This window comes from Streptomyces argenteolus, assembly GCF_042902585.1.
Classification (GTDB): domain Bacteria; phylum Actinomycetota; class Actinomycetes; order Streptomycetales; family Streptomycetaceae; genus Streptomyces; species Streptomyces argenteolus.
In genome coordinates, this window is record NZ_JBIBEG010000003.1 from 81150 (window position 1) to 136866 (window position 55717).

Sequence of the window (55717 nt, forward strand, 5' to 3'; positions counted from 1 at the left end):
GCCGCCCGCGCCGAGGAACTCGGAGCCGGCGAGGCGGTCGCGTTCCTGCACGAGGTCGACCGCATCAACACGCGCCAGCGCCGTCGGACGGTCGCTCTCGCGCGAAACCTCATGGGCGGTTCCCTGGCCGACCGCCGTGTCGCGGTCTTCGGCGCGGCCTTCAAGCCCGGCAGCGACGACGTCCGGGACTCGCCCGCGCTCGCCGTCGCCTCCACCCTGCGGAAGGAGGGTGCCGAGGTCCGCGTGCACGACCCGCAGGCCCTGGACAACGCCCGCGCCGCGTGCCCCGGCCCGGCCTACGTCGGGACCGTCCCCGAGGCCTGCGAGGACGCCGATCTGGTGCTGCACCTGACGGCGTGGCCCGAGTACCGTCAGATCGACCCGGCCGCACTCGCCCTCGTCGTACGGGAACCGTCGCTGCTGGACGCACGGAACACCCTGGACGCGCGCGTCTGGCGGCAGGCGGGGTGGGCGATGCACAGCCTGGGGCGCCCGCAGGACGACGGTGCCGGTTCGGGCTCCGCGCGGTCCGGCGGCCGTCCGGTGCTGGTGGCAGGAGGTGCGTCATGAGGATCGTGGTGACCGGCGGTGGCGGTTTCGTGGGTTCCCACCTGTGCGAGGCCCTCCTGCGCAGGGGCGACACGGTCTGGTGCCTGGACAACTTCTCCACCGGCGAACCGGACAACGTGAGAGCGCTCCGTGACGCGCCCGGCTTCCACAGCCTGCGGGCCGACGTGACCTCACCCTTCGACGTCACCGGCCCCGTGCACGCCGTGGCCCACCTCGCGAGCCCGGCGTCGCCGGCCGACTACGGCCGCCTCCCGGTCGAGACGCTCACGGTGGGCAGCCGGGGTACGGAGAACTGCCTGCGCCTGGCGCTGCGGCACGGGGCGCGGTTCGTCCTCGCCTCCACCAGCGAGGTCTACGGCGATCCCGAGATCCATCCGCAGCCCGAGGACTACTGGGGACGGGTCAACCCCATCGGCCCCCGCAGCGTCTACGACGAGGCGAAGCGCTACGCGGAAGCCCTGGCCATGGCCTACCGGCGCAGCCTCGGCGCGGACGTGGGCGTCGTACGGATCTTCAACACCTACGGCCCCCGGATGCGCCCGTACGACGGTCGCGTCGTGTCGACGTTCATCCGCGAGGCACTCCAGGGCCGCCCCCTGACCGTCTACGGGGACGGCAGCCAGACCCGCAGCTTCTGCTACGTCGACGACCTCGTGCGCGGGCTCGTCGCCATGATCGACAGCTCGCTCAGCGGACCGGTCAACCTGGGCAACCCCTGCGAGCACACGGTGATCGAGCTCGCCGAGCACGTGCTCGCCGCCACCGGGTCGTCCTCCGCGATCGAGCACCGGCCGCTGCCCGTCGACGACCCCACCCGGCGACGCCCCGTCATCACCCGGGCCCGGGCCCAACTCGGCTGGGCACCCCGTGTCCCCCTCGACGAAGGGCTCCGGCGCACGGTCGGCTGGTTCGTCTCCGGACCCGCTCCCGGTGGAGGTCCCCCGCACCACCCCGTCCAGGAACCCGTGGAGGCCTGACCCCGATGCGCCGTCCCCCCGCCGCCCCCGCCCTGGCACGACGTGCGCCGAGCGTCCTGCTCGCCCTGGCACTGTCCCTGGGTGTGGCCAGTTGCGCCGACACGCCCCACTACTCCCCCTCACACACCTATTACGTGAGTTCCCGGGGCGACGACCGGCACGACGGCACGTCGAAGGGCCAGGCCTGGCGGACGCTCGCCAGGGCGGAGCGCGTCGCGCTCGAGCCCGGCGACCGCCTGCTGCTGGAGGGCGGCGACCGCTTCCAGGGAACCGTCACGGTCAAGGAGGGCGAGGCGGGAAGCACCCGCTCGCCCGTCCTGATCAGCTCGTACGGGGACGGGCGGGCGACCGTGGAGGCGTCCGACGGCCCGGGGGTCTCCGTGCACAACACCGCGGGTGTGGAGATCAAAGATCTCGACGTCACCGGGGGGAGCGGCGCCCGCGCCGACGAGGGCGGCATCAATCTCTACAACGACCGTCCGGGCGGTGGGAGGCTGGGCCCCGTCAAGCTGTCCGGGATCGACGTCTCGGGATTCGCCGTCGGCGTGGCGATCGGCGGCAAGGACGAGAAGTCGGGGTTCCGGGACGTGTCCGTGCGTCAGGCGCAGCTCCACGACAACAGGGAGGCCGGACTGCTCGTCTACGGCCCCGCCTTCGACCCGGCGCGCCCTGCCTACGCGCACCGGAACATCGACGTCGAGGGTGTCGAGGCCTTCCGCAACCCCGGCGATCCCTCGGCCGCCCACCGCCATACGGGGGACGGCATCATCCTGGGCTCGGTGCGTGAGGCCACCGTGCGCGGGTCCAGCGCCCACGACAACGGAGCGCGCTCGTCGGCCGTGGCACCGACCGGGCCGGTGGGGATCTGGGCCTACGACGCGACGGCCGTGCGGATCGAGCGGAACGTCTCCTACCGCAACCACACCGGGTCCGAGGTCGACGGGGCCGGCTTCGGGCTGGACTCCAACGTGTCGTCCTCGACGGTGCAGTACAACCTGACGTTCGGCAACGACGGCCCCGGCTACTACGCCTATTCGAGGACGGTCGACGGTGCGCACCGTGACAACACGATCCGCTACAACATCAGTGCGTCCGACGGACGCAAGCTGTCCCACAACGGCGGAATCGCGGTGCACGGCAAGGACATCCGTGATCTGAAGATCTACCAGAACACCGTGGTGATGACCGGCTCCGCCCACGGCGACGCACCCGCGGTGCGCCTGCGGCGTGGCGAACAGGGCGTCTCCCTGCGCAACAACACCCTGGTCAACCGGAGCGGGCCGGTGGTCACGGCGGAGTCCGGACTCTCACCGGCCGACGTCAGCCTGCAGGGCAACAACTACCGCACCACGGACGGGGCATGGTCGGTCGACTGGGGAAGCCACGCATATCCGGACCTGAGCTCCTGGCGCACGGCCACCGGCCAGGAGCGGGTGGGGCAGCGCGCGACCGGGCTCACGGCCGACCCGTGCTTCGCCGGGGGAGAACTCCCGGCCGTGCGTTCGGCCCACGACGTGCCGGCCGTCGTACCGGACTGCGGGGGACGGGACGGACTCGACCTGCGGGCCCTGTTCGGCACGGATCCCGGAACCGTGGACTACTTCGGCACCGAGGTGCCCGACCCCCCGCCGGTCGGAGCGGCCGTGCCCGAGGCCCCCGGTTCAGGTACGTGAGCGACAAGGTGCGGTCCGGCAGGGCCCGTGCCTACGATCGAGACGGGTTCCCGCGCCTGAGCCCATGGGAGTTCTCCCGGCTCGGTGTCCGCCAACGCAGGGAGGCGCTCGCCAGTGCTTCGGGCACATCGGCCCATGGCCGTGTACACCGTCTTCGTCCTCTGCGTCACCGCGTTGTACCTCGGGTTCACCGAACTGCGCACCCCCCTGTGGGCCGTGATCGGGCTGAGCGGATTCGGGGCGGTGCTGACCGGTCTGCACCTGCACCGTCCCGCCCATCGCTGGCCGTGGTGGTTCCTGGCGGCAGGCCTTCTCTCCTTCGCCGTCGGCGACACCGTCTACAACGTGATGGAGGAGTACCTGCACATCGCCGCCCCCTTTCCCTCGGTGGCGGATGTGGCCTACCTCCTGACCTATCCCCTGCTGGCCACGGGCCTGCTGGGGCTGTTGAGGTATCGGTGGCTGAACCGCGATCTGCCCAGCCTCCTGGACGCGTTGATCTTCACCGGAGCGCTCGCCCTGCTCGTCTGGGTGAGCCTGATGCAGCCCCTCACCCGCGTCGAAGGCCTGACCTGGCAGGAGCGCGCCGTCAGCATGGCCTACCCGCTCGGCGACGTCCTCGTCCTGGCGCTGCTCTTCAGGCTGCTCACACCGAGCCAGCCCTCCGGCAGCAACAGGTCGGTGCAGCTCCTCGTCCTCGGTACGTCCACGTTGCTCGGATTCGACATCCTGTACGGCTTCCTCCAGCTCTACAGCACCTGGCACGTGGGAACGCTGCTGGACATCGGCTGGGTGCTGTTCTACGCGGCCTGGGGGCTGGCCGCGCTGCATCCCTCGATGGTCGCGCTGACGGCCCGGTCCCCACAGCAGCAGCACGTGCTGCCACGGCCGAGGCGGCTGGTGCTGCTGGCCGTGGCGACCCTGGTCGCGCCGGCGATCCTGCTCGTGGAGGCCGCGCGGGGCAACGCCGAGGACGCGACCGCGATCGCCGCTTTCACCGGCGTCCTCTACCTCCTGGTCATTCTCCGGCTCGCGGGCATGGTCGTGGCCCACCGCAAGGCGCTGGCCCGGGAACACGCCCTGCGTAACGCGTCCTCCTCGCTGGTGGCCGCGGACCGGCCCCGTCAGATCGCCCTGTCCTGCCAATCCGCGGTCGACGCCCTCTTCGGCCCCTCGGTCCCGCACGGCAGTCTCCTACTGTCACCCCAGCACTCCGCCGACCTGTACGCGGAGTTGATCCTCTCCGACCCGGTCGACGAGCCGGCGGATCCGCTCGCCGCGACGGTCGGCGACGAGATGCCGAGCCCCGGACTGCCGGCTCCCAGCGGCACCCGGCAGGTCCCCACGGCCGGGCTCGACCCCCGCATCGTGACCACCCTCGGCGCGCTCCCCACCACCCTGGTGTGTCCGCTGGTCCACCCGGACCACCCCTCCCCCGGGCCGCAGACGGGGGTCCTGCTCGCGGCGGGGCCTGACAGGCAACTCGCCGACATCCGCGGCTCCCTGGAGATCCTCGCCTCACAGGCCGGGCTCGCGATGGAGCGGGTCACGCTCCGCGAGGAGGTCATCCGGCGCAAGAGCGAGGCCTATTTCCGGACACTCGTGCGCAACGGCTCGGACGTGATCCTGATCATCGACGACGACGACGCGGTGCGGTACGCCAGCCCGTCGGCGAGCACCGTCTTCGGACGGGTGCCGCTGAACGGCGCGGCGCTTCCGGGTCTGATCGAGGCGGACGATGCCGGCCGGGCGGCCGGCACCCTGGCGAGAGCGCGGGAGAGCAGCGGCCGGAGCGCCAAGGACCACTGGCGCATCCCCCACGGGAACAACCCGGTGGAGGTGGAGGTGAGGTGCAGCAACCTGCGCCACGACCCGACCGTGCACGGGCTGGTCGTGACCCTCCGCAACGTCACGGAACAGCGCGCGCTGGAACACGAGCTCACCCAGCGCGCCTTCCACGATCCGCTCACCGGGTTGCCCAACCGCGCCCTGTTGCTGGAACGCATCGGACGGGCGCTGCTGCGCGGCCGGCGCGAATCGGCGCTGACCTGCGTGCTCTTCATCGACCTCGACGACTTCAAGCTGGTCAACGACTCGATGGGGCACTCGGTCGGCGACCAGTTGCTCGTCGCGGTGGCCGGCAGGCTGTCGGCCGCACTGCGGCGCAGCGACACCGCCGCTCGGCTGGGAGGTGACGAGTTCGCGGTGCTGATGGAGGACGCGAGGCGCCCACTGGACGCGGAGCTGCTGGCGGCGCAGGTCGTACAGGCGCTCAGCCGGCCCTTCAGGCTGCCGCACGGAGCGGTGAGCGTGACCGTCAGCGTGGGGGTGGCCACGGGCATGGGCGGCATGGACACCGAGGAGTTGCTCGGCCGCGCCGACCTGGCCCTGTACGCGGCCAAGGCGGCGGGCAAGCATCGCTGGCACCGGTACCAGCCCCGGCTCCACACGCGTATGAAGGAACGGCACGAGCTGCAGTCGGCGATGGACACCGCCATAGCCGAGAACCAGTTCACTCTGCGCTACCAGCCCGTGGTCGACATCACCGACGGTGAGGCCGTGGTCGGCTTCGAGGCACTGGTCCGCTGGTCCCATCTGCGGCACGGACTGCTCCCGCCCCAGCAGTTCATCAGCATCGCGGAGGAGACCGGGCAGATCAACATGCTCGGAGCCTGGGTGCTGAGCCAGGCCGCGAGCGATGTCGCCGGTCTCCAGCGGGTGTCCGCTTCCCCCTCCTCTCCTTATGCCAGCGTGAACGTCTCCGCGTTGCAGTTCCGGGACCAGGGCTTCCTGCACAAGGTCGGCGATGTCATGGAGAACTCCGGTCTCGCCCCGGGCTCCCTGCAACTGGAGCTCACGGAGACCGCCCTCGTGACGGACCCGGCGCAGACCCGTTCGGTCATGCGGCAGCTCAGGGACATGGGGGTCCGCATCGCCATCGACGACTTCGGCACGGGGTTCGCCTCGCTGCGCTATCTGCGGGAGTTCCCGGTCGACGTGCTGAAGATCGACAAGTCGTTCATCGACGGCATCACGGAGGACAGCAAGAAGCTCGGGCTCGTCGAGGGCATCCTGCGCATCGCCGACACCCTGGGACTGCAGGTGATCGCGGAAGGCATCGAGAGCACGGCCCAGCGCGATCTGCTGACTGACCTGGGGTGCAGGTGCGCGCAGGGGTATCTCTTCGCCCGTCCCATGACCGTGGAACAGGGCGGACATCTGCTGAGCCGGAACGGCACCCCTCCCCGATGACCCGGCCGGGAAAGGACCATCCATGCGTGACACCGCTCCGCCGACCACGGATGCACGGCACCCTGCGCGCTGGGAGGACCTGGACCGACTCCGGCGGACGAGTCCGATGTGCGACGCCGTCCTCGACGAGGTCGACGGCCGGCACATCCGCAGTGGCGACCACTGGCTCGTCGACTTCGCCTCGTGCAACTACCTGGGCTTCGACCGCGACCCCGAGATCATCGCGGCGATCGAGCCGGCCGTGCGCCGCTGGGGCACCCACCCCAGCTGGTCCCGGCTGCTCGGCAGCCCGCGGCTGTACGTCGACATCGAGGAGCGCCTCGCGGCACTCCTCGGCGCCCCGGACACGCTGCTGCTGCCGACCGCGACCCTCATCCACGCCTCCGTCATCCCCGTGCTCGCCGGTCAGGGACACGTCTTCGTCGAGGCCGCCGCACACCGGACGGTCTACGACGGATGCCTGGCGGCCAAGGGCAAGGGAGCGACACTGCACCGCTTCCGGGCCGACCTTCCAGGGGAACTGGAGACGCTGCTCTCCCGGCTCCCGCCGGGGCCTCCCGCCCTGGTCTGTCTGGACGGGGTGAACAGCATGAGCGGCAACATCCCCGACCTGCCGGCCCTGGCCGCGATCTGCAGAGGCGGGAACGCGACGCTGTACGTGGACGACGCCCACGGATTCGGCGTGGTCGGAGAGCGCGCTCCGTCCGAGTCCTGCCCGTACGGAGCCCGCGGCAACAGCGTCGTCCGCCACACGGGCGAGACCTACGACGGCATCGTGCTCGTCGGCGGATTCTCCAAGGCGTACTCCTCGCTGCTCGCCTTCCTGGCCCTGCCCACCCGCCTGAAGAACCGTCTGAAGGTCGACGCCGGGCCCTATCTGTACTCCGGCCCCTCGCCGACGGCGTCGCTGGCCACGGCACTCGCCGGTCTGGAGGTCAACGAGCGCCGGGGGGACGCCGTCCGCGCCGGCCTGTACCGCAAGACCGTGCGGGTGCTCGACCACCTCCGTGAGCTCGGTCTGCCGACGCTCAACACGGACCGGCTGCCGATCGTGGAGGTCCCGCTGGGCGGTGGGGCGGACATCGACGCGGTCGCCGCGTACCTGTGGGAGCGGGGCATCTACGTGACCCTGGCCGCCTATCCGCTGGTCCCACGCGACCAGGTGGGCTTCCGTGTGCAGATCACGGCACTGAACTCGGACGCGGACATCGACCAGCTCAACGACGCGCTGACCGGCCTGTCCGAACGCTTCGCCCTCACCGACGGGAGATGAGCCGTATCGTGTGCGCCCATCCGTCCGGAACGTCTCCGGTACTGAACGACCATGTCGACTGGGACAGCTGGCCCGTCGAGGACTACCTCACGGAGAACTACCGGGAGCTGCATCCCTCCGACGCGGCGGTCATCGCCCACCACTCCGCCTTCTACCGCCGCCTGGCGCCGGGGAGCATCGCCCGCTCCGTGGAACTCGGCGCCGGTCCCAATCTGTATCCCCTCATGCTCGCGTCCGCCGTGAGCCGGCGCATCGACGCCGTGGAGACGAGCGCGCAGTGTGTCGGCTACCTGGAGCGGCAGGTGGCCGGACCGCCGGACGCGACGTGGTCGGCGTTCCACGAGCTGTGCAGACGGCTCGACCCGGCCCTGCCCGCCACGCCGGCCGAGGCGCTGCGGGGCGTCCACGTCGTCCACGGCGACATCCGGTCCTCGGAACCCGGTACGTACGGCCTCGCGTCCATGCACTTCGTGGCCGAGGGCGTGACCGAGGACGACGCCGAGTTCCTCGACTTCTGCCGGCTGTTCGTCCACTCCGTGGAGCCGGGCGGGTATCTGGTCGCCGCCTTCATGGAGAACATGCCCACGTACCGCATCGGCCCGGCATCGCAGTGGCCGGGCTTCCCGGTGAACCGGGAGATCGTCTCGGACGCGTTCGCGCCGTTCACGGAACGTCTGGCGGTCACCCGCATCGACGCCGACCCCACCCTGCCGGACTACGGGGATTCGGGGATGCTGCTGCTGACCGCTGTGCGGAGGGAGGGCTGAGCGTCCCCGTCCGGGCCTCCGGGACCGTTCGGCACCCGCTGCATCGCGAACGCGGTCTCCACCAAGGAGATGTGGCTGAAGGCGTGGGGGGTGTTGCCGAGTTGCCGTCGCCCCGCCGGATCCCACTGCTCCGACAGCAGGCCCACGTCGTTCCTGACGCCCAGCACACGTTCGAAGACCTGCTGGGCCTCGCCCGGATCTCCGGTGGCCGCCAGCGCGTCGGCGTACCAGAGCGAACACGCGACGAACGGGCATTCGGATCCCTGCATGCCGTCCACGCGGTCGGCCCCGGGCCCGGTGTGCCGGTACCGGTACAGGAACCCGTCCTGGTCGAGCGCCCGCATCGCCCGGACCGTGCCCCGCACCCTGCCGTCGTCGGCGGGCAGGAATCCGAGCCCGGGGATCAGCAGGGCGGAGGCGTCCAGAGCGGTTCCCCCGTAGGCCTGGACGAACGACCCCCGTCCGCCGTCCCAGCCTTCCCTGCACACCTCCCGGTGCACCGTGTCCTTCATCGCCCGCCACTGCCCCGACGTGCCGTTCCTCCCGAGCATCCGCCCGATCCTCAGGGCCCGGTCCGCCGCCACCCATGACATGACCTTGGAGTGGACGAAGTGCCGTCGCGGCCCCCGGACCTCCCAGAGCCCTTGATCGGGATCCCGCCAGTGGACCAGGAGGTGGCCCATCAGCACCCTCACCAGGCTCCACATGCGCGGCTGCATCGTGACCCCTGCCCGGAGGGCCCGGTAGAGGGTGTCCAGCACCTCTCCGTAGACATCCAGCTGGTACTGCTCCACGGCGGCGTTGCCGAACCGCACCGGCCGTGATCCCTCGTACCCGGGCAGCCAGGGGGCTTCGGTCTCCGGCAGCAGACGTTCGCCGCCCAGGCCGTACACGCTCTGCAAGCCGGAGAGGCCCCCCGCGGTCGCGCGCAGCAGCCAGTCCAGCCAGGCGGTCGCCTCCTCCCGGTAGCCGCTGCGCAGCAGACAGGACAGCGCGAGGGTGGAGTCGCGCAGCCAGCAGTGCCGGTAGTCCCAGTTGCGCTCACCGCCGAGCTGCTCGGGGAGCGAGGTGGTCGGTGCGGCGACGACGCTGCCGGTCGGTGCGTAGATCAGCGCCTTCAGGGTGATCAGTGACCGCGTCACGGCCTCGCGCCACGGTCCCTCGTACCGGCATCTGGCCACCCAGCGCCGCCAGAAGTCCTGGGTCTCCTGGAGCAGCCGGGCCGCGGGGATCCGCAGTGCCGCGGGCGCGTCCAGCAGATGGGACGGCGACCAGACCAGGTGCAGCGCCACCCGCCGCCCGGCCGGAACGATGAAGTCGGCGGTCGTGGAGTCCGGCCCGCCCGTCAACTCCGCGGGGCCGTCGGCGCCCAGCCAGGTGGAGTCGGGCCCCGCGGTCGCGACGACGAAGCGTTCGCTGGCGCGCACCCAGGGGACGATGCGGCCCTGGTGGAAACGCGGCTTCAGCTCACTGCGCATGGAGACGGCGCCGGACAGCCCTTCGACCAGCCGCACGATGCAGGGGTTCTCCGCCCGCGGGGGCATGAAGTCCGTGACGCGCACCGTCCCCGACGGGGTGTCCCAGACCGTGTCCAGGACCAGGGTGCCCGAGCGGTACGCGCGACGCGTGCACGCACCCGCTCCGGTGGGCGAGACCCGCCAGAATCCGTTCTCTCCCGTGCCGAGCAGTGCCGCGAAGCAGGCGGGCGAGTCGAAGCGCGGCAGGCACAACCAGTCGATCGACCCGTCGCGGCCGAGCAGGGCCGCGGTTTCCAGGTCGCCTATCAGGGCGTAGTCCTCGATGTTCTCGTTCATGACCGGACCACGCCGTCGTGCTCATTGCCGCGCAGGACCCATTTTAGTTCCCCACGCATGCCCTCGCACGGGGGTCAGCGCGTCGGACGCCGCTTGCCGGGCTTGACGGAGCGGCCTTCGACGAGTGCCCGCCTGATCTGGGCGGCGGCAGCCCGCGCGTGGTCCGAGGTGGCCGTGCGGTCGGCCACGGACGTGACGAAGCGGTGGGTGGGGCGCAGGCACTGGCCGCAGGGGGTGTCGGTGGTGATCAGATAGCCGTCCTCGCACTGCGGATCCGCGCAGCGGCTGGGGCCCACCAGCGCCTCGGCGATCTCCTGCGGCGCCCAGCGGCGACGGCCGTCCTCGTCCTTCTCGTGCAGGGCGTGGGACCAGCGGACGTTCCACCGGCGCTCGACCCGTTCCAGGAGCTGGTTCGGCGTGCGCCGGGCGAGTTCCTGGTGGATCAGGTCGTGCACCGTTCGGGGGTGACGGTGGCCGAGCGCCTGGACCAGCGGTTGCGGAAGCGCCTGGAGGATGTAGGCGACCGGGTCGCCGCCGGCCCGCTCACGCCATTTGCGGCACGAGCAGGGACCCTCCGGAGGCAGCCTGCGCTGGCACCGGCCGCACTGGCCACGGCATTCCGCGCAGAGGCCGTCGTCGAGCCCGTCCAGGTGCGGGGCCGGAGCCCGCCCGCAGTCACGGCAGCAGGCGGCGCAGGGGCCGCAGAGCCTTTCGTCGCCGAGTCTCGTCGTCCACTGCCGCTGCTGGCACCGGCAGCAGAGGGCGTTGTTGCAGTATTCGTGGTGTGCGGCGCCCGACTGCCGTCCGGGGGGCGGAAATGCCATTGCTGCGTTCTCCAGGTGCGTGGCCGGGCGATCGGGTCCGGGCCGTGTCGGCGAAGCGCGCGCAGGGCCCGCGTACGACGGTATCGCCCCGTACGGGACCCGTGCGGCACTCTGCCACGATCGGGAGGACATTCTCCCACCTGGAGAGGGGGCGCGGTCAGGGCCGCAGGTCACTCACGACGTCGGCGGTGGCGGTGATCCCTTCGTGGATGGTGGGAGCCATGCTCGTGCCCGCGAGGAGGAACCCGAGCAGGGCGCAGACGATCGCGTGCGAGATCTTGAGCCCGCCGTTGCGCAGGAAGATCGCTGCGAGGATCAGCAGGAGCAGCACCACTGAGATCGAAACGGCCATGGCCAACCTCCTCCGCCGCGCCGGATTTGCGGCATTCGGCCGCCAGTGTGGCGCAGCGGGGAGGCCGTTCGGCGCACTGGCGTGTCCGCCGAACGGGTGCTGACGCACGGTGACCGCGGGCTCGGTCAGCGGGCGGCGCCGTCGCGGCTCTCGCGTCGGCGCAGGAAGGTCTCCAGCCCGGCGAGGTCGTCCGTGTTGAGGTGGTCGACGCCGGCCGCGAGGAGTTCGGTCCATACGGCGTCACGCTGCGGGCCCGCGATGTCGGGCGTCCCCCAGAAGCGGACCCGCTGTCCCGCACGGTGTGCGGCCGAGACCGCGGTGTGCAGCCTCTCGCGCTCGGCTGTGGGGAAGGGGCCCTCGCCCAGCCAGCTGAAGCTCTGGGTCCAGTTGCCGCTGATCAGCGGGATGAACGAGGCGGGCGCCGCGGTGCCGAGGTCGTCGGGCCGGCCGTCGTAGAAGGCGTACCGGGTGGTCTGCGCCTCCATCGGGGCGCGTGCCGCGCGGTCACCCGAGATGACGGCGGTGACCGCCCCGGTGCGGACCCGGCCGTGGACGGACCGGGTGAGCATGGGCCGGTAGCGCCGCAGGACCTGGTCGAGGGCCGCGTAGGCGGCGGCGCCGTCGGTCTTGATGTCGATCAGCAGTTGGAGCGGGGCGCGGTGTCCGGCGTGGACGGATCCGTGATGGGCGCGCACCAGCGCCAGCAGCGGGTCGAGGTAGAGCCCGGTCAGGGTGCGCGACGGGTCGAGGGTCTCAGCCTCGTGGGCGACCAGCAGCCGGCCGTCGACGAGGAAGATGTCCGCCTCGACGCTCGTGAAGCCGTGTGCGAGGGCGTCGTGGAGCGGGCGCGGGTGGAGATAGTCGTTGTGCGCGTGGGCCTGCGCCAGCGGGCGGGGGCCCACGGGCCGTCCGGGGGCGGCGGCTGCGGCCTGGGCGGGAATGAACACGCCTGCGGCGGTGGTGGCGAGGGCGGTGGTGACGACTCTGCGGCGGGTCAGGTGTGCCATGGGGTCTCCTGCTGCGGTGGGGCGGGCAGAGCGGGTGGACGCGACGAGTATGGGGGCGAGGGCGACCCGAAAGTCAGGTACCTGCCAAGAGTTGGGGCCGCTGTCGTCCACTCGTCGGCTGCGCTGCGCCTGGTGTTCCACCTGCCGGCAGCCCCGCACGGGCCGCGGGACCGGGCGGGGCATGTGTCTCACGCGCCCCCGCCCGGTCCTGGACCGAGGTGCGGCGGTCAGGGAGCGGGGAGCTCCATGAGCTCGGCGACCGTCTCGCGGTGCCGTCCCGCGGTGCCGTAGGCGATCGAGTCGGCCTTGGCCCGCTTCAGGTAGAGGTGGGCGGGGTGTTCCCAGGTCATCCCGATCCCTCCGTGCAGTTGTACGCACTCCTCCGCCGCGTGCACCGCGACCCTGGAGCAGTACGCCTGCGCCACCGCCACGGCGAGCGGCGCGTCCGGACTGCCGGTGGCCAGCGCGTCGGCCGCGTTACGGGCGGCGGCGCGCGCGGAGACGACCTCCAGCCAGAGCTGCGCCATGCGGTGCTTGAGGGACTGGAAGGATCCGACCGGCCGGTTGAACTGGTGGCGTTCCCGGGTGTGCCGGACGGTCTCGGTCAGGCACCACTCGGCGAGCCCGAGCTGTTCCGACGCGAGGAGGCCCGCACCGGCAAGCAGAGCCCGGGTCACGGCGTCGGCCGCGGGCCCGGCCGAGGCCAGCCTGGTGCCCGTCGCGCCCGCGAGGGTGACCGTGGCGAGCGGGCGGGTCAGGTCGAGCGGGACGAGCGGCTGGAGGGTGACGCCCTCGCCGCCGGCCTCCACCGCGTACAGGCCCTCCGCGGTGGGCACGAGGAGGACGTCGGCCGCCGTCGCGTCGGCGACCCCGGTCACGGTCCGGTCGAGGGTGCCGCTGAAGGCCGCTCCACCGTCGGCGGCGGGGGTGGCGAAGGGCAGGGCGAGGACGGCGACCTTACGGCCCGCGGCGAGCTCACCGAGGAGGTCGGCGACCGGACCGTCCTCGGCGCCGAGGGCGAGAAGGAGCTCGGTGGCGACCACGGAGCTGGTCAGGTACGGCGCGGGGGCGACACTCCGGCCCAGCTCCTCCAGGACCACGGCGGCCTCGCGGTGGGTGGCTCCCTGACCGCCGAGCTTCTCCGGCACGAGCAGTCCCGCGGCGCCGATGCCGGCCGCGAGCGATTCCCACAGCCGCAGGTCGTACGGCGTGTCGGACTCGATGGCGGCGATCACCGTCGGCGCGTCGGCCCGGTCTGTGAGCAGCGAGCGCACGGCGGACCGGAGGTCTTCCTCGGCCTCCGAGTACAGCAGGTCGGGCGCCTGGGCGGCTTCGGTCTGTGCGGTCATCGGGCAAGATCCTTCCAGGCGACGTCCTTGTCGTTACGCGGCTCGACGGGCAGGCCGAGGACACGCTCGGCGACGATGTTCAGCAGGACCTCGCTCGTACCGCCCTCGATGGAGTTCCCCTTGGAGCGCAGGTAGCGGTAACCGGCGTCGCGCCCCGTGAAGTCGACCAGCTCGGGTCGGCGCATGGTCCAGTCGCTGTACAACAGCCCTTCGTCGCCGAGGAGTTCGATCTCCAGGCCGCTGATCTCCTGGTTGAGGCGGGCGAACGCGAGCTTCATGCCGGAGCCTTCGGGACCGGGCTGCCCGGCGACGAGCTGCTGACGCAGACGTTCACCGGTGAGCCGGGCGACCTCGGCCTCGACCCACAGGGTGAGCAGCCGCTGGTGGAGGTCGTGGGTACGCAGGGCGGGCCGCTCGCGCCAGGTCTTCGCGACGGTGCCGATCATGCCGCCCTCGCGGGGGATGCGGGCTCCGCCGATCGAGACGCGCTCGTTCATCAGGGTGGTCTGCGCGACCTTCCAGCCGTCGCCGACGGGGCCGAGCCGCCTGCTGTCCGGGATGCGTACCCCCGTGAGGAAGACCTCGTTGAATTCGGCCTCACCGGTGATCTGGCGCAGCGGCCGGACCTCGACGCCCGGGTCGGTCATGTCGCAGATGAAGTAGCTGATGCCGCGGTGCTTGGGGACGTCCGGGTCGGTGCGGGCGATGAGGATCGCCCAGCGGGCCACGTGGGCGCTGGACGTCCAGACCTTCTGCCCGTCGACCACCCAGTCGTCGCCGTCCTTCACGGCACGCGTGCCCAGTGCGGCCAGGTCGGAGCCCGCGCCGGGCTCGCTGAAGAGCTGGCACCACACCTCGTCGCCCACCCAGAGCGGGCGCAGGAAGCGCTGCTTCTGCTCGTCGGTCCCGTATCCGAGAAGGGTCGGGGCGGCCATGCCGAGGCCGATCCCGATGCGGCGCGGGTCGTTGTCGGGGGCGCCGGCCGCGGCGAGTTCGGCGTCCACCACGGGCTGCAGGGAGCGCGGCGCGTCCAGGCCGCCCAGCCCGGCCGGGTAGTGCACCCACGCCAGTCCGGCGTCGAAGCGCGCCTTGAGGAAGTCGGTGCGGGCCGTCTCGGCCGGGGGGTGGGCGGCCAGCAGCTCCTGGGTCAGCGTGCGGATCCGCGCCGCGTCGATGGCGGTGTTCATCGGGTGCCTCCTGACGGCAGGACGACGATACGGCCGGTGCTGGTGCCGTCGGCGACCCGCTGGACCGCGCGTGCCGCGTCGGCCATCGGCACGCGCTCGCTGATCAGCGGCTTGATGACGCCCTGCGCCGCGAGCTTGGTGAGCTCGTCGTGGCAGGCGCGTACGGCGGCGGGGTCCTTGGCGTTGTAGAGGCCCCAGTGCAGCCCGGCGATCGAGTAGTTCTTGACCAGGGCGTGATTGAGGCCGGGGGTGGGGATCGTGCCGCTCGCGAAGCCGACGACGACGACGCGCCCCTCGAAGGCGATGCACTTGACGGACTTGGCGTAGGCGTCCCCGCCCACCGGGTCGTAGACGACGTCGGCGCCGCGTCCGCCGGTGGCCTCCTTCACCGCCGCGACGATGTCCTCGTTCCGGCGGTCGATGACGAGGTCGCAGCCCAGCTCCCTGGCGATCGCCGCCTTCTCCGGCCCGCCGGCGACTCCGATGACGGTGGCCCCCGCCGCTTTGCCGAGCTGGACGGCCGCGCTGCCCACACCGCCCGCAGCCGCGTGCACGAGCAGCGTCTCGCCGGCCTGGAGCCGTGCGCGCCTGTGCAGTCCGAACCAGCCGGTCTGGTAGCCGATGTGGAGTGCGGCGGCCTCGGCGTCGTCCAGGGCCTCGGGGGCCGGCAGCAGAGCCGACTCGTCCGCGACGACGTACTCCGCGAGGCCGCCGTCGGGCAGAGCGGGGGTGGCGAGCACCCGGCGCCCGTCCTCCGTCTCGCCGCAGATCTCCACGCCGGGGGTGAACGGCAGCGGCGGCCTCACCTGGTACTGGCCGCGGCAGAGCAGCGCGTCGGGAAAGTTGATGTTCGCCGCGCGCACCGCGAGCAGCACCTGCCCGTCGCCGGGCGTGGGCCGGTCCGTCTCCTCGAGCTCCATCACCTCGCTCGGTTCGCCGTTCCGGTGCACTCGCCATGCCTGCATGAGGGGCCTCCACAACACTGTCGGCATTACCACTGCTCCGGCGCATACTAAGCGGTCGCTTGCCCGTCTGGGAACACCCCGCGCCTGGCCCCCTCCCGTTCAGGGGCGTTTCGGCCGCGCCCTGACGTGCATCCGCTCACCCTGGGGCCCGAACAGGCTCAGGAATTCGACCGGCCCGTCACCGGCGGGTCCGAACCAGTGCGGCAGCCGGGTGTCGAACTCGGCGGCCTCGCCCGGCACGAGGACGAGATCGTGCTCGGCGAGCTTCAGCCGGAGCCTGCCGCTGAGGACGTACAGCCACTCGTATCCCTCATGGGTGCGCTGCTCGGGCTCCTCGGTGCAGGGCGCCTTCTGCACGACCTTGTACGCCTGGAGGCCGCCGGGTCGCGCGGAGAGCGGCAGGGAGGTCTTCGTCCCGTGCACGATCGGCTTCGCCCTGACCCTCGGATCGCCCACGGGCGGGGCCCCGACGAGATCGTCGAGCGGCACCTCGTGAGCCCGGGCGATGGGGAGGAGGAGCTCCAGGCTCGGGCGCCGGCCGCCGGATTCGAGGCGGGAGAGCGTGGAGACGGAGATGCCCGTGACCTCGGAGAGCCCGGCGAGGGTCACCCCCCGGTCCTTGCGCAGCCGGCGCAGCCGGGGCCCGACGCCGGTCAGCACGGCGTCGAGATCAGGGGCGTCCTGGTTCTGTTCCTTCATGGACCCCATTGCAGAATCGGCAAACCGCTTTGTCAATCAGGAGCGCTCCTCCGCACCCCGGAACGCACGGCGGTACGCGTGCGGGCTCGTACCCACCACCCGCTTGAACCGGTCACGGAAAGCGGTCGGCGAGAACCCGACCTGTCCGGCGATCCGGTCCACCGCGTGCGGTGTCGTCTCCAGGAGGTACTGCGCCCGGCGGATCCGGGCGCGGTGGAGCCACTGGAGGGGGGTGGTGCCCAGCTGCTCCCGGAAACGGCGGTTGAGGGTCCTGGCGCTCATGCCCGCGCGTCCGGCGATGTCGTCGACCGTGAGTTCGCGCCCCGCGTTCTCCTCCAGCCAGCGCAACAGGGGCTCCAGTCCGGCACCACTCGGGGCGGGTGGCTGCGCGTGGACGATGAACTGCGCCTGCCCGCCTTCGCGTTCGAGCGGCATGACGGAGAGGCGCGCGGCGTCGGCGGCCACCGCCGACCCGTGGTCACGACGGATCAGGTACAGGCAGAGGTCCAGGCCCGCGGCGGCCCCCGCCGAGGTGAGGAACTGGCCGTTGTCGACGTACAGCACGTCGGGATCGACCTCGACCCGCGGATGCCGGGACGCCAGCAGCGCGGCTGCGGCCCAGTGGGTCGTGGCCCGCAGTCCGTCGAGCAGCCCGGTGGCGGCCAGCACGAGGGCGCCTGAGCAGATCGAGGCGATACGGGTCCCGTGGGCCGCCGCGTCGCGGAGCGCGGCGAGAATGCCGGGAGGAACGGGGAGCGAGGGGTCGGCGCACCCGGGAACGATGATCGTGTCGGCGGCGGCCAGCGTGTCCAGCCCGTACGGGGCACGGAGTACGAACGCGCCGGCGTCGACCTCCTCGGTGGCGGCGCAGACCCGGACCTCGTAGGCGGGGCGGCCGTCGGGCAGCCGGGTGCGCGAGAACACCTCGATCGGGGTGGACAGGTCGAAGGCGATCACGCCGTCCAGTGCGAGTACGGCCACGGTGTGCATGGCGCCATCCCATCAGATACCTGGTTCCTGCCGGGCCCGCGACGAAGGCTACGGAGGACGGTGACGACCGTAATCGCAGGTCAGCGGCGGGACCCCGCCCTGGCGGGAATCAGTTGGAAGGTGGCATTTTCGCCACTGCCACCCCAGGTCACCTCCCGCCTAGCGTCAGGTTCGGCCGCGCCACGCAGGGTCCGGCCGGCTACCGGGAGGACTGTTGCCGATGCTCGCCCAGATCGTGTTGTTCGACGGATTCGACCCGCTGGACGTGATCGCGCCGTACGAGGTGCTGCACGCCGGGGGCCTGGCCTCGGACGGGGCTCTGACGGTGGAACTGGTGTCGGCGGAGGGACCGCGTGAGGTGCCGAGCGGAATCGCGCCGCTGTCCCTGCGGGCCGCCGCGCGCCTCGATCCCGCCCGGGCCGGGCTGGTCGTGGTGCCGGGAGCCGCCGGCCGCATGCCGGACGGTGCGGGACCCGCGGCGGACGACAGCATCCCGGCAGTCCTGGCGCGCGCCCTGGAGACGGCCCTCACCCCCTTGCTGGCGGAGGCCGTCGGCCGGCCCCGGGTGTGCGTCGCCACCGTCTGCGGGGGCTCGCTGCTACTGGCGTCGGCCGGCCTGATCCGCGGCCGGGCCGCGGTCACCCATCACGAGGGCATGGAGGCCCTCGGGGACGCCGGAGCGCTCCCGGTCCCGGCCCGGGTGGTGGACGACGGGGACCTGGTGACGGCCGCAGGCGTCACCTCGGGTCTCGATCTGGGGCTGTACCTGCTGGAGCGGGAGGTGGGCCCGCAGACCGCCCTCCTCGTCGAGCGGCTCTTCGCCCACGAGCGGCGCGGGGTGGTCTGGCGGGCACCCGCGTGAACCGCACCGACGCCCTCGCTCCCGCCCCTCGAACAGAGAAGTCCCTTCCGTGAACAAGTTCCTCCTGGCCGTGCACGTCCTCGCGGCGATCGTGGCCGTCGGCCCCGTGACCGTGGCGGCCAGCATGTTCCCGCCCGCCGCCCGGCGCGCGCTCGCCGACCCCGTGGACACCCGGGCGACGGCCGTGCTGGACACGCTCCGTCGCATCTGCCGCGTCTACGCCGGCCTCGGCATCGCGGTCCCCGTCTTCGGCCTCGCGACGGCAAGCAGTCTCGGGGTGCTGGGCGACGCCTGGCTGATCGTCTCGATGGCCCTCACCGCTCTGGCCGCGGGCGTACTGGGCCTGCTGATCCTTCCGCGCCAGGAGGCGCTGGCCTCCTCCTGCTCCGCCGACGGCACCGCGGACCTCGCGGCCACCCGCAGACTCGGCATGTACACCGGCTTGTTCAACCTGCTCTGGGCGACGGTCACCGTCCTCATGATCGTCCGCCCCGGCTCGACGACGGGGGTGTGAGCCCATGCGCCTCCTGCGGATCTCGGCACGCGCCGAACTCGTCTCGCTCCTCGTGCTGCTGGTCAACCTCGCGACGGCTCATCTGCCCGCGGTGTCCTCACTCATGGGGCCCACGCACGGCTGCGCCTACCTCTTCGTCGTCATCGCGACGGCGCGTACTGCCGGCGCGAGCCGGCGCATGAAGCTGTACTCGCTCGTGCCGGGCGTGGGCGGTCTGCTCGCACTCCGGTGGCACGCCGGACCAGGGACCTCCGTCCCTGATCCCCCGGCGGCCGGAACGGTCAGCGGGTGAACACCTCGAAGGTGACGGCGGGGCGCCCACCGAAGCGTTCGGCCGCCGCCCCGGTGGTGCCGGTCAGAAACGCGCGGCAGTACGCCTCGGGATCCTCGTCCGTGAGCACCTCGATGTAGGTGCGGTGGGCCAGCAGCGACCGGACCGAACGCTCGAACCCCGGCGTCGCGTCGACCGCGTGGGTGGGCCGGTCGGTGCCCGCCACGGCGACCCAGCGCACCCCGTCCCACGGCTCCAGGCCCTGTTCCCCCAGTTCAGGGAAGATCCAGCGGTTCCCCGCGTCACTCGCGGCGTCCAGGGCGGCACGGCCGACGGCACGGTGGTCGGGGGTGTTCCACGCCACCCCGCCCCAGGTGTCGCGGTGGTTGAGGGTGATCACCAGCTCGGGCCGGTACCGGCGGACGGCCGCGGCGATGTCCCGGCGCAGCGCCGGACCGTACTCGATCACGCCGTCCCTGTGGTCGAGGAACTCCACGGCCGAGACACCGACCTCCGCGGCGCTCGCCCGCTGCTCACGCTCCCGTAGCGGGGCGCACTCCTCCGGGGCGATGGTGTCGATCCCCGCCTCGCCCCGGCTGGCCAGGAGATAGGTGACCTCACGGCCGGCGTCGGTCCAGCCGGCGACGGCGGCGGCGCAGCCGTATTCCAGGTCGTCGGGGTGGGCGACCACGGCCAGGGCCCGCCGCCAGTCCGTGGGCATGGGTTCCAGCTGCTGTGTCATACCTCGCAGGCTATCCACGGAAAGGTAACGGAATCGCGCATTCCGCAAGCGGTTCGGGGCAGGGACGGAGGAGTTGCCCCGGCTGGAGGCCACGTCCGGCGACCGGCGTCACAGCCGAGCCAATACCCCTAGGGGTATTATGGCCGTCCGGGGCACCGGGGCGCGTTCGCCCTCCGGGCCGCCCCCCGCTCCGGCGACCGAAAGGAAACCCGCTCGTGATCAGCCCCGCCTCCCTCTCCCCCGCCCAGGCGGCAGCCCGCCTGGAGGAGTTCACCGTCATCGACGTGCGGGCCCCCGGCGAGTACGCGTCCGGGCACGTGCCCGGCGCGCTGAACATTCCGCTGGACCGGCTCGGCGAGGCGGTGCCCGCCCTGAAGTCGGCCTCCGCACGCGGTGCGCTGCTCGTGGTGTGCGCCTCCGGCGTCCGCTCGACCCGGGCCTGCGAGATCCTCGCCGACGCCGACATCGAGGCCGCCACCCTGACCGGTGGCACCTCGGCGTGGGAGGGCGACGGCCGCGGCCTGGACCGCCCCGAGGGCGCGCGCGCCACCTGGCCGATGGAGCGCCAGGTGCGGCTCGCCGCGGGTTCCCTGGTCGTCGCCGGCCTGCTGGCGGGCCGGCGCCTGCCGGCCGCGCGCTGGCTGTCGGCCGGGATCGGCGCCGGCCTCGTCTACTCCGCGGTGAGCAACACGTGCGGCATGGCGGCCGTCCTGTCGAAGCTCCCCCACAACCAGGCACCGAGGTCCGGGGCGGACCTCGACGCCACGCTGGACGCCCTGCAGGGCTGAGCCCGCGGAGCGGGCCCGCGCCGGCCACCACCCGCCGGGCCCGTTCCCGCCCACACCTCGCGCGGCAGGCCCGCGCGGGGGCGAGCGCCCGGCGCTGGCCCGCTCCCGCACCACCGCGCGGAGTCCGACCCTCCCACCGCCCGGCGCGGCAGGCCCCCGAACCACGGCCCGGCGGGCCCACTCCTGCCCCCGCCCGGCCCGGCGCGCCCTCCGGCACCCTCGCGCGCGACGGCCCGCTCAGCACCGCCGGGCGCTCCTACCGCTCGCTCTCGCCGCGTACGAGCGCGAGCAGCCGGTCCAGCACACGAGGGCCGCCGGCCCGCACACCGTCGTGCTCGTACTCGCTGGTCACCCACGTCCGCAGGCCCTTGATCGACGAGGCCGTACGCAGCGCGTGCCCGGTGTCCACGTACATGTCGTCGTGGTAGACGGCGGCGGCCACCGGAACCTCGTTGGCCGCGAGCCGCTCGGCGTCGTACAGGACCGGCCAGTCGGTGCGGGCCGCGAGCAGCTCGGCCGTTTCACGCAGCGGGCGCAGCGCCGGATCGACGTCGAAGTGCCACGGGTGGATGCTCTCACCGGTGAAGAGAAGCGGGCCGTCGCCCGCCAGGGCGCGCGCCGCGTCGAACTGCGGGAACTCGGCCCGCACGCGCTCGGCGGCCCAGTCGGTGGGCCGCGGGCCCTGGCCGTAGATCGCCTCGTGCATGAGGGCGTAGAGCGGGTGGCCTGCGAACGAGGTCGCGCCGCGCATGGCTTCCTGGAAGGCATCGGAGAGCTCCGGCCCTCGCGCCCCGGCGACGAAGGCGTTCTCCAGCAGGTAGTGGAGCTGATGGCTGCCGTTGCCGGTGCCCAGCACGATGCCGAGGGACTGGAATCCCTCAGGCGTCAGCAGATGGCCGCCGCTCTCGGGGCGGTGCTCGGCGAGGTACGCGGCGATCGCCCTCGCACGGTCCACGTCCTGGGGGTAGCGGGCGTAGTGGGCCGCGACCTTCCGCTCCACGCGCGGGTACGCCGCCCGGTAGACATCGTCGGCGTGCGCGTCCAGCGAGGGCAGACCACCGGTGATCAGTACGCTTTCGAGGCCCTCCGGGGCCGCCGAGAGGTAGTGGACGGCGCAGAATCCGCCGAAGGACTGCCCGAGGGCGGTCCAGGGCGCGCCTCCGGTGAGCCGGGTGCGGATGAGTTCGCAGTCCTGGACGATGCTGTCGGCACGGAAGTGGGCGAGGTAGCCGGCCTGCTCGTCCGGGCCCCCGCGCAGCGGCAGGGTCTGCCGGTTGGCCGGGGTGGAGAGGCCTGTGCCACGCTGGTCGAGAAGCAGCACACGGAACTCCCGCACCGCCCGGCCGAGCCAGGCCTCCGTCCCGCTGAACCGGCGGGCGCCGAATCCGGGACCCCCCTCCAGATAGACCAGCCAGGGCAGGTCCTCGCCGGCCTTCGCGGTCGCCACGGCCTCGCGACCGAAGATCTCGATCGTCTCGCCGTCCGGCGCACTGTGGTCGAGCGGGACCGTGAAGCGACGGTCGGTGAGGACGAGTCCGGGCTGGCGGTAACTGTTCAAGAAGGGCTCCTGTATCGGCGATTCCCGGACAGTTCAGCACATCACCGTGACCGGACCCGGTCGGGCCCGTGCGGGACGTTCCACCGAGGCCGACACACCCCTTTGCCAGCGTTTGCAATTAACCCGCGTATGCAACTATTGTTTACGCCAGTAACCGTCGCACGCCGATCGGTTCGGCACCACACCCCACGAGAGGTCCCACCATGCCCACGGTCCCCACCGTCACCCTCAACAACGGCGTCACGATTCCCCAGCTCGGCTTCGGCGTCTTCCAGGTCCCCGACGACGAGACCGCCGCCGCCGTATCCAGCGCCCTGGAGGCGGGCTACCGCTCCATCGACACGGCCGCCGTGTACGGGAACGAGGCGGGCGTGGGCCGCGCGCTCGCCGAATCGGGCATCCCCCGCGAGGAACTGTTCGTGACGACGAAACTCTGGAACGCCGACCAGGGGTACGACTCCACCCTCGCCGCCTTCGACGCGAGCCTGGCCCGGCTCGGCCTCGACCAGGTGGACCTCTACCTCATCCACTGGCCCACACCCGCGCGCGACCTCTACGCCGACACCTGGCGCGCGCTGGAGAAGCTGCTGGCGGACGGCCGCATCCGGGCCGCGGGCGTGTCCAACTTCCAGCCCGCCCACCTGCGCCGGCTGCGGGAGGAGAGCTCCCTGATCCCGGCCGTCAACCAGATCGAGCTGCACCCCGGGCTCCAGCAGAGCGAGCTGCGCGCCGTGCACGCGGAGAGCGGCATCGCCACCGAGGCGTGGAGCCCCTTGGCACAGGGCGCACTGCTGGACGAGGAGGTACTGACCTCCCTCGCCGAGCGCCACGGCAGGACGCCTGCCCAGATCGTCCTGCGCTGGCACCTCCAGCTCGGCAACGTCGTGATCCCGAAGTCGGTCACGCCCGCACGCATCCGCCAGAACATCGACGTCTTCGACTTCGAGCTCTCGCAGGCCGACATGGACGCGATCGCCGGCCTGGACCGCGGCATGCGCACCGGCCCGGACCCCGACACCCTGAACTGAGCTCCACCGGCAGCTTCCCGGCGGCCGGCGGGCACAGCCGCAACCCCCGGGACCCCCGGCCGCCGACCGGCACATCCGTGCCGGTCGGCGGCCTTCCTCATGCCCCGTCACGCCCCTGGCGGAAGCCCTTCCGGCGCGTCCCGGACCTCCGAAGCCCGGCGGTAACTGCTGCCGTCCCGGGGCCGTTCCAGCAGGCCCGCGACCACGAGATGGCGCCGCAGGGCCGAACAGTCCTCGTGAACGGTGAGCAGCGCGTCGTTGACCTCGCGCTCGGTGTAGACGCGGTCGCGCTCGAAGAGTGTGCGCGCGAGGTGCTGGAGCAGCTGCTCACGCCGGGCGGGCTTGCGGGGGATCGCCGTCAGGCGCCCGTGCGAGAAGAGGGCGGCCACCTGGTGCGCCTCGCGGGGGTCGGTGTCGGACATCCGGGCAGCGTCGCAGGCCGGAGGGCGGCCGGGCAACGCATTTTCCCTCCGCGGACAGCATCTTGACCTTCGGGCCGACCGTCGTACGGTGTGACCATTCATCACTCGTTCGGCTGAAGGCGGTCCCGCATGGCCCTGTTCGATCTCCCCCTGGAAGAACTGCGCACCTATCGCAGCCGATCGGTGGAGCCCGAGGACTTCGACGCGTTCTGGTCGAACACGCTCACGGAGGCGAGAACGCACGATCTCGACGCCCGCTTCGAGCGGTGCGCCGACACGGGGCTCGCCACGGTCGACGTGTACGACGTGACGTTCACCGGCTTCGGTGGCCACCCCGTCAAGGGCTGGTTCGTCATACCGGCGGGGACGACGGAACCGCTGCCGGTGGTCGTGGAGTTCATCGGATACAACGGCGGGCGGAGCCTGCCGCACGCCCATCTGCTCTGGGCCTCGGCGGGCATGGCCCACTTCGTGATGGACACCCGCGGCCAGGGCAGCGGCTGGGCTCCCGGCGACACCGCGGACCCCGTCGGATCGGCCCCCTCGCTGGCAGGCTTCATGACCCGGGGAGTCGAGGACCCGGCGACGTACTACTACCGCCGCGTGATCACCGACGCGGTACGCGCCGTGGAGGCGGCGCGCTCGCACCCTCTCGCCGACGCCTCCCGCACGGCGGTGGTCGGCGCGAGCCAGGGCGGCGGTCTCGCCCTCGCGGCGGGCGGGCTGGTGCCGGACCTGGTGGCCGTCGCGCCGGACGTGCCGTTCCTCTGCGACTTCCCCCGGGCGACCCGCTTGACCGACCGGAAGCCCTACCGCGAGATCGGCGACTACCTGAAGACGCACCGGGGCCGGGCCGAGCAGGTCCACAGGACGCTCTCCTACTTCGACGGTGTCCACTTCGCCGCACGCTGCCGGGCCCCCGCGCTGTTCTCCGTCGCCCTGGAGGACCTGACCTGCCCGCCGTCGACCGTGTTCGCCGCGTTCAACGCCTACGGGCACGCCGAAAAGGAGATCGAGGTCTACGACTTCAACGACCACGAGGGCGGCGGCCCGTTCCAGCAGGCGGCGCAGCTGGCCAGGCTGCCGCGCCTGCTCAAGGCCTGACGGACGCACACGGCCGGCACCCCTTGACCGACCTCCCGCACGGAGCCTAGGTTTCCGGGAGAGAAAGCGCTTGCTGTCCGGCGGGTGCCCGTATTTCGCATCAAGGGGTGTTTGTCACGGCCAGCCATCCTTCGCACCGGGACCCGCTACGGGTCGCGATCGTCGGCACGGGCGCGATCGCGCGGGTCAGTCATCTGCCCGCGCTGACCGCGCTCGCCGCCGGCCGGCCGCTGGAGATCGTCGCGGCGGTCGACGTCGACGCCGACTCGGTCGAGGCCTTCTGCGCCGAGGGGGGCATCGCCCACCCGTACACCGACCTCGACCGGATGCTCGCCGAGCAGCGCCCCGGCCTGGTCACTCTCGCCACCCCGCCCCGGTTCCACCGCGACCAGACCGTGGCCGCACTGCGCGCCGGGGCGTGGGTGTGGTGCGAGAAGCCACCCTGCCCGTCGCTGGCGGACTTCGACGCGATCGAGGCGGCGGAGGGCCCGGAGGGCGAGGGCCCGTTCGCGGCGATCGTCTTCCAGCAGCGCTTCGGCTCGGGCCCCCAGCACGTCCGGGACCTGCTCGCCCGGCAGGCCTTGGGCCGCCCGCTGGTGGCTCACTGCCAGACCACGTGGTACCGGGACGAGGCGTACTACTCGGCGCCCTGGCGCGGCAGGTGGAGCAGCGAGGGCGGCGGGCCCGCGATGGGGCACGGCATCCACCAGATGGACCTGCTGCTCGATCTGCTGGGGCCGTGGTCGGAGATCCGCGCGATGGCGGGCCGGCTGGTGCACGACGTGGAGACCGAGGACGTCTCCACCGCGCTCGTCCGCTTCGAGAGCGGCGCGATGGCCACGGTGGTGAACAGCGTGCTCAGCCCGGACGAGGTGAGCCGGATCCGCATCGACTGCGAACGCGCGACCGTCGAGCTCACCCATCTGTACGGGCACCGCAACGCCGACTGGCGGATCACTCCGGCCCCCGGCGTCCCGTCCGACCAGGCGGAAGCCTGGCAGGACTTCGGGACGGACGTACCCAGTTCGCACCAGGCCCAGCTGACGGGTCTGCTGGAGGACATGCGGGCCGGCCGCAGGCCCCGCAGCAGCGGCGCGGACGGCCGCAAGTCCCTCGAACTGGTCACCGCGCTCTACAAGGCGGCCTTCACCGGGGCCACCGTCCGGGCCGGAGACATCGGCCCCGGTGACCCGTACTACCGCGCGCTGCACGGCGGCGCCACCGGGTGGGCGCCGCAACCGCTGGAGCACGGGGCGGAGGTGACGGCGTGACGAAGGTCCTGGGCCTCGACCACCGGCACGGTGACCACCTGGTGGTGACCGCGCCGGGCAGCGGGGTGGAACTGCTGCGTTACGTCTACCGCGCCGAGGACCCCTGGGAGGCGCCGAAGCCCTACATCCACCCGCTGCGCACCCTGTCGGGGCGGGTGGTGACCGGCTACCGCCCGAACGATCACCGCTGGCACAAGGGCCTGCAGATGACCGCTTCGCATCTGTCGGGCGCGAACCTGTGGGGCGGCAACAGCTATGTGCACGGTGAGGGCTATCTCGCGCTGCCGGAGCGTGTGGGCTCCATGGCGCACGCCGGCTTCGACGAGGTGTCGGTGGCCGATGACTCGGTGCGCTTCACCGAGCGGCTGACCTGGCATCCGCACGACGGCGGGCTCTGGGCCGACGAGGCTCGCCGCGTCGAGGTCCATGACGTCGACCCGCTGACCGGCAGCTGGGCCCTGACCTGGTCATCGGCGATCACCAACCGGCGCGAGGAACCGCTGCGCTTCGGCAGCCCCACGACGCACGGCCGGCCGGGCGCGGGCTACACCGGCCTGTTCTGGCGGGGGCCGCGCGCCTTCAGGGACGGGCGGATCATCGCACCGGACGACGAAGGGCCCGGCATGATGGGTCGGCAGGCTCCGTGGCTCGCGTACAGCGGCGAGCACGACGAATGCGACGGCCACGCGACACTCGTCTTCGTGCACGCCCCCGAGAACGACCACACCGGGGCGGGTGGAGAGCACCCGGCGCACTGGTTCGTGCGCAACACCCCGTTCGCGGCCGTCGCCCCCTCGTTCGCCTTCCACGAGGAACTGGTGCTGGAACCGGGCGTGACCCTGACCCGGCGCTACCGGGTCCTGGTCGCGGACGGGGCCTGGGACCGCGACCGGATCGCCTCGGCGGTCGACGGGCTTCGCTGGTAGCGGCCCGGTCGGGCACCCGCGGGCCACCCCCGCAGGGCACCTCCGCGGGTGCCCGCCCTGCGCCCGACGGACCGGACCCCGGACAGACCCCGCACCACCGGACGGATCGACCGGCCGTCACGCGGGTTCCGCGACGGCCGGTCGGTCCGTGCGGGACCGGGCGCACGCGCGCTGCCCGGTCCGCCCCGTCGTGTCAGTCCTGCGGGGCCGGGGAGAGGACGAAGACCGGGATCTCCCGGTCCGTCTTCGTCTGGTAGTCCGCGTAGTCGGGGAACGCCTCGACGGCGCGCCCCCACCACAGGGCCTTCTCCTCCCCTGTGACCTCACGGGCGACCATGTCCTGGCGACGGGTGCCGTCGCGCAGCTCCACCCGGGGGTCGGCCCGTACGTTGTGGTACCAGACGGGATGCTTGGGAGCACCGCCGAGCGAGGCGACCACCGCATACTCCCCGTCGTGCTCGACCCTCATGAGCGGCGTCTTGCGGATCTTGCCGCTCCTGGCGCCGCGTGTCGTGAGGAGGATGACGGGCATGCCGCGCAGGGTCATCCCCTGTGTTCCGCCGGAACTCTCGATGAGCTCGACCTGCTCGCGGACCCACGTGGTCGGGCTCGGCTCGTACTCGCCCTCGATCGGCATGTCAGATGTCCTCTCGCCGGAATGCTGCGGTCGTGTGCATCATGGCTCCGACAACCGCGGGGAGCGTGCAAGGACACCGCCGCACGACTCGTCGCCGCGCACCATCTCACTTCCTGGACAGGCGTGAGACGCCTGAGCGGGAATCCACACACGGAAACCGAGCCGCTTTAGCCTCATACGTCCATTTATTTCCGATATATCCTCTTGCCCCGCTCCAGGGCTTCCCTGCCGCAGGCCGTACCGTGGGGGCCAGCGGAGTAAGCCAAGCCTTACCCCGCTGCACTCTGCCCGTGGTCGTCCGCCCTAAGGAACAACACTCCATGACACGCCCCGTCCGCGTCGCCATCGTCGGAGCCGGTCCCGCCGGAATCTACGCAGCGGACGCGCTTCTCAAGTCCGAGGCCGCCCAGGAGCCGGGCGTATCGATCGACCTGTTCGAGCGCATGCCCGCCCCCTTCGGTCTCATCCGGTACGGCGTCGCTCCGGACCACCCGCGGATCAAGGGCATCGTCAAGGCGCTCCACCAGGTCCTGGACAAGCCCCAGCTGCGACTGTTCGGCAACGTCGACTACCCGAACGACATCGGCCTGGACGACCTGCGGTCCTTCTACGACGCGGTGATCTTCTCCACCGGGGCCGACGCCGACCGCGCTCTGGACATACCCGGCATCGAGCTCGACGGTTCCTACGGCGCCGCAGACTTCGTCGCCTGGTACGACGGCCATCCCGAGGTTCCGCGCACGTGGCCGCTGGAGGCCGAGAAGGTCGCCGTGCTCGGCGTCGGGAACGTGGCGCTGGACGTCGCGCGCATCCTCGCCAAGACGGCGGACGAGCTGCTCCCGACCGAGATCCCCGCGAACGTCTACGACGGGCTCAAGGCGAACAAGGCGCTGGAGGTGCACGTCTTCGGACGTCGTGGGCCGGCCCAGGCGAAGTTCAGCCCCATGGAGCTGCGCGAGCTGGACCATTCGCCGAACATCGAGGTCATCGTCAACCCCGAGGACATCGACTACGACGAGGGCTCGATCGCCACCCGGCGGGAGAACAAGCAGGCCAACATGGTCGCCTCCACCCTGGAGAACTGGGCGATCCGTGACGTCGGCGACCGCCCCCACAAGCTCTTCCTCCACTTCTTCGAGTCCCCGGTGGAGGTCGTCGGTGACGACGGCCGCGTCGTCGCTCTGCGGACCGAGCGCACCGAGCTGGACGGCACGGGCAACGTCAAGGGCACGGGGCGCTTCACCGACTGGGACGTGCAGAGCGTCTACCGGGCGGTGGGCTACTACTCCGAGGAACTCCCCAAGCTGCCCTTCGACGTGGCCTCCGGCACCGTCCCGCACGCGGCGGGCCGTGTGCTGACCGGCGGCGAGCCGATGGCCTCCGTGTACGTCACCGGCTGGATCAAGCGCGGTCCGATCGGCCTGATCGGGCACACCAAGGGCGATGCCAACGAGACCGTGGCCTGCCTCCTCGAGGACCACGGCGCCGGCCGGCTCCCCGCCCCCGCGCAGCCCGAGCCCGACGCGGTCGTCGACTACCTGGAGCAGCGCGGCGTCCGTTACACGACCAAGGAGGGCTGGCACCGCCTGGACGCCCACGAGCAGGCCCTCGGCGCCGCTCAGGGCCGCGAGCGGATCAAGGTCGTCGAGCGCACGGCCATGCTGGACGCGTCCGGGGCCTGAGACCGGCCGGACGTCCGCGCCTCTGGAGCCCTCCGACGGGAGCGGCTCCCGGGGCGCGGTGCTGTCCGGGCCCCTTCCACGCGGGATGCGGAACGACCGGTGCCCGTGTCCGCCGGGCCGACACGCTGGGACCGGAGCCTGCGTGGAGGGGTCCGCTGTGACGCACGTGGCAATCGTCGGCGGTGGGATCGGCGGAATCGCCGCGGCCGTGTTCCTGGGGCGCCGGGGCCATGCGGTGACGGTGTTCGAACGTGACGTCCGGCAGCCCGGTGAGCACCTCGACGAGGACTTCTTCGACCGGCGCCGTCCCGGTGTGCCCCAGGCGGTCCAGCCGCACGCGCCCTGTCGGCCCCCGTACGCAACGTCCTGCGCCGCGGAGACCCCGGACGTCTACGCGGACCTGCTGAGGAGGGGTGCCGTCGAGCGCCATGAGCTCGACCGGCGGCACCGAGGAGGTCCGCCGCCGTCTCGCGCGCCGGCACGACGAACACCCGGACTTCGCACCGGAGTAGGACGGCCCGGGGCGGTAGGAGTGGGAGGCGGCGACGGCTCCCCCGCGCACCGGAGCAGGCGGAGCGCGTCCGGAGGCATGACCCGCCCTGCGGCCCGGTGCGGCGCTCCCCCGGTCGGTGTCCGTCGGCTCGCCCCGAGCCGGAGATCCGTGCCGCGGCATTCCCGTGGGCGTGTTCCCCGCTCCGGCGCCTCGCGCCGCGGGGGCGGAACGCGATGATCCCGAGGCCGTAGACTCGCCGAATGGCCAAGTACTTCGACGTGCACCCCGAGAACCCCCAGCGCCGCACCATCACCGGCGTGGCCGAGAGCATCCGGTCCGGCGCCCTCGTCGCCTATCCGACCGATTCCTGCTACGCCTTGGGATGCCAGCTGGGCAGCCGGGACGGCATCGACCGCATCCGGTCGATCCGGAACCTCGACGACCGCCACCACTTCACCCTGGTCTGCCAGAACTTCGCGCAGCTCGGCCAGTTCGTCCAGGTCGACAACGACGTCTTCCGCGCGATCAAGGCGGCGACACCCGGGAGTTACACCTTCATCCTCCCCGCCACCAAGGAGGTGCCACGGCAGTTGCTGCACCCCAAGAAGAAGACCGTCGGTGTCCGGATCCCGGACCACACCGTGACGCAGGCGCTGCTGGCCGAACTCGGCGAGCCGCTGCTGTCCAGCACCCTGCTCCTGCCGGACGAGGAGGAGCCGCTGACGCAGGGCTGGGAGATCAAGGAGCGCCTCGACCACGTGGTGGACATCGTGCTCGACTCCGGCGACTGCGGCACCGAGCCGACGACCGTCATCGATTTCTCCGGCGCGGAGGTCGAGGTCGTACGCCGTGGGGCGGGCGACGTGACGCGCTTCGAGTAGCCCTCGGCCACGCGGGAGCGGCCACCCGCAGCGGTCACTCCGCGCTTCCGGTGGGCCCGCTGAGATGCGCGCACCCCCTGGTGCCTGCTTCGGTGGAGGTGTCCGCTCCGTACAGCGCCAGGGAGTGATCATGAGCGAACAGGAAGACCTGAGGGGCCGCGCGCAGCAGATGCGCGACAAGGCGAAGGACCTCGAAGCGGCCGCCGACAAGGCGACCGACCCCGCCGAACGCAAGCGTCTGCACGAGAAGGCGCACCGGCTCGAAGCACAGAGCGAGCAGGCCAGCGGCATGGCGAGCGGGGACATCTACCCCATGGAGTGAGTCGGTCGACGGGCCGCGCCGTCCCAGCGACGGAGGAGGCATGTCCCCGCACTTGCCGGGTACGCGCGGACGTGTTACTACCGGACATGAGGCGACATGCGGTGGATACGCGGAGGGCGGGGCACGGGCTCCCCTCCCCCGCCCCGCTCTCCGCCCGCGCTCCGCGAAGGGGAACCAGTGACGTACATGAGATGGCAGGCGTTCCTGGAAGCCGTCCAGGAACGGGGCTCCTACCCCTCGGACCTGGAGGCGGAGAGGGCGTCGCGCGTGGTGCTGGCGCTGCTCGGCGCTCACCTGGTCGGCGAGGAACGCGCCGAACTCGCGGCCAGACTGCCGGAGACCTTCGCCCTGATCCTCCTGAACCCGCTGCAGGCGGCGGAACCGCTCAGCCCGGAGAGGTTCGTGCGCGCGGCAGCGGCCTGGATCGAGGGCGCGACCGAGCAGACCGCCGCATGGGACACGAGCGCCGTACTCAGCGTCGTCGCCGACGCCGCGGGCGAGGAACTGCTGGAGCGCGTGCTGTTGCAGCTGCCTCCGGGGTACGACCTGCTCTTCGGGCACCCGGGGAGCGTCTGACGCTCAGAGGTGTCCGGCGCCGAGTCCGGCGATCCGGGCGAGTCCGCGCAGGGAGTCCTCCAACGCATCCCGGTCGTGCGTACTCGTGGTGACCAGCACCTCGTCGGCGCCCGTGTCCTCGAGGACCAGTTCGAGTTCCGCCGCGACCGTGTCCTCGGTGCCCGCGACGTGGCCGCGCAGACCCTCCTCGAACAGCGCGCGCTCCTTCTCGGTCATGCCCAGAGCCTCGACACGCTCGGCCGGGGCCAGCGGGGGGAACGAGCCATGGGTGCGCGCGTACGCCATGGACCAGGCCTCGGGCACCAGCAGCCGTCTCGCCTCCCGCGCCGAACCGGCGACGGCGACGGTACCCGCGACGACCACGTAGGGCTCACGGGCCCATGAGGAGGGGCGGAAGGCGGCTCGGTACTCCTCGACCGCCCGCACCAGCCTGTCACGGCCGCGAAGGTCCCCGACGACGAGCGGCAGGCCGGCCGCCGCTGCGATCCTGGCTCCGCCGCAGGTCGCCAGGACGAACGGAGGGACGCTCAGCCCTTCGGCGGGGTGGGCGTGGACCTGCGGAAAGGCCTGCTGAGTGCCGTCCATCCAGCCGAGGAGCTCGGTGAGCTGCCCGGCGAAGTCGTCGGCGTCGTCCTTGCCCCGGCCGAGCGCCCTGCGGATCCCGTCGGTGAAGCCGACCGAGCGGCCCAGGCCCATGTCGACGCGGCCGGGGAAGAGCGAGGCCAGGACCCCGAACTGCTCGGCCACCACGAAGGGCTGGTGGTTCGGGAGCATGACCCCGCCGGTTCCCACCCGGATGGACGAGGTGGCGCTCGCGACGGCGGCGGCCAGCACCGTCGGCGCCGAGCCGGCCACGCCGGGCACGCTGTGGTGCTCCGACACCCAGAAGCGGTGATAGCCGAGCGCCTCCGCGGTGCGGGCGAGCGCGACGGTGTCCCGCAGGGCCTGCGGGCCGTCGCTCCCCTCGCGGGTGCGGGAGCGGTCGAGGAAGGAGAAGCGGGTCGATCCGATGAGTGGGCTCACGCAGTGTTCAACACCGCGTGCCCACCGGGATTCCCACGGCGGCCGCCCTCACCTGCGGACTGCCGCCCCGACGGCTTCGCCCGGAGCGTCCCGGAGCCCCAGGCGTAGGTGCTCCACGTGGTAGAGGGCCTGGTCCAGGAGTTCGGCGACGTGATGGTCGTACAGCGCGTACACGATCGAGCGCCCCTGGCGCTCACCCGCCACCAGTCCGAGATTCCGCAGCAGACGCAACTGGTGGGAGCAGGCGGACGGTTCCATCTCCACCGCCTCCGCGAGGTCACCCACCGCGCAGGGCCCCTCCTGGAGACGCGCCAGAATGCGCAGCCGGGAGGGGGTGGCCAGGGCCTGGAGGGTCTCGGCGACGCCTGCCGCTCCGACGGCGTCCAGACGCTCGCGGGTGGTGGCGTTGCTCTGCTCGTCGCGTCCGTGACCCATGGCGTCCATTCTACGGATGACACCTGAAAGACTGTTCACATATTCCTGTACGGTGACGGTGTAGCCGTTCCCGTAGCCCTCGGAGGGTCTCTCCGCCATGCCCGCTGCCGTCATCACCCGCCCGTCGCGCACCGCGAAAGCCGGTGCGGGCGCCGCCCCCCGGCGTCGCACACGCGTCCTCGCACTGTCGGAGGCCCGCTGGGCCGCAGCAGCCCTGGCCCTGTTCCTGCTCGCCCTGCCGCTGCAGCTCACCGGAGCTCCCGGCTGGGCGTGGGGCCCCCTGTACGCCCTCGTCTATGCCGCCGGGGGCTGGGAACCGGCCCTGTCGGGACTGCGGGAACTGCGGGAGAAGGTCCTGGACGTCGACCTGCTGATGATCGTGGCAGCGCTCGGCGCCGCCTCGATCGGGCAGGTGATGGACGGCGCGCTGCTGATCGTCATCTTCGCGACCTCGGGAGCACTGGAGGCGCTGGCCACCGCCCGCACCCAGGACGCGGTGCGGGGCCTCCTGGACCTCGCGCCGGCCACCGCCACCCGCGTCGTGGCGGGCGGCGAGGAGAGCGTCGCGACCGAGGACCTGATGGTCGGCGACGTCGTCCGCATCCGGCCGGGCGAGCGGGTCGGGGCCGACGGCAGGGTGCTCGACGGCGCGAGCGAGATCGATCAGGCCACCATCACCGGCGAGCCGCTGCCCGTGGCGAAGGAACCAGGTGACGAGGTGTTCGCCGGGACCCTGAACGGCACGGGGACCTTGCGGATCGCCGTCGAGAGGGACGCCTCCGACTCCGTGATCGCCCGGATCGTGGCGATGACGGAGGAGGCCTCCCGGACCAAGGCGCCCACCCAGCTCTTCATCGAGAAGGTCGAACAGCGCTACTCCCTGGGGATGGTGGCCGCCACCCTGGCCGTCTTCCTCGTCCCGCTGACCTTCGGGGAGGACGTGACCGGCAGCCTGCTGCGCGCGATGACCTTCATGATCGTCGCCTCCCCCTGCGCGGTGGTCCTGGCGACCATGCCGCCACTGCTCTCCGCCATGGCGAACGCCGGACGCCACGGGGTCCTCGTCAAGTCCGCCGTCGTCATGGAACGGCTCGGGCAGGCCGACCGGGTGGCGCTGGACAAGACCGGCACCCTGACGGAGGGCGCTCCACGGGTCACCGCCGTACGACCCCTGCCCGGCACCGGGACGACTGAGGACTCGCTGCTGGCGTCGGCAGCCGCTGCGGAGCACCCCAGCGAACACCCTCTGGCGCGGGCCGTCGTGAACGCCGCACAGGAACGCGGCGCGGAGCTCTCGACGGCCGAGGACTTCTCGTCGGCACCCGGCACCGGGGTCGTGGCCACGGTCGACGGCCACCGGATCGCGGTCGGCTCCCCCTCCCGCCTGCTGCGCGAGGTCCCGGCGTCCGCCGCGGCGCCGGCCGCCGCCGTCGTGGGCGAACTGGAGGACGACGGCTGCACCGCCGTGGTCGTCCTGCGGGACGAGGTACCGGTCGGGGTCCTGGGAATCGCCGACCGCATCCGGCGGGACGCCACGGAGACGGTCGCCTCACTGGCCCGTCTCACAGGGAGTTCCCCGATGCTGCTGACCGGCGACAATCCGCGTGCGGCCGGCCGGCTGGCGGCCGAGGCGGGCATCACCGACGTCCGCGCGGGGCTCCTCCCCCAGGACAAGGCCGACGCCGTGAGGGAGTGGGAGCAGGCCGGTCACAAGGTGCTCGTCCTGGGCGACGGCGTCAACGACGCGCCCGCACTGGCCGCCGCGCACACGGGGATCGCCATGGGGCGGGCCGGATCCGATCTCGCGCTGGAGACCGCGGACGCCGTCGTCATCCGCGACGAGCTGACCACGGTGCCCACGGTGGTGGCCCTGTCCCGGGCGGCCCGACGACTGGTCGTACAGAACCTGGTCATCGCCGGTGTGTTCATCTCCGCGCTGGTCGTCTGGGACCTCGTCGGCCATCTGCCGCTCCCCCTCGGCGTCCTGGGACACGAGGGTTCCACGGTCATCGTCGGCCTCAACGGTCTGCGTCTGCTGCGCGATTCCGCATGGCAGCGGGCGGCGCGGCAGGGTGGGGAGCCCGCACCGGCGGCCTCGCGGCCCACCGTCGCGGCCGCCTGACCCCCCGTCACCCGTGAGGCCGGGCGGCGCGCGTGGACATCGCGCGGCGGGCTCCCCGGCGCCGCGCGACCCGCCACCCTGACCCTCACCTATCGGGCGTTACATACGATATGCCGTTAAAGTTCCCTCGTATCTGCACCATATGAGGGGACCAGATGACCAGCTCCCGCACCGGGTCCGACGTCCCTGAAGGGCCCACCACCGCGGTCAAGATGTCACTGCTCACGCTGACCATGATGGTGGTCGGCTCCATGGTCGGCGCCGGGGTCTTCTCGCTGCCGTCCCGCTTCGCCCAGGAGACGGGCGTGGCCGGGGCGCTGATCGCCTGGGCGATCGCCGGTGCGGGCATGCTGATGCTCGCCTTCGTCTTCCAGACGCTCGCCGTACGCAGGCCCGATCTCGACGCGGGTGTCTACGCCTACGCCAAGGCCGGCTTCGGCGAGTACCTGGGGTTCTTCTCGGCGTTCGGCTACTGGGCGAGCGCCTGCGTGGGCAACGTGACGTACTGGGTGCTCATCACCTCGACGGTGGGAGCCGTCTGGCCGGCGCTCGGCGACGGCGACACCGTGCCGGCCGTCGTCGTGTCCACGCTCGGCCTGTGGGCCTTCTACCTGCTCATCCGCCGGGGCGTGAAGGAGGCGGCGGCCATCAACAGGGTGGTCACCGTGGCCAAGGTGGTCCCGATCATCGTCTTCGTCATCCTCGCCCTGTTCTTCTTCGACGCGAAGGTCTTCGCGGACAACTTCGGGGGCGCGGACTACGCCGGCTCCCTCTTCAACCAGGTGCGCGGCACCATGCTGGCCACCGTGTTCGTGTTCCTCGGGGTCGAGGGTGCCAGCGTCTACTCGCGGCACGCGAAGCGCCGGGAGGACATCGGGCGGGCCACCGTTCTCGGGTTCCTCAGCGTCTTCGCCGTCTTCGCGTCGGTCACCATCGTGTCCTACGGCATCATGCCGATGGGCGAGATCGCCGAACTCCGCCAGCCCTCCATGGCCGAGGTGCTGGAGGAGGCCGTCGGGGCCTGGGGCCAGGTCTTCGTCAGCGTCGGACTGATCGTGTCGGTGCTGGGGGCCTATCTGGCCTGGACGCTGATGGCCGCGGAAGTGCTCTTCGTCGCCGCGAAGGACGACGACATGCCGCGCTTCCTGCGCCGCTCCACCTCCGCCGACGTGCCCGTGTCGGCGCTGCTGATGACGACCTTGCTGTCCCAGGTCGTCCTCGTCATCACCTTCTTCTCGGACGACGCCTTCAACTTCGCCCTCGACCTCACCAGCGCCCTGTCCCTGATCCCGTTCCTGCTCGCCGCCGCGTTCGCCGTCAAGATCATGGTGCGCCCCGACGAACTGACGAAGGGCACGGGGCACGGACGCGACCTTGCCGTCAGCGTCGTGGCGACGCTCTACACCGCCTTCCTGCTCTTCGCGGCGGGGCTGAAGTTCGTCCTGGTCTCCTTCATCATCTACGCCCCCGCCACGATCCTCTTCGCGATGGCCCGCAGGGAGCAGGGACGGCGCGTCTTCTCCCCCGTCGAGCTGGTCATCTGCGCGATCTCGGTCGCGGGAGCGGTGCTCGGCCTGATCGCCCTGGCCGCGGGATGGATCAGCCTCTGACGGTTCCGGTCCCGCGGCCCTCTCCCCGACCGAAAGGCAGCCCTCATGACGAACACCTCCGCGACGGACGCGCCTGTCACGCACGGCGTCCACTCCGAGGTCGGCACGCTGCGCAAGGTTCTCGTCTGCGCACCCGGTCTCGCCCACCGGCGGCTCACCCCGGGCAATGCCGGTGATCTGCTCTTCGACGACGTGATGTGGGTGGACAACGCGCAGCGTGACCACGCCGACTTCGTGCGCAACCTCCAGCAGGCCGGTGTCGAGGTGGTGGAGCTGCACGACGTGCTGGCGCGCACGGTGACGGATCCCGCCGCCAGGTCGTGGCTGCTCGACCGCAAGATCACCGCCAACGAGGTCGGCCTCGGCCTCATCGAGCCGACCCGCGCCTACCTCGAATCGCTGCGACCGCGTGAGCTCGCGGAATATCTGATCGGAGGTCTGGCCACCGCCGACCTGCCCGAGGAGTACCGCTCCGGCTACCTCGCCCTGGCCCGCGAGTCGGCCGGCGTACGGGAGTACCTGATGCCGCCGCTGCCCAACACGCTCTACACCCGCGACACGACGTGCTGGCTCTACGGAGGGGTGACGCTCAACCCCCTGTACTGGCCCGCGCGCCACGACGAGACCCTCCTGATGAAGGCGGTCTACCGCTTTCACCCGGACTTCGCGGGGAGCACCGTCTGGTGGGGGGATCCCGAGCAGGAATGGGGCCAGGCCACCTTCGAGGGCGGTGACATCATGCCCGTCGGCAACGGGGTCGTCCTCATGGGGATGAGTGAGCGCACCTCCAGACAGGCCATCACGCAGGTCGCCGCATCGCTGTTCCGGCAGGGGGCCGCCGAGCACGTCGTGGTGGCGGCCATGCCGAAGCTGAGGTCGGCCATGCATCTCGACACCGTCTTCACCTTCGCCGACCGCGACATCGTGACCCTGTATCCGAAGATCATCGACGCCGTCCACACCTTCTCGCTCCGCCCCAGCGACAAGGCACCGGGAGTGGAGGTCGTCGACGAGGGCTCGACGCCCTTCACCGACGTGGTGGCCAGGAGTCTCGGCCTGCCGGCCCTGCGGATCGTCGAGACGGGCGGCGACGTGTACGCCTCCGAGCGCCAGCAGTGGGACAGCGGCAACAACGCCGTCGCTCTCGAGCCCGGGGTCGTGTTCACCTACGACCGCAACACCCAGACGAACGAGCTCTTGAGGGCCGCGGGCGTCGAGGTCATCACGATCGTGGGCGGGGAGCTCGGCCGCGGCCGGGGCGGCGGCCACTGCATGACCTGCCCGCTCGTGCGCGACCCGGTCGACTTCTAGGGCGTGGCCCTGGGCGCCGTCGCCGAGGAGGGCGGCCCGCCTCTCGGCGAGGACACCGGCCGGCCGGTCGCGGTCCACGTCCCGGCGCCCTTCCTGCCGGCGCCGGGCGACGGCGTGGAGCTGGGAGAACACCGTCACGGTCGGGCGAGCTCGGCACGCCGCGGGGGCGGGTCTCGTGGGGCCCCGCCCGGCCTGAGCCCCATCGCCGGGCCGGTCCTCGCGGGTGGGGAGACGGTGTCCGTCTCCCCACTGCCCTGCCGGTCTCCCGCTTCCGGGCTGCCCGACCGGCTCCGGCGGGCTGTTCATCGGCGCTCGGGTCGTCCCGGGCGCCGTGGGGCGAACCTCGCGCCGAGCGAGCCCGGGGTGCCCCGGCGCCACGGGCCGGCAGGACGCCAGGGCGACCCCCGTGGCCTCCTCGCCGAGCGGGGCGAGCGGTGGCCGTCGGCTCCCAGGGCTCAGCAGGTGCGGTACACGTGGCCCTTCGCGCCCGCCGGCAGCACGTCGAGGTCGCGCAGGACGAGCGAGATCCGGTCGCCCCAGGTGGCGCAGCTCTCCTCGAAGCTCACGTCCCCCTCACCCTCGTACTCGATCGCGAAGACGCGGCCGGCGTAGGCATCGGCGTACGCGTCGCACTCGTCGAACTGGGCGCACTCCTCGGTCACCGCGAAGTCGAAGCCGATCGCCCGGTGCCGTCCGAGCAGATCCGTGGTGTTCTTCTGACCGATCGCCAGGCCGTCCTCGTGGGCCCGCTCGGCCAGCGCCGTCGCGAACGCGGCGTTATGGTCCTGCGTCAGCTTGCCCTGTGACCGTTCGAAGGAGTCGAGGTTGTCCGGCTCGACCGCCTGGAAGCCGCTCTCCGCGCAACCGTCGATCCAGTCCCCGACGATCTCCGTGAGCTGGGTGCGCCTGGCCGCCGTCGAGGTGTCGAGGAGCGCTTCGTCCCAGCCCTCGTCGATGATCAGTTCGCCGTCGTCGTCCCGCAGCAGCAGGTCCGGATGCGTGTCCTGCCACCACTCCAGCGCTCCGGGCTGCGTCTGGAAGGCGTTGACGTAGCAGACGTTGTAGAGACCGGCTGCGGGTGCGTCCTCGCGGTCACGGGAGACGGCCCGCACCCCGTCCGGCGGCGCGTAGCCCTCACCGATCTGGTAGTCGAACGCCATGCCGGCGCTCGGCAGGAGCACACCCGCGGTCTGCGAGGGTGACTCGGATCCCCGGCTGCGGGTGGTCTCGTCGGCGACCGAGCATCCCGCCAGCATGGCCGCCCCGAGGACGGAGGCGAGCCCTGCGGCTGCCACGCGTTCGCGGCGACGGGGCGGGAAGAGGAGGCGGCCGGGCACGCGTGGCTCCAGGTGTCGGGGGCCCGGCCGGCAGGCCGGACCCGGAAGCGTCACGTCCATCCTCCGCCACCGCTCCCCGCACCGGCTCTTCGGGGCGGTGTTGCCCGGGATGGCGCACCGGACCGCCTCCGGGCGACGTGGCCGGCACGGCCCGACCTGCCGCGTGGGCGGTACCCGGAAGCCTCAGCCAGGACATGGTTCGGACTTCCGGATTCGGACATGCCGCCGCACGCAAGGATCGTCGAGAGTTCGGCACCCCTTCGATTCCCGCTCCGCCCTCGCTCGTCGTCAGACGGCTTCGGACGCCGGCGAAGCGACCTGGGCGACCTGGGCGAGCAGGTCCTCGCGCCCGATGGCGTCCGTGCGGGTCGACGGCACGGTGCACGCGTAGGCCCCTGCCACCGCGCCGTACAGGGCGGCGCGCCGGGGGTGTTCACCCCGCAGCCGGCCGAAGAGGAATCCGGAGGCGAAGGCGTCCCCGGCACCGTTGGAATCCACCACGGGCGCGTGCGGCGTGACGGCGGGCGTGTGCGTGAGCTCGCCGTCGTACAGCAGGTACGCCCCTTCGGCCCCCGCCGTGGCGACGACGATCCGCGCCCTGCCCCGTGCGGTGATGTCACGCATGGTGCGTTCCGGATCGGCCAGGGCCGCGCTGGACAGGAAGACGATGTCGGCCTGGAGGGCGAACGACTCGTGGTACGGGTTGGCGCCGTCCCAGTCGTGCAGATCCGTGGACAGGCTCACGCCGGCCTCCCGGAGAACGGGCAGCGCCGCCCCGCACGGCTGGGTGATGACCACGTGCGCGTGGCGGGCCGCGGAGGCGAGGGCGCGGACCGTCGGCTCGTCGAAACGGTCCGAGTCCCGTGCGCGGTCGGCGTCGTACAGGGACAGCCGGCGCCCGTCCGGCCCCACGAGGTTGACCGCGCGCTTGGTGCCGCCCGGTGCGGGCATCTCGGTGAGCGGAATGCCCCGGTCGCGGTGCAGGGCCCGGACCAGCTCGCCCTCGTGGTCGTCGCCCACCATGTCGAGGTGGTGGGTACGGAGCCCCAGGCAGTGCAGACCCACCGCGACGAAGTCACCGCTCTGGCCCGCGCGCGTTTCGATGCCGGGTCTGATCATGTAGCTGTCGGCGTAGGGCAGGGGCAGTTCGGGGACGTGGACGATGGTGTCCACACCCGCGCCGCCCAGAACGAGAACGTCGGTGCGCTGTTCCATGAAGGTGTTCGTGCCTCTCGATCCAGGATTACTCGGCATGTTCGGCGGCCTGACGGGCCTGGTACCTCACGACGCGCAGGCCGGATGTGGTCCGGCCTGCGCGTCGGCGGCGCCGGGCGCCGTGTCCGGCCGGGTCAGCCCACCTCGGCTCCGACGTGCAGGGCCAGTGCGGTGTGGGCCGGCAAGGCCGCTCGCGCCGTGCCGTCGGCGGCGACCGTGACGGTGGCCCCGTCGCAGCTGTCCGCAGGCGCCACGGCGACGTTGCAGTACGTACCGGCCGGCAAGGAGGTCGCGAACGTGTGATCCAGGGCCCCGGCACTGTTGTTGAGCGCCACGAAACCCTTGTCACCGCGGCCGAAGGCGATCGCCGCGCCGCCGTCGTCCCACCAGTGGGTCAGCTCGGCGGAGCCCACAGCGTTGCGGAAGCCGACCAGGCCGGTGATCGCCTGCTGGGCGTGTGTGCCCGTCCAGCCGTCCGCACCGCTCGGCGGACCGGCGTCCGGATCGGTCCACTCGTAGCCCGAGTACACGTTCGGCGATCCGTACGGGGAGGCGAGCATGAAGACATTGGCCAGGGTGTACGCGGCGCCGTCCTTGTACGTCAGCGTCGAGCCGTTGCGCTCGGTGTCCCAGTTGTCGACGAACGTGCGGGCGGAGGCACCGGCCAGCTTGCCGTCGGCGACGGACTTCAGCTGGGCCAGATCACCCCCCTGGAAGGCACTCTTGAGGTGGCCCCCGTAGCGGAACTCGTCCACGTCGCCGATGCCCGTGTACTCCTCCGGCTGCACCGCCTCCCCGGCGCCGTGGATGACCTCGGAGACCCAGAAGCCGGGGTCGCGCATCTTCCCCTTGACGGTGGCCACATCGGCGGCCGCCATGTGCTTGGCCGCGTCCACGCGGAAACCGTCCACCCCCATTCCGCGCAGGTCGTCGAGGTACGCGGCGATGGTGGAGCGGACCTCGTCCTTGCCGGTGTCGAGGTCGGCGAGTCCCACGAGTTCGCAGTTCTGGACGTCTTCCCGGTCCGCGTAGTCGGTGACGGCCGTGCGGCAGGTGTGGAAGTCGGAGTCCTGGAAGTACCCCGGATAGCCGTACTTCGTGTAGGCCGTGCCCCCGGTTCCTGTCCCGGACCCGGCGGCCATGTGATTGACGACGACGTCCGCGATGACCTTGACGCCTGCGGCATGGCAGGTCTCCACCATCCCGGCGAAGGCGTCACGGTCACCCAGGCGGCCGGCGATCCGGTAGCTGACGGGCTGGTAGGAGGTCCACCACTGGTCACCCTGAATGTGCTCGGTGGCCGGCGACACCTGGACGTGACCGAACCCCGCGGGTCCGAGCTGGTCGGTGCAGGCGGCGGCCACATCGGCGTACCGACGCTCGAACATGGTGACGGTGACGGTCTTCTCACCTGGCGGCGCCGCCTGGGACTGCCAGGGCGCGAGTGTGGCGGTACAGGCGACGGTCATGGCTCCGGCCAGCGTTCCGCCGAGCAGGCGGAAGCGGTGCTGCATGTGCGGCTCCTTCGACGACAGGGCACGGCTGTGCCCTCGAAGACAGCCACGCGCCAGGCTGCCGTGGGGGGAACGTCTGGGAGCCTGCCCCGCTCCTCGCGCCGCCGTCAAGGATTTCTGCAAGACCTTTCAATCACTTGCGCAAGCCCCTGCCGGCATCGGCGAGCCGCTTCGTCCACCCCGCAAGGCGGACCCGCACGCCCCGCGGTCGGTCCCGAGCACCCCCCTTCACGGCGAACCGGACGCGCCGTGGCGCCGAGCGGCACCAAGTGGCACCACGTGACGCCATTCGGTGCCATCACCCAACCCCACAGGCCCCTACCCACCCATGACACCACTGCCACCAGATCCATCACCCGCATATGTGCGCAGGTCAGAGACTTGCGACCAGGCTCGGCCGCGCCACTCCCCCCAGACGGCTTGCACATGACGCCATAGTGGTGCCACTATGGCGTCATGGACCTCACCCCGTACGTCGACACCCTTCGCCGAGAACTCGCGGTGGCCGCCGAGGCCGGCGGCCAGGAAGCTCGTGAGCTGGCAGAGAGGCTCACCGCCCCTCTGGAGTCGGCGACCCGGCTGACCCTGCTCAACGTGCTCTCGGCCGCGACGGACGAGATCACCCGTGAACTCGCCCCGGGCTCGGTCGACGTGCGGCTCCGCGGGCTCGACCCCGACTTCGTGGTGACGCCGCCGCCGACCGACGGCGCCGGTGCCACCGCGGAGCCGGGGCCCTTCGAATCACCGAGGGCCCCGGCTCCGTCCGACGGCGACGAGGGCGGCACCGCCCGCGTCAACCTGCGCCTTCCGGCCCACCTGAAGGCCCGCGCGGAGGAGGCGGCGAACCGCGAAGGCCTCTCGGTCAACGCGTGGCTGGTGCGGGCCGTGTCGGCGGCCGTCGACGGCGGCGGCGCTCGGCCGCACACGACGGAGAAGTCCCAGACCGTCGGTCAGAGCTTCACCGGCTGGGTGCGCTAGCCGCAGCCGGCACCCACTCCCTCACGTCACCCATCACACGTCCCACCAGCGGGGACGCCCTGAAGCCTCAAGAGGACGGGACAGCCATGCCTTCTTTCGACACTCCCGAGCCCATCTCGGCCACGACGCACGTGGACGCCGGTTCGATCCAGTTCACCGCGGGCGACCGCGTCGACACCGTGGTCGAGGTGCGCCCCCGTGACCCGAAGCGGGACCTGGACGTACGGGCGGCCGATCAGACCGAGGCCAGGTACGCGGGCGGCGTACTGACCATCAGGACGCCCAAGCCCAATCTGTTCGGCCGCACCGGCACCGTCGACGTCACGGTCGAGCTGCCTTCGGGCTCGAGCATCGACGTCACCGGAGCCTGGGTCCAGGTGCTCGGCGAGGGCCGGCTCGGTGAGGCCCGCGTGAAGACCTCCTCCGGCGACGTACGCCTGGACGCGACCGGACCGCTGCACCTGAAGGCGTCGCACGGCTCGATCACCGTGGACCGGGTCGAGGGAACGGCCGAGATCACCACCAGCTCCGGCAGCCTGCGCGTCGGACTGCTCGACGGATCGGCGGTCCTGAAGAACTCCCACGGCACCACCACCGTCGACGCCGCGACCGGCGAGCTCCGGGTGAACGGCGCCAACGGCGACATCGAGATCCGTCGGGCCGACGCCTCGGTCACCGCCGCCACGGCTCACGGCACCCTGCGGGTGGGTGAAGTGGTGCGCGGAACCGTCCAGTTGGAGACCTCGTACGGCGCCATCGAGGTCGGCGTCCGCGAAGGCACGGCCGCCTGGCTCGACGTGAGCTCGGGGGCCGGGCAGGTCCGCAACACCCTCACCGCCTCCGAGAGCCCGGAGCAGTCCGAGGACACCGTCAGGATTCGCGCGCGCACCCGGCACGGCAACATCGACATCCGCCGCGCCAAGGCCTGAGTTCCACCCGTCAAATCCGCCACTCCCCCCGCCACTTCAGCCCTCGCACAGGAGGCCTCCATGCCCAATTCTGTCATGCACACGACTATTGAGGGTGACGGTCAGCAGGTCCCCGCCGCCGTCTCCGCCGTCGGCCTGCGCAAGTCCTACGGCGACAGGGCCGTGCTCGACGGCATCGACCTGCGCATCCAGGCAGGGTCCGTCTTCGCTCTGCTCGGGCCCAACGGCGCGGGCAAGACCACCGTCGTGAAGATCCTGTCCACGCTCATCGGCGCCGACGGCGGCCAGGCGCAGGTGGCGGGTCACGACCTGGCGACGGACCCGCAGGTGGTGCGGGCGGCGATCGGGGTCACCGGCCAGTTCTCCGCGGTCGACGGGCTGATCACCGGCGAGGAGAACATGCTCCTCATGGCGGACCTGCACCATCTCTCCAAGACCGAGGGCCGCAGGGTCACCGCCGAGCTGCTGGAGCGCTTCGACCTCACCGACGCCGCGAAGAAGCCCGCCTCCACCTACTCCGGCGGCATGAAACGCCGCCTCGACATCGCCATGACCCTCGTCGGCAGCCCGAGGATCATCTTCCTCGACGAGCCGACCACCGGCCTCGACCCGCGCTCACGCCACACCATGTGGCAGATCATCCGCGAACTCGTCACCGGCGGCGTGACCGTCTTCCTCACCACGCAGTACCTGGAGGAGGCCGACGAACTCGCCGACCGCATCGCCGTCCTGAACAACGGCAGGATCGCCGCCGAAGGCACCGCCCGCGAACTCAAGCGCCTCATCCCCGGCGGCCACGTACGCCTGCGGTTCACCGACCCCACCACCTACCGCTCCGCCGCCACCACCCTCACCGACGCCACCCACGACGACGAAGCCCTCACACTCCAGATCCTCAGCGACGGCAGCCAGCGCGACCTGCGCGCCATCCTCGACCGCCTCGACACCTCCGGCATCGAGGCCGACGAACTCACCGTCCACACCCCCGACCTCGACGACGTCTTCTTCGCCCTCACCGGCTCCACCACCCTCCCCGCCCCGACCAAGGAGACCGCCCGATGAGCAACCTCTCCCTCGCCGTACGCGACTCCTCCACCATGCTGCGGCGCAACCTCCTGCACGCCCGCCGCTACCCCTCGCTCACCCTCAACCTCCTGCTCACGCCGATCATGATGCTGCTGCTCTTCGTCTACGTCTTCGGAGACGTGATGAGTGCGGGCATCGGGGGCGGGGAGGGCGGCAGAGCCCAGTACCTCGCGTACGTCGTCCCCGGCATCCTGCTGCTGACCATCGGCGGAACCACGGTCGGAAGCGCGGTGTCCGTCGCCACGGACATGACCGAGGGGATCATCGCCCGCTTCCGGACCATGGCGATCCACCGCGGGTCGGTGCTCGTCGGGCACGTCCTCGGCAGCGTGCTGCAGTGTGTGATGAGCGTGATCCTCGTGGGCGCCGTCGCGGTCGCCATCGGATTCCGGGCCACGGACGCCACCGCCGTGGAGTGGGTCCTCGCGGTCGGGCTGCTGGCCCTGGTCTCCCTCGCCCTCACCTGGATCGCCGTGGGTATGGGCCTGGGCAGCCCCAACGCCGAGGCCGCCAGCAACAGCGCGATGCCGCTGGTGCTCCTCCCGCTCCTCTCCAGCGCCTTCGTGCCGGTCGACGCGATGCCGGGCTGGTTCCGGCCGATCGCCGAGTACCAGCCCTTCACCCCGGCCATCGAGACGCTCCGGGGTCTGCTGCTCGGCAGCGAGATCGGCCACAACGGATGGCTCGCCGTCGCCTGGTGCCTGGCGCTGACCGCTCTCGGCTACGTGTGGTCCACGTCTCTGTTCGTTCGCGACCCGAAGTAGCGGCACACCGTCCGGGGGGGGATGCACCCGTGCCTCCACCGGATCGCCTCAGGGCGGCGTACGTCGGCACCATGTCGGCGTACGTCGCTTCGTCGTGGTTCCCGGCGAGACCTGCCGGGTCCGGGCAGGACCGGGAACCACGACGGGCGACGTACGCCTCAGGTCGTGAACGCACCGCCGCGCAGGAGCACGGTCCGGTGAGCACTTTGCCGGGACCGCGGTTCAGGCGGACGGGTGCGACAGGAGGCCTGCGGCCCTGCGGAGTTCCACGGCGTGCTGGGCCAGCGCGGACGCGGTGCCCCGGTCCGCCGGCATGGTGGCCATCAGCGCGAGCCGGTCGCGCCAGCTGTTGCCCGCCAGCGGGACGGCGACGGCGTTCATTCCCTCCACGGATTCACCCGCGCTCTCGGCACGCCCCAGCGTACGGATGCGCACCAGTTCGGCGAGCAGGGCCGCCCTGGAGACCAGGGTCCGGCCGGTGACACCGGGCAGCCGCTCCACCGGGTAGAGGGCGCAGACCTGTTCGCTGGTGAGCTGGGCGAGGAGCACCTTGCCTGCCGACGTGGCGTGAGCGGGGTGGGCGCGGCCGGTCTCCAGGACGGCACGGACCGGGTGGGACGACTCCCGGCCGTCCGTGATGATCACCTGGTCGCCGATCAGGGCGGCGGCGCTGATGGTCTCCCCGGTCGCGGTGGCCGCCGCGTCCAGGACCGCCTGGAGCCGGCCCCTGATGTCAGGGCCGTACCCCGCGGGGCGGCCCAGCGTGACCAACTCGGGTCCCGCCGAGTATCCACGGCCCGACGCGTCGCGGGTGGCGAAGCCGCGTGCCTCCAGGGTGCTGAGCACGCGATGGGCGGTGGACCGCGCGACCTCGAGTTCCCTGGCGGCGGCGGTGACGGACAGCGTGTCGTGGGTGAGGAAGAGGCGCATCAGCCGAAGCCCGGTGTCCAGCGACTCGATGATGTAGCTCTTGGCTTCGGCCACGGGGTCCGGTTCCTCTCAGTTGGCGCGCGGGTGCCGTGTCCATGTGCGGCGCCCGTACCCATGATCCCGGCCGGACCGGACGACTGACCAACCACGGTCCACGGCCCATGCGTTCCCGGCGACACAGCGCGAGACTCGCGGGACGCGAAGCGCAGGCTTTCCCTCCGGGCGGAATGGCCGTGACGCCATCCGTGCGACGGAGGGCACGCTCGCCCGGGCCACCCCGCGGCAACTCTCGCCGCGAGCCGCGTACGGAGGAGCGATGTCGACGTCCGGGGTGCGGGCCCGGACCGCGCGCACAGCACGGGCACAGGCGCCACCCACCTCCCGGACAGGGTGCGTTCCTAGCATCGCACCATGACCAGCAGCCGGCCCATGACCAGCAGCCACGAGGATCAGGCGCTCGCGCGTACCGCCGTGGACGCGCTCGTCGGCCAGATCGCCCTGCTCCCCAAGCCGGGACTGCCGGACCCCCGGGATCTCGGCGCCGGGGCGGGGCTACGGGACCACCGGACCCTGCGCTGGTCGGCCGCCGCCCTCGAACCCGGTCTCGCCGCGATGGCCTCGGCCGCGCGGCGAGCGGGCGCCCCCACGCCCCGGCTGCGTGCGGAGCTGGGCGCGATCGGGCGGTCCATCGAGCGCACGGTGGCCCGTGCGGGCGGCGGACACCGGGGCGCCCTGTGGGCCCTGGGGCACCTGGTCGCGGCGGCGGCACTGGAGCCCGACGCGCGAGCGGCTGACGTGGTCGCGCTGACGAGGAGCCTTGCGGCGCACCCCGACCGGGGTGCGCCGCGCAGGCCGTCCCGTGGGTCCTCGGTCTCGGTGACGTTCGGGGCGGCCGGGGCGCGGGGCGAGGCGAGAGCGGGGTTCCCCCACGTGCGCCGGGCACTCGTCGCGCTCGCCGGCGCCCGGGACGCGGGTGCCACCGAGCCCCAGGCCCGGCTGGACGCCCTGCTGACGGTGATGTCCACCCTCCAGGACACCGAACTCCTGTACACCGCCGGCCCTTTCGGCCTGCGACAGGTGCAGGCGGAGGCCCGGGGAGTGCTGGAGTCGGGGGGTACCGCGACGGACGCGGGGGCGGCGGCCCTCGTCGCTCTCGACTCCTCGCTCCACGCGCGTGGCTGGAGCCCTCGGGGCAGCGCGGGGCTGCTCGCGGGCGCCCTGTTCGCGGACGCGCTGCCTCTCCGTGCGCGCCGGACTCCTTGCGGTGGGTTCCGGTCCGTCCCGAGGTAGACCGCCGGGTCCGCAGCCCTCGGGGCCGCCGGCGCTGCCACGGAAGACCGGACGCGACAGCGGCGGCCGGTGCCACTCATCCAGCTGCTGATACCGGTCTTGACCGCCCGTCAGCCGACTGCTTGGATCCAGCGCATGAAGCGATGCCCGGATCTCACGCGACGACGACACGTCGATCTCGTGCGTACCGCGGGCGCGCTCTGTCTCCACGTCGGCTGACGGCGCGGACGGGCCTCGTCGTGCCCTCCACCTGACGGCCCGCCGGGCGTCCACGCCCCCGGGTCGGACCCGATCCAGGGTCGCCGTCGCCGTGCTCCGCCCCGGACGGTTCCCCGACCGCGGGGCACTCCCCACGCGCACCTCCACGCACGTGCCAGCCGATGTCCCCCGCACCACGGTGCGGTTGCCATGCGGCGCACTCTCCTGCCCTCCGCCCCGTTCGCCTGACGAAAGGACCGTCCTGTGTCCCACTTCCCAGGCCGCCGCCGGACCACCCGGTGGAGGCCCGTCGGCGCCCTGCTCGCCGCCCTTGTCCTGAGCTGCGCCGGTTCCGCCTCGGCCGCCTCGCCCGCCGGCTACGGCCCCACCCCACCGCACAACCCGTACGCGGGCCCCGACGGGACCGCCACCATGCACGGGGACACCGGTTCGTCCGACACCACGCCATGGGCGGGCCCCGGTGCGGGCACGCTCGCGTCCTCGCGTACCGCCCTCGCCTCCGCCTGCCCCACCGTGCTGATCGGGTCCGACGGCTACCCCGTCGCCCTGTGCACCCCCATCTTCGGCCAGGTGCCCACCGTGCACCTGCTCGACCCCGAGGACAACTCCTCCCTGACCACGCTGTCGCTCACCAAGGGCTCCCTGCTGGGCGGGGTGTACGCGTACATCGACCACCAGGACCGGCTGGTCGTGGCGGACGGCAGTCGCAGCCTGCTGCGCGTCGGGCACCACAGGGACAGTGAGGGTGACTGGCGCCTGACGGTCGACCGCCGCCTCTCCCTCGCCTCCGTCATACCCGAGGACGACGCGGTCACCGGACTGGCGCCGGACTGGAAGGGGCGCGTGTGGTTCGCCACGGGCGGTGGCGTGGTGGGCACCGCGGACGACTCCACCGGCACCGTGAAGACGCTCAGGCTGCCGGCCGGCGAGCGCGTCGCCAACAGCATCTCGACGGCTCCTGAGGGAACGGCGGTCACCACGACCCATGCCACCTATCTGCTGGACACCGAGGACGGCACCCCGAGGATCGTCTGGCGCACGGCCTACGACCGTGGCTCCGCCCGTAAGCCCGGCCTGCTGAGCTGGGGCAGCGGATCGACCCCGACCTTCTTCGGGCCGGGAACGGGCACGGAGTACGTCACCATCGTGGACAACGCGGACTCCGCAGCGCATCTGAAGGTCTATCGCACCGCCGACGGCTCGGACGTCTGCTCGGTGCCGGTGCTCCGGGCGGCCGGCGGTCCCGGCAGCGAGAACTCCCCCGTGGGGGCCGGACGCAGCGTCTTCGTGGCGGGCACCTACGGATACCCCTACCCCGCGGTCCCCGAGGGCGCGGGGACCAGCGTGCCCGCCTCGGCCGACTTCGCCGGGGGCCTGTCCCGGGTGGACGTACGCGCGGACGGCACGGGCTGCTCACTGGTCTGGGACAACGCGCTACGGTCGGCCGCCGTCCCGAAGCTCTCGACGGCCGACGGCCTGCTGCACACCGTCGTGCGCGATCCGCTGATCCCCGGCACCAGGGGAACGAGCTTGCTCGACCCCTTCCGCTACGTGCAGATCGACCCCGCGAACGGACAGATCACCCGCTCCGGCAAGGTCGGTGTGGGCTCGCTCTTCGACACCCTCCAGATGGCGGGCACGATCACCGAGGACGGCGCCTTCCTGCAGGGAACCGTGACCGGCGTACTGCGCATCACCGCGCAGTGAGCGCGCGTGGCGGGCAGCGCTGCCTGCCCGCCACGGCCTCACGCGTCAACTCCCGCCGTGTGCCCCTCCATTGCACGGCATGTTTAGGTTAGGCTCAGCTAAGTCAGGCTCGAAGGGGCGTGCCGTCAGGGGGAGTCGGTCCATGCGTGTGCCCGCCGCCGGCCCCTCCCCCACGCCGGGCCGACGGGCGCCGTCCCGGTCCCGCACCTGGACCGTGACGGCACTGCCGGTGATCCTCGCGGAACACGCGGGGCAGCCGCCCGGCGGACGGGGGCTCTCGTCGACCCGTGCGGGCCGGTCAGGACGGACGGTGCGCGGGCCGCGACCGTGCCACCCTGACGGCCGCCGGTACGCCGAGGCGCCTCTCCGCGCAGTCATCTCGGTACTCCGCCGCGTTCGCGGGGCCGTGACCAACGGATCATCTGCGCGATGCACGCTCACCTCGGCGTCCCGATGACACCGGCGGACGCCTTCCTGCACGGCATCCGGCCGTTCGCCGCCCCGGTGGCGGACGGCACCGCAGAGGAGCACGCCACGGCTCTCCGCCCCCTCGCCCGTAGCGCCACGTGCCGCCCGACGGACGGCCCGACGCGCGCACCCGGCCCTGGGGGCGAGGAGCGGGTGACCGGGGCACAGGGCACGGGGCGCACTCGGACGGCACGGGCCGCTCGCACACGGGATGAGGAGAGACATGGGACCGCTCGTCAGGAACCGCACGTCAGCAGAGCCGCCGGCCGGGGGACAGCCCCGGCGGGAACGACCGCGCAGCGGCACGGTCGTGGTGAAGTTCGGCGGCAACGCCATGGTGGACGCGGGCCTCCAGCGGTCCTTCGCCCAGGACGTGGTGCGGTTGCGGCAGGCCGGGCTGCGACCCGTCGTGGTGCACGGGGGCGGCCCGCAGATCAACGCGATGCTGGACCGCCTCGGCCTGGAGAGCCGCTTCGAGGCCGGGCTGCGGGTGACCACTCCGGAGGTCATGGACGTGGTGCGCATGGTGCTGACGGGCAGGGTCCAGCGTGAACTGGTCGGCCACATCAACCTGCACGGCCCTTTCGCCGTGGGCATGACCGGCGAGGACGCGCACACCATGACGGCGGTACGGCGCACGGCCCGGGTGGACGGCCGCCCGGTCGACATCGGCCTGGTCGGTGACGTCGTGGACGTGAGACCGGGCATGCTGCGCACGCTTCTGGAGCAGGGGCACATCCCCGTGGTCTCCCCCGTGGCGCGCGGTGAGGACGGGCAGGTCTACAACGTCAACGCCGACCTTGCCGCGGCGTCCCTCGCCGTGGCCCTGGGCGCCGAGCGACTCGTGATGCTCACCGACGTGGAAGGGGTCTACGCGGACTGGCCGCGCAGCACCTCCGTGCTCCAGCGCCTCACCGCGGACGCCGTCCAGCAGATGCTGCCGGGCCTGACGAGCGGGATGCTGCCCAAACTGGAGGGCTGCCTGCGCGCCGTCCGTGGCGGCGTGGGCCAGGCCCACGTACTCGACGGCCGGGTGCCGCACGCGGTGCTGCGGGGCGTCCTCGACGAGACCAGCCCCGGGACCACCGTGGTTCCGGGACCGGGATGCGTGCCACCCGGCAGGCCGGAGGACTCCGTCCACGGCACCGCCGAACCCGCGGTGGCGGGCGCGAACCCGTAACCGCGGGCCTGACACGGCAACGGCCGCCCGTCGCGGAACGGGCGGCCGACTGCGGGAAATCCGGGGAAATCCCGACGCCGCGCACGCGTCGCCCCCGCGGCGCGGGTGTTCCCCACGGCGCACGGCGCCACCGGGCGGACCGGCGTCCCGTACGGCCGCGCGGAAGGGAGGCCCCACGGCACACGGGGCCTCCCTTCCGGCCGTGGCCGGGCCCCTCGCCGTGGCGTCAGGCGCCTGCCGACTCGGCGAGCGAGCGGGGCCGCAGATCGGTCCACCGGGCCTCGATGAACTGCAGGCACGCCTCGCGTGAGCTCTCCTCCAGGACGGTCGTCCACCCGCCGGGCACGGCGGCGAAGGACGGCCAGAGCGAGTGCTGGCCCTCGTCGTTCACCAGGACCAGGAAGCGGCCTTCGGGGTCGTCGAAGGGGTTGGTGCTCATCCGGCAGTTCCTCCTCGGGTCCGACGGGGCCCGGACGGCCGCGTCGAGGTGTGCGTCGGTTCGGCGGCGGGTCCGGCCGGGCCGGGTACGGGACCGGCGTGGCGGGCCCCGTCCGGAAGATGGTTCGGGGATGGAAGAGAAGGCCACGATTAGGTTAGGCTCCCCTAATCAACGCGAGCTTAGCCCTTCAACTTGCTGCTCACAAGGAGACGTTCATGCACCGGGTGAGGGAACGGGTCCGCACCACGGACGGCGGGAAGGCACCGGTCTTCACGTCGTTCCGGAGCCCTGACGGCCACGCGGCCGGCGACGCGTGACCGGGCGGGCGGCGGGCCTGGTGACGGACCGGGAGAACGCCTTCGGCGCGTACGGGCTCCCCGGCACGCCGGGCACGGAGGCGTTCTGGGCGGCGGTGAGCACACCCGTCGCGGTCCCCGACGGGGAGGGCGGGTGGCTGACCCTGTTCCTCCGGCGCGGGTCGCCCGCGCACATCGACTTCGAGAGCTGGTCGGCACCCGTGCCCCTGCGCCGGTGGGCCGGCACGGACTGCTGGTACGCCGAGGTGCGCATGCCCGCGCGGCTGCGCGTGACCTACCGGTTCCTCGCCGACGACGGGGCGTACGCCGATCCGTTCAACCCGTCCGGCGCGGGCGGTGACCGCTCCGTCGCCGCGACGCCCGGCCTTCCGCCGCAGCCGCACTGGCCCGCCGTCGGTGCGGACGACGTCCTCCCGGTCCCGCGCACCCGGGTCCGCTGGGCGAGCGGACGACTCGGCGGCCGCCGTACCGTGCGTGTGCACCCCGTCGGGGGAGGCGGGCCGGCAGTCCTGCTGCTCGACGGCGACGACTGGCTCCACCTCCATCCGGCCATGGCCGCGTTCGACTCGGCCGTCGCCTGCGGCGACATGCCTCCGGTGACCCTCGTCTTCCTCCCGGCCAAGGACCGAGAGGCCGAGTTCGCGTGCACCCCCGCGCTCTGGGAAGCCGTGCGGGACGAACTGCCGCCGCTGGTGGCGGAGTCGGGGGTGCCCGCGGACTGGGACCGGCTGGTGGTCGCGGGGCAGAGCCTCGGCGGGCTCAGCGCCATGTACGCGGCGCTGGAGTTCCCGGAGCTGGTCTCCCGGCTCGCCCTCCAGTCACCGTCGTTCTGGTGGGAGCCAGGAGCGCCGGACCGCCCCGATCCGCTGGGCGGACCGGTCGGCGGCGCCCTCGCCGCCCGTCTGCGGCGGGGCCCCGACCTCTCCGCGCTGCGGGTCGCGTTCGACGTGGGGGAACACGAGACACGCATGCTGCCGCACTGCGAGGCGGCCGAGACGCTCGCCGCCCGGGCCGGTGCGACCGTGCGGGTCTCCAGGTCGCCTTCGGACCACGACCGGGCCGGCTGGCGTCACGCCCTGCTGAGGGATGTCGCCTGGGCGCTGGACCGGTAGGTCACCTGGCCACCGCGCGGCAGTACTCCGCGTCGGTGGCCAGCAGGTTGCGATGGGTGTCCTCGGCGGTGACGACGCCGTCGTCGAGGACGAGGACCCGGTCGGCCGCGTCCAGGAGCGCCGGACTGCTGGTCATCACCACGGTGGTCCGGCCGCGCCGCAGCTTGGCGATGTTGCGTGCGATGAGCTGCTCGGTGACCGCGTCGACAGCGGTCGTCGGGTCGCGCAGGACGAGGATGCCGGAGTCGGCGGCGAGGGCCCGGGCCAGGGAGAGCCGCTGCCGCTGTCCCCCGGAGAGGTTCGCGCCACGGTCGCGGACGGCGTGGTCGAGGCCTTCGCGTTGCAGGGCGACGACATCGGTCAGCAGGGACGCCTCGACGGCTTCCGGGATGATACGGCTGGTGCCCGAGGGATCGATGTTGGTACGGAGAGTGCCCGCGAAGATCTCCGCGTCATAGGGGTTCACCAGCATGTGCGCGCGGAGCGCCTCGACCGACAGCTCCGCGATCTCCCGGCCGCCGACCCGCACCACCCCTTCGTAGGCGTGCGGCGGGACGTTCGCCCCCAGGACCGACGCCAGGTCCGCCGCCGCACGCGGCTGGTAGGCCGCGATCGCCACGAACTCGCCCGCACGCACCTGGAACTTCAGCTCCCGCAAGGCGCCGTACCGTACGCCGTCGATCTCCAGTTCTCCGCCCTCCCCCGGCTGCTGCGAGCCCGGCTCCGTGAGGGGCGGCGCCATGAGCACCAGGGCCATCCGCTCCGCCGACGCGCGCGCCATCATGACGTACTTCGGCATCTCGGAGAACATCTTGAGGGGCTCCATGATGAACTGGGCCAGCCCCACGGCCATGACGAGTTCCCCGACGGTGATCCGGCCTTCGTACGCCAGCCAGCCCGCCGTCAGGGTCACGGCGGCGGCGAGGACCGCGTTGAGGGCGAGGGCCGTTCCCGCGTACACGCCGTTGACCCTGGCGACGGTGACCGCCTGGTGCTTCGCCTCCGTGCTGACCTTCTCGTAGGACCGGAACGCCGCGTGGTTGCCGCCGAAGCCGTGCAGGGGGCGCAGCCCGGTGATCAGGTCGGCCACCTTGGCTCCCGCGCGCGCCACCCGGGCCTGCTGTTCGCGGGTGCTCGAACCGATCCGCCGGGACATCACGCTCAGGACCGAGAGGATCGCGACGGTCCCCACGATCACGAGCAGGCCTAGCCGGACGTCGGCCAGTCCCAGCGCGACCGCCGCGACGACCACGGCGACCAGCGAACTCACCAGCAGTGGCACGACCTCGACGATGTCGGCGGTCTGGTCGGCGTCCTCGGTGGCGATGGTCAGCACCTCGCCGGACTTCAGGTCGACGTCCCTGGCCACCGGCTGGAGTCCGCACGCGGCGACTTTCACCCTCCAGCGGTGCGCCTCGGTCGTGTTGGCCTTCTGCAGGACGCGCATCCCGAACCGCCACGACAGCGAGACGGTCGTGATGATCACGGCCAGCCCGGCGATCGACAGGCCGAGCGAGCCGAGGCTGCGCTCGCGCATGGTGTGCTCGACGATCAGGCCGAGCGCGATGGGGAAGGCGGTCTCACCCGCCTGGTAGAGACCCATGAGGAGGGTGCCGCGAACCACCGCACCGGCGTTGCGGCGCAGTGCGGTCCGCAGGATTCCGGCCCCGGGACGGGGCCGCTTCGTGTCAGCAGTTGTCATCAAGATGGCGGGCAATCGCTTCCGGGGTTCGAAGGGTGAGCAGATCACGGATCGTGATCACAGGACCGTACTCGCGGCGGAGCAGCCCGATCAGGCGCACCGCCAGCATGGAGTGCCCTCCGAGGGACACGAAGTCGCTGACCGCGCTCACCTCGTCGTCGTCCAGGTCGAGGGCCTCGGCGAAGAACTCGCAGACCACTGTCTCCGTCTCGGTCTCCGGGCCGCGTTCGCCCCCCGTGGTCAGCACGCCGAG

Annotated in this window: 53 protein-coding genes (2 of these 53 only partly in view); 31 read left to right on the top strand and 22 right to left on the bottom strand. The window is 72.1% G+C overall.

Annotated features, from left to right (window positions below; translation table 11 throughout):
* From ACFY8O_RS12925 to ACFY8O_RS12950, 6 genes are all read left to right on the top strand, one after another.
* Nucleotides 1–570 carry the end of a UDP-glucose dehydrogenase family protein gene (locus ACFY8O_RS12925; RefSeq protein WP_387901289.1) on the top strand. 807 nt of this gene lie to the left of the window's left edge, so 570 of the gene's 1377 nt are visible here — the last part of the coding sequence; its start codon lies beyond the left edge, outside the window; it ends in the stop codon at nt 568–570.
* Nucleotides 567–1547, top strand: a complete 981-nt coding sequence (locus ACFY8O_RS12930; protein ID WP_387901292.1) for a UDP-glucuronic acid decarboxylase family protein — start codon at nt 567–569, stop codon at nt 1545–1547. Before ACFY8O_RS12925 ends, ACFY8O_RS12930 begins: the two co-directional genes overlap by 4 nt.
* Before the next feature lie 5 nt (nt 1548–1552).
* On the top strand, nt 1553–3220 hold the full coding sequence (locus ACFY8O_RS12935) for a right-handed parallel beta-helix repeat-containing protein (RefSeq protein WP_387901295.1): 1668 nt from the start codon (nt 1553–1555) through the stop codon (nt 3218–3220).
* 135 nt (nt 3221–3355) lie between these two features.
* Complete coding sequence (locus tag ACFY8O_RS12940) at nt 3356–6472, top strand: putative bifunctional diguanylate cyclase/phosphodiesterase (protein WP_387901297.1); 3117 nt, start codon at nt 3356–3358, stop codon at nt 6470–6472.
* Between the two features lie 22 nt (nt 6473–6494).
* A complete protein-coding gene (locus ACFY8O_RS12945) occupies nt 6495–7745 on the top strand; it encodes an aminotransferase class I/II-fold pyridoxal phosphate-dependent enzyme (RefSeq protein WP_387901299.1) in 1251 nt (416 codons plus the stop codon).
* Nucleotides 7742–8512, top strand: coding sequence for a class I SAM-dependent methyltransferase (locus tag ACFY8O_RS12950; protein ID WP_387901301.1), 771 nt, complete (start codon nt 7742–7744; stop codon nt 8510–8512). Before ACFY8O_RS12945 ends, ACFY8O_RS12950 begins: the two co-directional genes overlap by 4 nt.
* Here ACFY8O_RS12950 and ACFY8O_RS12955 read toward each other — a convergent pair.
* The 9 genes from ACFY8O_RS12955 to ACFY8O_RS12995 form a co-directional block, all read right to left on the bottom strand.
* Entirely contained in the window at nt 8461–10326 is a 1866-nt protein-coding gene (locus tag ACFY8O_RS12955; RefSeq protein ID WP_387901303.1) for a glycoside hydrolase family 15 protein, read from the bottom strand. The two genes, ACFY8O_RS12950 and ACFY8O_RS12955, sit on opposite strands and share 52 nt — an antisense overlap.
* A 74-nt stretch (nt 10327–10400) precedes the next feature.
* A complete protein-coding gene (locus tag ACFY8O_RS12960; RefSeq protein WP_145805008.1) occupies nt 10401–11150 on the bottom strand; it encodes a hypothetical protein in 750 nt (249 codons plus the stop codon).
* Between the two features lie 157 nt (nt 11151–11307).
* Nucleotides 11308–11502: a hypothetical protein gene (locus tag ACFY8O_RS12965; RefSeq protein ID WP_145805010.1), complete on the bottom strand. Its 195-nt coding sequence runs from the start codon at nt 11500–11502 to the stop codon at nt 11308–11310.
* 125 nt (nt 11503–11627) lie between these two features.
* Complete coding sequence (locus tag ACFY8O_RS12970) at nt 11628–12509, bottom strand: phosphatidylinositol-specific phospholipase C/glycerophosphodiester phosphodiesterase family protein (protein ID WP_145805011.1); 882 nt, start codon at nt 12507–12509, stop codon at nt 11628–11630.
* Between the two features lie 227 nt (nt 12510–12736).
* Nucleotides 12737–13858: an acyl-CoA dehydrogenase family protein gene (locus ACFY8O_RS12975; RefSeq protein ID WP_387901306.1), complete on the bottom strand. Its 1122-nt coding sequence runs from the start codon at nt 13856–13858 to the stop codon at nt 12737–12739.
* A complete protein-coding gene (locus tag ACFY8O_RS12980; protein ID WP_387901308.1) occupies nt 13855–15045 on the bottom strand; it encodes an acyl-CoA dehydrogenase family protein in 1191 nt (396 codons plus the stop codon). Before ACFY8O_RS12980 ends, ACFY8O_RS12975 begins: the two co-directional genes overlap by 4 nt.
* Entirely contained in the window at nt 15042–16010 is a 969-nt protein-coding gene (locus ACFY8O_RS12985; protein ID WP_145805017.1) for an NADPH:quinone oxidoreductase family protein, read from the bottom strand. The genes ACFY8O_RS12980 and ACFY8O_RS12985 overlap by 4 nt, the downstream gene beginning before the upstream one ends.
* 99 nt (nt 16011–16109) lie before the next feature.
* Complete coding sequence (locus tag ACFY8O_RS12990; protein WP_387901312.1) at nt 16110–16709, bottom strand: helix-turn-helix domain-containing protein; 600 nt, start codon at nt 16707–16709, stop codon at nt 16110–16112.
* Nucleotides 16710–16745: 36 nt separating this feature from the next.
* Nucleotides 16746–17699, bottom strand: coding sequence for a GlxA family transcriptional regulator (locus ACFY8O_RS12995; protein ID WP_387901315.1), 954 nt, complete (start codon nt 17697–17699; stop codon nt 16746–16748).
* 220 nt (nt 17700–17919) lie between these two features.
* On the opposite strand from ACFY8O_RS12995, the gene ACFY8O_RS13000 reads away from it, so the two are divergent.
* Genes ACFY8O_RS13000 through ACFY8O_RS13010 form a run of 3 tightly spaced genes read left to right on the top strand, consistent with a single transcriptional unit; the run spans nt 17920 to nt 19367 of the window.
* Nucleotides 17920–18561: a DJ-1/PfpI family protein gene (locus ACFY8O_RS13000; protein WP_387901317.1), complete on the top strand. Its 642-nt coding sequence runs from the start codon at nt 17920–17922 to the stop codon at nt 18559–18561.
* Between the two features lie 49 nt (nt 18562–18610).
* On the top strand, nt 18611–19075 hold the full coding sequence (locus ACFY8O_RS13005; RefSeq protein ID WP_387901320.1) for a hypothetical protein: 465 nt from the start codon (nt 18611–18613) through the stop codon (nt 19073–19075).
* 4 nt (nt 19076–19079) lie between these two features.
* Nucleotides 19080–19367: a DUF3817 domain-containing protein gene (locus ACFY8O_RS13010; RefSeq protein ID WP_387901323.1), complete on the top strand. Its 288-nt coding sequence runs from the start codon at nt 19080–19082 to the stop codon at nt 19365–19367.
* Here the strand turns inward: ACFY8O_RS13010 and ACFY8O_RS13015 are convergent.
* A complete protein-coding gene (locus ACFY8O_RS13015) occupies nt 19357–20088 on the bottom strand; it encodes a PIG-L deacetylase family protein (protein WP_387901325.1) in 732 nt (243 codons plus the stop codon). The two genes, ACFY8O_RS13010 and ACFY8O_RS13015, sit on opposite strands and share 11 nt — an antisense overlap.
* 215 nt (nt 20089–20303) lie before the next feature.
* Here ACFY8O_RS13015 and ACFY8O_RS13020 point away from each other — a divergent pair, with 215 nt between their 5' ends.
* Nucleotides 20304–20876 (top strand): rhodanese-like domain-containing protein, encoded by a 573-nt coding sequence (locus ACFY8O_RS13020; protein ID WP_387901327.1) that lies wholly within the window; start codon nt 20304–20306, stop codon nt 20874–20876.
* Between the two features lie 256 nt (nt 20877–21132).
* On the opposite strand, the gene ACFY8O_RS13025 is transcribed toward ACFY8O_RS13020, so the two are convergent.
* Nucleotides 21133–22434: an alpha/beta fold hydrolase gene (locus tag ACFY8O_RS13025; RefSeq protein WP_387901330.1), complete on the bottom strand. Its 1302-nt coding sequence runs from the start codon at nt 22432–22434 to the stop codon at nt 21133–21135.
* A 203-nt stretch (nt 22435–22637) separates the two neighbouring features.
* Here ACFY8O_RS13025 and ACFY8O_RS13030 point away from each other — a divergent pair, with 203 nt between their 5' ends.
* Nucleotides 22638–23462 carry an aldo/keto reductase gene (locus ACFY8O_RS13030; RefSeq protein ID WP_387901332.1) on the top strand — a complete coding sequence of 275 codons (825 nt, stop codon included), beginning with the start codon at nt 22638–22640 and terminating at the stop codon, nt 23460–23462.
* A gap of 107 nt (nt 23463–23569) precedes the next feature.
* Here the strand turns inward: ACFY8O_RS13030 and ACFY8O_RS13035 are convergent, their stop codons facing one another.
* Nucleotides 23570–23884 carry a DUF2087 domain-containing protein gene (locus ACFY8O_RS13035; protein ID WP_387901335.1) on the bottom strand — a complete coding sequence of 105 codons (315 nt, stop codon included), beginning with the start codon at nt 23882–23884 and terminating at the stop codon, nt 23570–23572.
* A gap of 129 nt (nt 23885–24013) precedes the next feature.
* On the opposite strand from ACFY8O_RS13035, the gene ACFY8O_RS13040 reads away from it, so the two are divergent.
* The 3 genes from ACFY8O_RS13040 to ACFY8O_RS13050 all read left to right on the top strand — a co-directional run bounded on the left by ACFY8O_RS13040 (nt 24014) and on the right by ACFY8O_RS13050 (nt 27185).
* Nucleotides 24014–24988, top strand: coding sequence for an acetylxylan esterase (locus ACFY8O_RS13040; protein ID WP_387901337.1), 975 nt, complete (start codon nt 24014–24016; stop codon nt 24986–24988).
* 107 nt (nt 24989–25095) lie between these two features.
* Nucleotides 25096–26259 carry a Gfo/Idh/MocA family protein gene (locus tag ACFY8O_RS13045; protein WP_387901340.1) on the top strand — a complete coding sequence of 388 codons (1164 nt, stop codon included), beginning with the start codon at nt 25096–25098 and terminating at the stop codon, nt 26257–26259.
* Nucleotides 26256–27185, top strand: a complete 930-nt coding sequence (locus tag ACFY8O_RS13050; RefSeq protein ID WP_387901342.1) for a DUF6807 domain-containing protein — start codon at nt 26256–26258, stop codon at nt 27183–27185. Before ACFY8O_RS13045 ends, ACFY8O_RS13050 begins: the two co-directional genes overlap by 4 nt.
* A gap of 193 nt (nt 27186–27378) precedes the next feature.
* On the opposite strand, the gene ACFY8O_RS13055 is transcribed toward ACFY8O_RS13050, so the two are convergent.
* Nucleotides 27379–27822: a nitroreductase family deazaflavin-dependent oxidoreductase gene (locus ACFY8O_RS13055; RefSeq protein WP_387901344.1), complete on the bottom strand. Its 444-nt coding sequence runs from the start codon at nt 27820–27822 to the stop codon at nt 27379–27381.
* A 320-nt stretch (nt 27823–28142) separates the two neighbouring features.
* Between ACFY8O_RS13055 and ACFY8O_RS13060 the strand changes: the two genes are divergently transcribed.
* The 5 genes from ACFY8O_RS13060 to ACFY8O_RS13080 all read left to right on the top strand — a co-directional run bounded on the left by ACFY8O_RS13060 (nt 28143) and on the right by ACFY8O_RS13080 (nt 31776).
* Complete coding sequence (locus ACFY8O_RS13060) at nt 28143–29504, top strand: FAD-dependent oxidoreductase (protein WP_145805042.1); 1362 nt, start codon at nt 28143–28145, stop codon at nt 29502–29504.
* An 85-nt stretch (nt 29505–29589) separates the two neighbouring features.
* Nucleotides 29590–30234 (top strand): NAD(P)-binding protein, encoded by a 645-nt coding sequence (locus tag ACFY8O_RS13065; RefSeq protein WP_387901348.1) that lies wholly within the window; start codon nt 29590–29592, stop codon nt 30232–30234.
* A 23-nt stretch (nt 30235–30257) separates the two neighbouring features.
* Nucleotides 30258–30878, top strand: a complete 621-nt coding sequence (locus ACFY8O_RS13070) for an L-threonylcarbamoyladenylate synthase (RefSeq protein WP_145805044.1) — start codon at nt 30258–30260, stop codon at nt 30876–30878.
* 130 nt (nt 30879–31008) lie between these two features.
* Nucleotides 31009–31200, top strand: coding sequence for a DUF6381 family protein (locus ACFY8O_RS13075; RefSeq protein ID WP_145805046.1), 192 nt, complete (start codon nt 31009–31011; stop codon nt 31198–31200).
* A 186-nt stretch (nt 31201–31386) separates the two neighbouring features.
* A complete protein-coding gene (locus tag ACFY8O_RS13080) occupies nt 31387–31776 on the top strand; it encodes a DUF2267 domain-containing protein (protein ID WP_145806067.1) in 390 nt (129 codons plus the stop codon).
* A 3-nt stretch (nt 31777–31779) separates the two neighbouring features.
* On the opposite strand, the gene ACFY8O_RS13085 is transcribed toward ACFY8O_RS13080, so the two are convergent.
* Nucleotides 31780–32799, bottom strand: a complete 1020-nt coding sequence (locus ACFY8O_RS13085; protein ID WP_387901352.1) for an MsnO8 family LLM class oxidoreductase — start codon at nt 32797–32799, stop codon at nt 31780–31782.
* A gap of 48 nt (nt 32800–32847) precedes the next feature.
* Nucleotides 32848–33234, bottom strand: coding sequence for an ArsR/SmtB family transcription factor (locus tag ACFY8O_RS13090; protein WP_387901354.1), 387 nt, complete (start codon nt 33232–33234; stop codon nt 32848–32850).
* Between the two features lie 97 nt (nt 33235–33331).
* Between ACFY8O_RS13090 and ACFY8O_RS13095 the strand changes: the two genes are divergently transcribed.
* From ACFY8O_RS13095 to ACFY8O_RS13105, 3 genes are all read left to right on the top strand, one after another.
* Nucleotides 33332–35356, top strand: coding sequence for a heavy metal translocating P-type ATPase (locus ACFY8O_RS13095; protein ID WP_387901357.1), 2025 nt, complete (start codon nt 33332–33334; stop codon nt 35354–35356).
* 155 nt (nt 35357–35511) lie between these two features.
* Nucleotides 35512–36966 (top strand): basic amino acid/polyamine antiporter, encoded by a 1455-nt coding sequence (locus tag ACFY8O_RS13100; RefSeq protein ID WP_387901359.1) that lies wholly within the window; start codon nt 35512–35514, stop codon nt 36964–36966.
* 45 nt (nt 36967–37011) lie between these two features.
* Nucleotides 37012–38277, top strand: coding sequence for an arginine deiminase (locus tag ACFY8O_RS13105; RefSeq protein WP_145805056.1), 1266 nt, complete (start codon nt 37012–37014; stop codon nt 38275–38277).
* A gap of 455 nt (nt 38278–38732) precedes the next feature.
* Here the strand turns inward: ACFY8O_RS13105 and ACFY8O_RS13110 are convergent, their stop codons facing one another.
* The 3 genes from ACFY8O_RS13110 to ACFY8O_RS13120 all read right to left on the bottom strand — a co-directional run bounded on the left by ACFY8O_RS13110 (nt 38733) and on the right by ACFY8O_RS13120 (nt 42343).
* Nucleotides 38733–39614, bottom strand: coding sequence for an endo alpha-1,4 polygalactosaminidase (locus tag ACFY8O_RS13110; RefSeq protein ID WP_387901362.1), 882 nt, complete (start codon nt 39612–39614; stop codon nt 38733–38735).
* A gap of 288 nt (nt 39615–39902) precedes the next feature.
* Nucleotides 39903–40829 (bottom strand): adenosine kinase, encoded by a 927-nt coding sequence (locus tag ACFY8O_RS13115; RefSeq protein ID WP_387901365.1) that lies wholly within the window; start codon nt 40827–40829, stop codon nt 39903–39905.
* A gap of 134 nt (nt 40830–40963) precedes the next feature.
* Nucleotides 40964–42343, bottom strand: a complete 1380-nt coding sequence (locus tag ACFY8O_RS13120; RefSeq protein ID WP_387901368.1) for an alpha-amylase — start codon at nt 42341–42343, stop codon at nt 40964–40966.
* 456 nt (nt 42344–42799) lie between these two features.
* On the opposite strand from ACFY8O_RS13120, the gene ACFY8O_RS13125 reads away from it, so the two are divergent.
* From ACFY8O_RS13125 to ACFY8O_RS13140, 4 genes are all read left to right on the top strand, one after another.
* Entirely contained in the window at nt 42800–43321 is a 522-nt protein-coding gene (locus ACFY8O_RS13125; RefSeq protein WP_387901371.1) for a hypothetical protein, read from the top strand.
* 86 nt (nt 43322–43407) lie between these two features.
* Entirely contained in the window at nt 43408–44250 is an 843-nt protein-coding gene (locus ACFY8O_RS13130) for a DUF4097 family beta strand repeat-containing protein (RefSeq protein ID WP_387901374.1), read from the top strand.
* 60 nt (nt 44251–44310) lie between these two features.
* Nucleotides 44311–45312, top strand: a complete 1002-nt coding sequence (locus ACFY8O_RS13135; protein WP_387901377.1) for an ATP-binding cassette domain-containing protein — start codon at nt 44311–44313, stop codon at nt 45310–45312.
* The gene (locus ACFY8O_RS13140; protein ID WP_145805066.1) at nt 45309–46100 is read left to right on the top strand and encodes an ABC transporter permease; all 792 of its coding nucleotides are present in this window, start codon (nt 45309–45311) and stop codon (nt 46098–46100) included. Before ACFY8O_RS13135 ends, ACFY8O_RS13140 begins: the two co-directional genes overlap by 4 nt.
* A gap of 222 nt (nt 46101–46322) precedes the next feature.
* Here the strand turns inward: ACFY8O_RS13140 and ACFY8O_RS13145 are convergent, their stop codons facing one another.
* Nucleotides 46323–47084 (bottom strand): IclR family transcriptional regulator, encoded by a 762-nt coding sequence (locus tag ACFY8O_RS13145; protein WP_387901379.1) that lies wholly within the window; start codon nt 47082–47084, stop codon nt 46323–46325.
* A gap of 357 nt (nt 47085–47441) precedes the next feature.
* On the opposite strand from ACFY8O_RS13145, the gene ACFY8O_RS13150 reads away from it, so the two are divergent.
* The 4 genes from ACFY8O_RS13150 to argB all read left to right on the top strand — a co-directional run bounded on the left by ACFY8O_RS13150 (nt 47442) and on the right by argB (nt 51894).
* Nucleotides 47442–48320, top strand: a complete 879-nt coding sequence (locus ACFY8O_RS13150) for a triphosphoribosyl-dephospho-CoA synthase (RefSeq protein WP_387901381.1) — start codon at nt 47442–47444, stop codon at nt 48318–48320.
* A gap of 135 nt (nt 48321–48455) precedes the next feature.
* Nucleotides 48456–48539 (top strand): putative leader peptide, encoded by an 84-nt coding sequence (locus ACFY8O_RS13155; protein ID WP_387902533.1) that lies wholly within the window; start codon nt 48456–48458, stop codon nt 48537–48539.
* Nucleotides 48540–48782: 243 nt separating this feature from the next.
* Entirely contained in the window at nt 48783–50246 is a 1464-nt protein-coding gene (locus ACFY8O_RS13160; protein ID WP_387901383.1) for a hypothetical protein, read from the top strand.
* A 691-nt stretch (nt 50247–50937) separates the two neighbouring features.
* On the top strand, nt 50938–51894 hold the full coding sequence (argB, locus tag ACFY8O_RS13165) for an acetylglutamate kinase (protein WP_387901384.1): 957 nt from the start codon (nt 50938–50940) through the stop codon (nt 51892–51894).
* 226 nt (nt 51895–52120) lie between these two features.
* On the opposite strand, the gene ACFY8O_RS13170 is transcribed toward argB, so the two are convergent.
* A complete protein-coding gene (locus ACFY8O_RS13170; protein WP_387901387.1) occupies nt 52121–52333 on the bottom strand; it encodes an MbtH family protein in 213 nt (70 codons plus the stop codon).
* Between the two features lie 313 nt (nt 52334–52646).
* Between ACFY8O_RS13170 and ACFY8O_RS13175 the strand changes: the two genes are divergently transcribed.
* The gene (locus tag ACFY8O_RS13175; RefSeq protein WP_387901389.1) at nt 52647–53762 is read left to right on the top strand and encodes an alpha/beta fold hydrolase; all 1116 of its coding nucleotides are present in this window, start codon (nt 52647–52649) and stop codon (nt 53760–53762) included.
* Between the two features lies 1 nt (nt 53763).
* On the opposite strand, the gene ACFY8O_RS13180 is transcribed toward ACFY8O_RS13175, so the two are convergent.
* A complete protein-coding gene (locus tag ACFY8O_RS13180; protein WP_387901392.1) occupies nt 53764–55464 on the bottom strand; it encodes an ABC transporter ATP-binding protein in 1701 nt (566 codons plus the stop codon).
* Nucleotides 55451–55717, bottom strand: partial view of a non-ribosomal peptide synthetase gene (locus ACFY8O_RS13185; RefSeq protein ID WP_387901395.1) — the end only. Its footprint extends 10635 nt past the window's final position; only the last 267 of its 10902 coding nucleotides appear in the window; the start codon falls outside the window, past its right edge; its stop codon occupies nt 55451–55453. The genes ACFY8O_RS13180 and ACFY8O_RS13185 overlap by 14 nt, the downstream gene beginning before the upstream one ends.

Bases quoted from the DNA above. Each gene is read 5' to 3' on its own strand.
- argB (WP_387901384.1), top strand. From the start codon at position 50,938: ATGGGACCGCTCGTCAGGAACCGCACGTCAGCAGAGCCGCCGGCCGGG.
- ACFY8O_RS13065 (WP_387901348.1), top strand. From the start codon at position 29,590: ATGCGGAACGACCGGTGCCCGTGTCCGCCGGGCCGACACGCTGGGACC.
- ACFY8O_RS13030 (WP_387901332.1), top strand. From the start codon at position 22,638: ATGCCCACGGTCCCCACCGTCACCCTCAACAACGGCGTCACGATTCCC.
- ACFY8O_RS12990 (WP_387901312.1), bottom strand. From the start codon at position 16,709: ATGAAGGAACAGAACCAGGACGCCCCTGATCTCGACGCCGTGCTGACC.
- ACFY8O_RS13155 (WP_387902533.1), top strand. From the start codon at position 48,456: ATGAAGCGATGCCCGGATCTCACGCGACGACGACACGTCGATCTCGTG.
- ACFY8O_RS13125 (WP_387901371.1), top strand. From the start codon at position 42,800: ATGGACCTCACCCCGTACGTCGACACCCTTCGCCGAGAACTCGCGGTG.
- ACFY8O_RS13095 (WP_387901357.1), top strand. From the start codon at position 33,332: ATGCCCGCTGCCGTCATCACCCGCCCGTCGCGCACCGCGAAAGCCGGT.
- ACFY8O_RS12985 (WP_145805017.1), bottom strand. From the start codon at position 16,010: ATGCAGGCATGGCGAGTGCACCGGAACGGCGAACCGAGCGAGGTGATG.
- ACFY8O_RS12940 (WP_387901297.1), top strand. From the start codon at position 3,356: ATGGCCGTGTACACCGTCTTCGTCCTCTGCGTCACCGCGTTGTACCTC.
- ACFY8O_RS12950 (WP_387901301.1), top strand. From the start codon at position 7,742: ATGAGCCGTATCGTGTGCGCCCATCCGTCCGGAACGTCTCCGGTACTG.
- ACFY8O_RS12980 (WP_387901308.1), bottom strand. From the start codon at position 15,045: ATGAACACCGCCATCGACGCGGCGCGGATCCGCACGCTGACCCAGGAG.
- ACFY8O_RS13120 (WP_387901368.1), bottom strand. From the start codon at position 42,343: ATGCAGCACCGCTTCCGCCTGCTCGGCGGAACGCTGGCCGGAGCCATG.
- ACFY8O_RS13070 (WP_145805044.1), top strand. From the start codon at position 30,258: ATGGCCAAGTACTTCGACGTGCACCCCGAGAACCCCCAGCGCCGCACC.
- ACFY8O_RS12930 (WP_387901292.1), top strand. From the start codon at position 567: ATGAGGATCGTGGTGACCGGCGGTGGCGGTTTCGTGGGTTCCCACCTG.
- ACFY8O_RS13035 (WP_387901335.1), bottom strand. From the start codon at position 23,884: ATGTCCGACACCGACCCCCGCGAGGCGCACCAGGTGGCCGCCCTCTTC.
- ACFY8O_RS13015 (WP_387901325.1), bottom strand. From the start codon at position 20,088: ATGACACAGCAGCTGGAACCCATGCCCACGGACTGGCGGCGGGCCCTG.
- ACFY8O_RS12975 (WP_387901306.1), bottom strand. From the start codon at position 13,858: ATGACCGCACAGACCGAAGCCGCCCAGGCGCCCGACCTGCTGTACTCG.
- ACFY8O_RS12970 (WP_145805011.1), bottom strand. From the start codon at position 12,509: ATGGCACACCTGACCCGCCGCAGAGTCGTCACCACCGCCCTCGCCACC.
- ACFY8O_RS12965 (WP_145805010.1), bottom strand. From the start codon at position 11,502: ATGGCCGTTTCGATCTCAGTGGTGCTGCTCCTGCTGATCCTCGCAGCG.
- ACFY8O_RS13040 (WP_387901337.1), top strand. From the start codon at position 24,014: ATGGCCCTGTTCGATCTCCCCCTGGAAGAACTGCGCACCTATCGCAGC.
- ACFY8O_RS12960 (WP_145805008.1), bottom strand. From the start codon at position 11,150: ATGGCATTTCCGCCCCCCGGACGGCAGTCGGGCGCCGCACACCACGAA.
- ACFY8O_RS13060 (WP_145805042.1), top strand. From the start codon at position 28,143: ATGACACGCCCCGTCCGCGTCGCCATCGTCGGAGCCGGTCCCGCCGGA.
- ACFY8O_RS13075 (WP_145805046.1), top strand. From the start codon at position 31,009: ATGAGCGAACAGGAAGACCTGAGGGGCCGCGCGCAGCAGATGCGCGAC.
- ACFY8O_RS13180 (WP_387901392.1), bottom strand. From the start codon at position 55,464: ATGACAACTGCTGACACGAAGCGGCCCCGTCCCGGGGCCGGAATCCTG.
- ACFY8O_RS12995 (WP_387901315.1), bottom strand. From the start codon at position 17,699: ATGCACACCGTGGCCGTACTCGCACTGGACGGCGTGATCGCCTTCGAC.
- ACFY8O_RS13000 (WP_387901317.1), top strand. From the start codon at position 17,920: ATGCTCGCCCAGATCGTGTTGTTCGACGGATTCGACCCGCTGGACGTG.
- ACFY8O_RS12955 (WP_387901303.1), bottom strand. From the start codon at position 10,326: ATGAACGAGAACATCGAGGACTACGCCCTGATAGGCGACCTGGAAACC.
- ACFY8O_RS13115 (WP_387901365.1), bottom strand. From the start codon at position 40,829: ATGGAACAGCGCACCGACGTTCTCGTTCTGGGCGGCGCGGGTGTGGAC.
- ACFY8O_RS12945 (WP_387901299.1), top strand. From the start codon at position 6,495: ATGCGTGACACCGCTCCGCCGACCACGGATGCACGGCACCCTGCGCGC.
- ACFY8O_RS13135 (WP_387901377.1), top strand. From the start codon at position 44,311: ATGCCCAATTCTGTCATGCACACGACTATTGAGGGTGACGGTCAGCAG.
- ACFY8O_RS13080 (WP_145806067.1), top strand. From the start codon at position 31,387: ATGAGATGGCAGGCGTTCCTGGAAGCCGTCCAGGAACGGGGCTCCTAC.
- ACFY8O_RS12935 (WP_387901295.1), top strand. From the start codon at position 1,553: ATGCGCCGTCCCCCCGCCGCCCCCGCCCTGGCACGACGTGCGCCGAGC.
- ACFY8O_RS13100 (WP_387901359.1), top strand. From the start codon at position 35,512: ATGACCAGCTCCCGCACCGGGTCCGACGTCCCTGAAGGGCCCACCACC.
- ACFY8O_RS13010 (WP_387901323.1), top strand. From the start codon at position 19,080: ATGCGCCTCCTGCGGATCTCGGCACGCGCCGAACTCGTCTCGCTCCTC.
- ACFY8O_RS13105 (WP_145805056.1), top strand. From the start codon at position 37,012: ATGACGAACACCTCCGCGACGGACGCGCCTGTCACGCACGGCGTCCAC.
- ACFY8O_RS13130 (WP_387901374.1), top strand. From the start codon at position 43,408: ATGCCTTCTTTCGACACTCCCGAGCCCATCTCGGCCACGACGCACGTG.
- ACFY8O_RS13090 (WP_387901354.1), bottom strand. From the start codon at position 33,234: ATGGGTCACGGACGCGACGAGCAGAGCAACGCCACCACCCGCGAGCGT.
- ACFY8O_RS13140 (WP_145805066.1), top strand. From the start codon at position 45,309: ATGAGCAACCTCTCCCTCGCCGTACGCGACTCCTCCACCATGCTGCGG.
- ACFY8O_RS13150 (WP_387901381.1), top strand. From the start codon at position 47,442: ATGACCAGCAGCCGGCCCATGACCAGCAGCCACGAGGATCAGGCGCTC.
- ACFY8O_RS13055 (WP_387901344.1), bottom strand. From the start codon at position 27,822: ATGCCGATCGAGGGCGAGTACGAGCCGAGCCCGACCACGTGGGTCCGC.
- ACFY8O_RS13170 (WP_387901387.1), bottom strand. From the start codon at position 52,333: ATGAGCACCAACCCCTTCGACGACCCCGAAGGCCGCTTCCTGGTCCTG.